The sequence below is a fragment of the Citrobacter sp. RHB35-C21 genome (assembly GCF_013816515.1).
In the GTDB taxonomy this organism is placed as follows: Bacteria; Pseudomonadota; Gammaproteobacteria; order Enterobacterales; family Enterobacteriaceae; genus Citrobacter; species Citrobacter braakii.
The window spans coordinates 1,726,173-1,783,843 of sequence record NZ_CP057147.1 but is presented as its reverse complement, the minus strand read 5'-3'; the positions used below and the strand labels follow the sequence as shown (position 1 = coordinate 1,783,843).

The following is a 57,671-nucleotide window of genomic DNA, read 5'->3' as shown; positions in this document are numbered from 1 at the left end:
TGACTTTGTCGCCACGGCGCAGATCGCGTGCTTTTGCATCCAGCGGATGGATAAACAGCACAGCTTCCGGGAAAGCACGGTGCAGCTCAGGTACGCGACGCGTCATGCTGCCGGTATGCCAGTGCTCCAGCACTCGTCCGGTAGACAGCCACAGGTCGTACTCTTTATCCGGCGCTTCTGCGGCAGGTTCAAATGGCAGCGCGAAGATGACCGCTTTGCCGTCCGGCTTACCGTAGAACTTGTAGCTTTCGCCCGCTTTGACGTAAGGGTCGTTGCCTTCGCTGTAGCGCCACTGGGTCTCTTTGCCCTCAACGACCGGCCAGCGTAAACCGCGCGCTTTGTGGTAATCGTCAAATGGCGCAAGGTCATGCCCGTGACCGCGACCAAACCAGGCGTACTCTTCGAACAGCCCTTTTTGCAGATAGAAACCCAGCTCGCGGGATTCATCGTTCAGCTGATCTTCAGCCAGTTCAGCCACCGGGAATTTCGTCACTGCAGGCGTGGCAAACAGTACGTCATACAGCGTTTTGCCGCGCAGTTCCGGTTTCTGTGCCAACAGCGCTTCCGGCCACACTTCTTCTGTTTTGAAGCGACGAGAGAACTGCACCAGTTGCCACAGATCCGATTTCGATTCACCCGGCGCTTTAATCTGCTGACGCCAGAACTGTGTACGGCGTTCCGCATTACCGTAAGCACCTTCTTTCTCTACCCACATCGCGGTCGGCAGGATCAGGTCGGCCGACAGAGCGCTGACCGTCGGGTACGGATCGGAGACGATGATGAAGTTGCGCGGATCGCGCCAGCCCGGCATACGCTCTTCGTTGATGTTCGGACCGGCCTGCATGTTGTTGGTACACATCGCCCAGTAGACATTGAGCTTGCCATCTTTCAGCGCACGGTCTTGCGCCACGGCATGCAGACCGATTTTTGCCGGAATGGTCCCCGCCGGAATATTCCAGTGCTTCTCGCAGATATCGCGGTGTTTTTCGTTCGTAACCACCATGTCCGCAGGCAGACGGTGGGAGAACGTACCGACTTCACGCGCGGTACCGCAGGCGGAAGGCTGACCGGTCAAAGAGAACGGACCGCAGCCTGGCTGGGAGATTTTACCGGTCAACAGGTGCAGGTTATAGACCAGGTTGTTGGCCCACACGCCGCGGGTATGCTGGTTGAAGCCCATCGTCCAGTAGGAGATGACTTTTTTCTTCGGATCGGCATACAGCTGCGCCAGCTGTTCCAGCTGATCTTTCGGTACGCCGGTCATTTCGGCGGTTTTATCCAGCGTGTACTCGGCAACAAAGGCTTTGTAATCCTCAAAGCTCATCGGCTCAGAGGCATCGGATCCCGGGTTTTTCGCCGCTTTTTCCAGCGGATGGGTTGGACGCAGGCCGTAGCCAATGTCCGTCACGCCTTTACGCAGATTAACGTGCTTGCTAAAGAAATCCTGGTTGATCGCGTTGTTTTGAATGATGTAGTTAGCGATGTAGTTGAGGATCACCAGATCGGTTTGCGGCGTGAAGACCATGCCGTTATCCGCCAGCTCAAAGCTGCGGTGCTGGAAGGTGGAGAGCACTGCGACATTAACATTGGGATCGGACAGACGACGGTTGGTGATGCGCGACCACAGGATCGGATGCATCTCCGCCATATTCGCGCCCCACAGGACGAAAGCATCTGCATGCTCGATATCGTCATAGCAGCCCATCGGTTCATCCATACCGAAGGTACGCATAAAGCCGACTACCGCTGACGCCATGCAGTGACGCGCGTTCGGGTCGATGTTATTCGAACGGAAACCCGCTTTAAACAATTTGGCAGCGGCATAACCTTCCCAAATCGTCCACTGACCCGAGCCGAACATACCGATAGACTCCGGGCCTTTCTCTTTCAGGGACGTTTTGAATTTCTCTTCCATCACGTCAAAGGCCTGGTCCCAGCTAATCGGGGTGAACTCGCCTTCTTTGTGATACTTACCGTCCTTCATGCGCAGCATCGGCTGCGTTAAACGGTCTTTTCCGTACATGATTTTCGGCAGGAAGTAACCTTTGATGCAGTTAAGCCCACGGTTAACCGGCGCATCCGGATCGCCCTGGCATGCCACAACACGCCCTTGCTGCGTCCCGACCAATACGCCACAGCCCGTCCCGCAAAAACGGCACGGGGCTTTGTCCCATTTGATGGCTTCTTGCTGACCGACTACCGCACGGGCTACGCCCGGCACGCTTAACCCGGCAGCCGCCGCAGCGGCCGCAACGGCGTTAGCTTTCATAAAGCTACGACGACTGAGTTTCATGGTGTTTCCTCACCTTGCTCATCCTGCTGGTGATAAACCAGCGACACCGCCAGCACGCCCGCAACGTTGCGCACTGACTCAATAGTTTTCATTAACGTTTCGCTGTGCTCAGCTTCCACCACCACGATCAGTTGACCGCTTTCCACATCGCTGAGTGCAACTTCGCAACCTGGGAATGAACGCAACTGCGTGGCGATATCATTGATATGCTGACTTTTGGCCTGAACGACCAGGCTGCAGACCTGCCAGTTATTGTCCATGGTTGTACTCCGCGTTAATGGCTGATACCGGGCAGATAGCGACACATGCGCCACATCCGTTACAGTCCTGATTGTCGAGCTGCGGCTGATAAATGCCGGACAGCGTGGGACGAAAGGTTATGGCCATGGGTTCACAGCTATCCTGACAGCGATGACATTCAACGGACTGATGTGCGAGACAGTTTTCCCCAATCGTAAAATTCAGATCCCATGCCCTGGTGTGGCGCGGAAGAAAAAGGGATTCAGAACAGGCCTCTGCGCAGGCATAGCAAAAGCTACACTCGCCGTGTTTGAAATTTACGCTCGGGTAACCGCCCTGGCCTCGCTGCAGGATGTCGGTTTTACACGCCTGGATGCAGGCGTCACAACGAAGGCAATGGGCCAGAAAGTGAGAGTCTTCCTTGCTCCAGGGCGGACGGATCCCTGAGTTGGCGTTTCGCCAACTGCCTGTCAACATGCCTCGACGGGATAAATCAACCATGACATTGTCCTTCCATAATGACGCCCTTCCCTGGCGGGTTGAACGACATAAAAAACTGCACTATTTATGAGTAGTTATTTTTAGTCGTAAGATATTTCAGGATGTGTTAGAGGTGCATACCCCAATCGGGGTAAATGCTGTTGCCGGATCAAAGGAGTGTTGAGTTGGCGGGAAAAAATGCGCTTTTGCTCACATTTCAATTAGTTATATAACACTGTATATAACGAATATCTCAAAAAGAGAATGATTTTATAATTAAGATTATTCTTAGAATATATCGCTAGTCTGAAAGCAGACCCCTACCAAATACACTTAAAATATAAGTAAATCCAGATTAATCGATTATGTAAATATGTTAACCTGCCCCAGACTCGTTCATAAGACAGAAGAAAGGAAACACTGTGAACAATAAGATGAAAACAATTGTCCCTGCCGTACTTTTCGCCGCCTTTGCCAGCGCCTCTGCATGGGCTGCCAGTAACGATGCCGGCGCTCAGCCGCTGGAAAAAGTCGCCCCTTATCCTAAGGCGGAAAAGGGTATGAAGCGCCAGGTTATTCAGCTTACCCCTGAGAAAGATGAATCTACTCTGAAAGTAGAACTGCTGATCGGACAAACGCTGGAAGTTGACTGCAACCAACACCGCCTGGGCGGAGAACTGGACAGCAAAACGCTGGAAGGTTGGGGATATGACTACTATGTCTTCGACAAAGTGACGTCTCCGGTTTCAACCATGATGGCCTGCCCGGACGGTAAGAAAGAGAAGAAATTTATTACCGCGTATCTGGGTGATGACGGCATGCTGCGCTACAACAGCAAGTTACCGATTGTGGTCTATACGCCGGAGAACGTGGAAGTGAAATACCGTATCTGGAAAGCGGAAGAGAAGATTCAGGACGCAGTCGCGCGATAAGTAAGAATGTGCCGGAGGGCGGCGTACCGCCTTATCCGGCATTTTATTTACAGTGCGATATCCGCTACAGCTTTCTGCTCAGGCTGCGGTTGCGCCTGAGGTTTCAGCTGAGGTTTCGGCGCTTCATCAGCAGCCTGCGGCTTGTCATATTTCAGCCCCAGAACATCACTGGTGTATTGCAGCTCTTGTTCCGTAGCCTCAACGTTACCGTTCAGCTTGGTACCATAAGACGGAATAATGGTTTTCAGTTTCGCCTGCCACTCAGGGCTGGCCACTTTATCTTTAAACACTTTTTCCATCAGATGCAGCATAATCGGCGCCGCGGTTGATGCCCCCGGAGAAGCGCCCAGCAGCGCGGCAATGGTGCCCTCTTTATCGCTGACGACTTCGGTACCCAGACGCAGTACACCGCCTTTCTCCGCATCACTTTTAATGATCTGCACACGCTGGCCCGCCTGCCATAAACGCCAGTCTTCTTTTTTCGCCTGCGGATAGTACTCTTGCAGCGCGGCAAAACGGTCGTCATCGCTGAGCATCACCTGGCTTACCAGATATTTCACCAGATCGAAGTTATCCAGACCCACGTTGACCATCGGCATAAAGTTCGAGGTGGTGGTCGAGCTGAGCAGATCCCACAATGAACCGTTTTTCAGGAACTTGGTGGAGAATGTCGCGAATGGCCCAAACAGCACGACGCGTTTGCCATCAAGGATACGGGTATCGATGTGCGGCACGGACATCGGCGGCGCGCCAACGGAGGCCTGACCGTACACTTTCGCCAGGTGGCGATTCACCACGTCCGGATTATCCGCAACCAGGAACTGCCCGCCAACCGGGAATCCGGCATAACCTTTCGCTTCAGGAATGTCGGTTTCCTGCAACAGCTTCAGCGCAGCGCCACCGGCACCGATAAAGACAAACTTCGCCTTGATATCGTGTTCCGCTTCGTTATTTTTCAGATCGGCGACCGTGACGGTCCAGCTATTGTCGGCATTGCGTTTAAAGCCACGCACTTCGGTACTCAGCTGCAGCGCAAAGTTGGGCTTTTTCTGCAACGAGGCAATCAGCTGGCGCGTGATTTCGCCGTAGTTTACGTCAGTACCAATCTCGGTACGCGTTGCCGCGACTTTCTGCTTCGGATCGCGGCCTTCCATGACCAGCGGCGCCCACTCTTTAATCTGCGCGTGATCTTCGGAATAACGCATGCCACGGAATAACGTGCTCTGCTGCAGTGCGGTGTAACGGGCACGCAGGAAGTTCACGTTCTCGTCACCCCAGACAAAACTCATGTGCGGAACGGTGGTGATAAATGAGCGTGGTTCATGCATTACGCCATTATTAACCTGATAGGCCCAAAACTGGCGGGAGATCTGGAAGGCTTCGTTGATTTCGACTGCCTTTTCAATGCTGATGCTACCGTCGGCCTTTTTAGGCGTGTAGTTCAGCTCCATCAGTGCGGAGTGGCCTGTTCCGGCGTTATTCCAGCCGTTAGAGCTTTCCTGCGCTACACCATCCAGTCGCTCAACCATGGTCATTGACCATTGCGGTTCCAGCTCCTGTAAATAGGTTCCCAGCGTGGCGCTCATGATGCCGCCGCCAATCAACAGTACATCCGTTTCCTGCTCTTCCGCCGCTTTCGCTTTTGCCGCCATCGAGACAACATTCAGCCCAACGGCCATGGTGAAGAGCATGGCAGTCACTTTTTTCATAATGTTAATGCCTTACTTTTAGTATCGCTTTTTGCTTTTAATGCAGGTGAAAATCGAGCGGTATCAACGGTAACACTTAAGTAAAAATATTTAAATATTGTTTATAAATTATATTTAATTTTTAAAAATGTTATTAATACGTTGATAGTTTATACGGTTATTGACAATCATTTCTGGAAACCGATCCGTCAGACAGGTACTATGCTGCGCTTTGCTATTCACCGCACGGATGCCTGTCGGTCTGCTGTACCGGGCCATTTTTGACCTAAGAGTAACGATGTTTGCAACTCAACCCTCCTCTGTCGCAGTAGCGGAACACGCGACCCGCACAGTGCTGCGCCAACCCCGTTTACTGGTTCGCGAAACGCTGGCCGGTGTGGTAACCGCCCTGGCGCTGATCCCGGAAGTGATCTCTTTTTCCGTTATCGCCGGCGTCGATCCTAAAGTCAGCCTGATAGCCTCAGTCGTACTGTGCCTGGCAATGTCATTTTTAGGTGGCCGTCCGGCAATGGTTACCGCAGCGGCAGGATCGGTCGCGCTGGTGATTGGCCCGATGGTGCATCAACACGGCGTCCAGTACATCCTGCCTGCGGTGGTGCTGGCCGGGATTATTCAGATCCTGTTTGGCATATTGGGGATGGCACGTCTGATGCGATTCATTCCTACAGCCGTCATGACCGGTTTTGTGAACGCGCTGGGTATTTTGATTTTCTTTGCCCAGGTCCCGCATTTCTGGGGTAAAAGCCCGCTAATCTGGGGGCTGTTTGTCCTGACCCTGTTGATTGTGCTGTGGGTTCCGCGGTTTATTAAAGCGATCCCCGCGCCGCTTATCGCCATCGTGCTGCTGACGGTGTTCACTGTCACCAGCGGACAACTATTACCGACCGTCGGTGACGAAGGTTCAATGCGCGGCGGCCTGCCGGGATTCACGCAGTTATTGGTACCGCTCAACCTGCAAACGCTGGCGATTATCTGGCCCTGCGCGCTGAGCATCGCTTTTGTCGGATTAATGGAGTCGCTGTTAACCGCCCGTCTGGTGGATGACCTGACGGTTACGCCGTCGAATAAGAATCGCGAGAGCGCCGGGCTGGGGATAGCCAATATTCTGGCCGGTTTTTATGGCGGCATCGCCGGGTGTGCGATGATTGGTCAAACCATCGTTAACGTCGAGATGGGCAAAGGACGCAGCCGCGTCTCGACGGTCGCCGCCGGGCTGGTGCTGTTGTTGCTGGTCACTGCGTTAAGCGAAGTAATGGCGAAAATCCCCATGTCGGTGCTGGCGGGAATTATGGTGATTGTGGCGGTGAAAACCTTCAGTTGGCACAGCATCCAGCCCGCTACGCTGCGGCAATTCCCCGTTACTGAAACGCTGGTGATGCTAATGACCGTCGCGGCAACGGTGTCAACCGGCAACCTGGCGCTTGGCGTGGTTGCCGGGGTGATGACGATGCTCATTCTGCCGCGTATCGTCAGAGGCAAACGTGCGGCTACATCAGAAACAGCGTTGCCAGACCGAGAAAAATAAAGAAACCACCGGTATCGGTGATTGCCGTAATCATGACGCTCGAGCCGACCGCCGGGTCGCGCCCGAGCTTCACCATCGTCATCGGAATAATAACGCCCATCAACGCCGCCATCAGCAAATTGAGCATCATCGCCAGGGTCATCACGCCGCCGAGCGCCATGTCATCGTACAGCCACCAGGTAATGCCGCCCATAATTCCGCCCCACACGAGGCCATTAATCAACGCCACGCCCATTTCGCGCAGGATTAAAAACGTCAGGTTTCCCGGCTGAATATTTTGTAGCGCCAGCGCGCGAACAATCATGGTGATGGTTTGATTCCCGGTGTTGCCGCCGATCCCCGCCACAATCGGCATCAGCGAGGCCAGCGCGACCAGTTGCGAAATTGTATGTTCAAAGCCGTCGATCACTCGCGAAGCAATAAAGGCGGTACAAAGGTTAACGGCCAACCACGCCCAGCGGGTTTTTACCGCTTTCGTGACGGGGGCAAACACATCCTCTCCGGCGCTTAAGCCGCCCATTCGACGCAGATCGGTATCGGTTTCTTCATAGACCACATCGACGATCTCATCGATGGTTAAACGGCCCATCAGTTTACCTGAAGAGTCAACGACCGCGGCACTGACCAGGTCGTCACGTTCAAAGGTTCGCGCGGCGTGTTCGGCGATATCTTCCGGAGAAAAGGTGAGCGGATCATCTTCCATCACCTCGCTGACTTTTCGCTGCACGTCATTGAGCAGAATACAGGTGAGCGTCAGTTCCCCGACCAGCACTTTATTGCGGTCGGTCACGAAGAGTTTATCGGTGTTCTCCGGCATTTTTCCCAGCCGCCGCAGGTAGCGTTGCACCACTTCCAGCGTCACGTCCGGACGCACGGTGATAACTTCGAACTCCATAATCGCACCGACGCGATTCTTCTCGTAGTGCAGCACCTGGCGGACGCGCGCCCGCTCCTCGGCCGGTAACGTCGCCAACAGTCGACCCGTGAGGTTACGAGGGAGATGCTGAACCAGATAAATCTGTTCGTCGATATCAAGGTATTGCAACGCATCCAGCAGCTCACGATCGCTCATCTCATCGATCAGGTCGTCCCAGACGTTTTCAGACGCCTCAAGCAGGACGTTACCGCGCTTTTCACTTTCGACCAGTCGCCAGAGGGCGTGACGCTCTTCAGAAGGTAATGCTTCGAGGGTATCCGCCAGATCGGGCGGCGGCAGGTGGGCGACCAGCGCCCCTACCTCAGCAATATCGTCGGCTAACGTGCCGACGTCATATTGCTCAGCCAGGGTAAGCTTGCCCAATAGCGTTGAAACAACGGCTTTATCAGTGGTCAGCAGCCAGATAAGACGCGCACGCTCTTCATCACGCAGTCTGGCGCTGTTTTTGTTTGTTACAGGCATTAATCATAAATCCATGATATGAAATATCATTAATCATGATGCCGATTTATGTAAATAACAATAAACAGTGCCGCCGGGTGGATAAAAAACCGGCGGCATGTGGGATCATGCGGTGCGAGCCACCGCGTCACGCGAGGCGGCATCACGCTCATCGCCCAGCAGTTCACTCAACTGTCCGTTACGCATTTCCAGCAGACGATCGGCGTGAATAAAATAGTGATCGTCATGGCTAATGGCGAAGATAGTTTTACCCATTTCTTGCATCAGCGGTAACAGGACCTGATAGAACTCACGACGGAAATGGGGATCCTGATCGGCAGCCCATTCATCCAGCAGAATGATGTCGCGCTCCTCCGCCAGAGCCAGCAGCAGCGCCACGCGTTTCTTCTGCCCTTTCGACAGCTTCAGATTGAGGATGCGACCATCATTCATCTCCAGCTTGTGACCCATCTTCAGATGTTCCAGCCACTTCGCTACCAGCTGCGGATTGGCTTCTTTACCTTCCGGCCCCAGCAGTTTGTCGAACAGCCAGACGTCGGTAAACACGGCGGAAAACAGCTTGCGATAATCTTCCGGCTTTTCAACGGCCACGGCCTTACCATCAAGCAAAATTTCACCTGACTGCGGCTGGTATAGCCCGGTCAGTAACATCGCCAGCGTAGATTTCCCGCTGCCGTTGCCGCCAATCAAGAAGATCAGTTCACCGCGATGAATCGTCAGATTGACCGGCCCTACGGAAAAGGCATTATCCTGATAGTGGAAAACCACGTTACGCAGTTCCAGCGTTTGCCAGTTTGGAAAGGCGGTTGGGCGCGGGAATTCGGCCTTAAAAGGTGCCAGTGCGAATTTATTCAGCTTGTTGAAAGCCACCTGCGCAGTGAGCAGGGTCGGTAGCGCGCCAACGGCAGAGAGCAGCGGCGTACGCAGGAATAACAGCGTCAGTGAGTAAGTCGCCGCCACGGCGGTATCCGCCCAGCCCAGACTATTCGCCATCCAGAACACCAGGCCAATGGCGCCCAGCATCATAATGTTTGACCAGTTGACCGCGCTCAGGTGGAAGGTATCGGCGCGAATAATATGGTGACGGTACTCTTTGGCATCCGGGACGTACATCTGATTAAAGATATGCTCGGCGCGCTCGCGGTTGAGCGTCAGCTCTTTGCGCCCTTCCAGCACCGTCTGATAATCGTTGTACAACTTGTCTTCGGTTTCGCGCAGGGTAGCCATGTGCTTATACACCCGCGCCACCAGTACAAATCCCCCCCAGATGGTGATTGCCATCCAGATTGCCGTCACCAGCAGCATTTTGGTCGACAGCATCGCCAGATACGCCGCCGATCCGATGGTCAGGATAATCCCCTGCACCAGCTCAGGCAGACGAACAAAGGCGATGGTGATGTTGCGAATGTCGCTGGTTAAACCGGCCAGCAATGAGGCGCTGCCAAGCTGTTCAATACGCTCGACGTGGGTATCCAGAATACGTTTGATAAATTCGCTACGCAGACGGTAGACAAAGTGGTGGCCGAGCGTGGTCAACGCCAGCTGAGAGCCGAGAGTGACAACCATCAATAGCAGCAACAGGCCAAGAAACTCCGGCAGCACCATCAGCGTGGTGTCGACCGTTTCAATCAGACGCTGGTTGATAAACGCAATCAGCCCAATCCCCAACGCAGCGCTGGCGAGGCTGAGCGCCATGACGCTGATAAATGGCCAGCGATACTGCCGCCAGACAAGAAGTAAAAGTTCCATGCGAACAACCCGGACAAGTAATAACAGCCCGCAGTTTAAACATCTCTTCGCTGACAGCAATAATAATTCTTATTTTTATTCTTTTTTACCCGCCTGACGAAACGTCAGATTGTAGCGACAGTCTCCGGTCAACGGATGATACCCCGTCTTAAGCGGCTGGATCCCATGATAAAACAGCCGCGAAGTACCGCCCCACACCACCACATCGCCATGTTCCAGCAGCAAACGCTTTAAGGGGTCATTACGGCGCAAGCCGCCAAATTGAAAGATGGCAGGCAATCCTAGCGACACCGAGACAATCGGCGCCCGCAGGTCGGGCTCGTCTTTATCCTGATGTAAGGACAGTTTTGCCCCAGGCGTGTAGCGGTTAATCAGACAGGCATCGGGTTGAAAATCAGCATAGCCCGCCGCCGTCGCTGCCTGTTGGCACAGGTCAGCGAATGCATCCGGCAGCGGCGGCCAGTGCGCGCCGGTTAGCGGATCAAAAGGAGAATAAAGGTAACCATGTTGATCGGTCGTCCAGCCCAGACGACCACAGTTGGTCATTGCCACCGACATCGTGTAGCCGCCGGGCGTCACCATCTGGCGAAACGGCGACTGTCTGGCGATAGCCGCTATCGCCTGCAGCAGAGACGGTGCGCAGTCAAAAGCGAAGCGTCGCAGAATAACCGCGCCTGACGCCAGCGGCTCCTGCCAGGGTTTCGCATCCGCAAAGAGATCGAGCATTATGTTTCCTCGTCAGTCGTTTCACGTTGCAGTAACTGTGCTTTGCGCGCAATGCCCCACCGGTAGCCCGAAAGCGCGCCATCGCCGCGGATCACCCGGTGACACGGGATGACGATTGCCAGTTTATTCGCCCCACAGGCGCTGGCCACCGCACGCACCGCCTTCGGTTTGCCAATGGCGCTGGCCAGTTGCTGGTAGCTCATCGTTTCGCCGCACGGAATTGCGCGCAACGCCTGCCACACCTGCTGCTGAAATGCGGTTCCCCGGATATCCAGCGGCAGCGATAACGGCGCGTCACGCGCATTGATTGCGGCGATCACTTCGCGCACGCGCTGCTGAAAATCGGCATCTGCTGGCACATCCTGAGCGGCGGGGAACAGCTCATGCAGATCCGCAACCAACGTAGCGTCATCATCACCTAGTAAGATCGCGCAGATACCACGTTCGCTTTCCGCCACCAGACAGCGACCCAGAGTGCAATCTGCCAGGGTATAGCGTACAGAAACGTTGTCACCACCTTTACGAAATTGCTTTGCGGTCATGCCTAACGTCTGATCCGCTTTTCGGTAGTAGCTGCTGCTGTCGGGAAATCCGGCGTTGAGAATTGCCTGCGTTACCGGAACGCCTTTCGCCAGCGCATCGCGCAGACGGCGGGCGCGCCAGGACTGCTGCCACGCTTTGGGGGTCATGCCCGTTGTGGCTTTGAACAGGCGATGTAAGTGATACGGGCTCATCGCCACCTGCTGCGCCAGCTCGTCCAGCGTGAGGGGAGATTCCTGCTCCAGTAACTGGCAGGCGTGGGCTATTTTCTCCAGCCGATGCTGGTGGGCGCTGTCTTTATCCGGCTGACAACGTTTACAGGGACGAAAACCGGCGGCCAGCGCCTGCCGGGCATCGGCAAAGAAACTGACATTTTTGCGCAGCGCATGTTTCGCCCGACAGGACGGACGGCAGAAAATGCCGGTAGTCTGGACGGCGAAAACAAACTGACCGTCAGCGTCAGCGTCACGATCCACAACGGACTGCCAGCGGTCATCATCAGTTATGTGTAAACGATTTTTCATTATGGACTCCTTTGTTAAGCATAGCGCTTAGCCTCAGAGTGTCCCCATAGCCGGATACAAAAACCCGCAATCTTGCTTTTTAATTTTTTTCGCTGAGCAGGAAGCTTTTAAACTGCGGCGACATCCAGGTTTTAAACCCCTCGCCCTCTTTTATAATCATATAGACCGCGAGTCCTTCACGACGCACAACCTCTTTGGCCTTTTCCGGGCCGAGAACCATCAATCCGGTATCCCAGCCGTCAGCCTCCAGCGCCGTTGGTGCGATTACCGTTACAGACACCAGGTTGTGTTCAATCGGACGACCGGTTTGCGGATCAATAACATGGGAAAGGCGCTTACCATCCAGCTCATAATAGTTACGGTAGCTGCCGGAGGTGCTAATGCCATGCCCGTTAATGTCGACAATCGCCTGCACCGCGTTTTCGCGATCGGTCGGTTTCTGAATCGCGACTCGCCACGAAAGCCCGTCTGCATTCATACCGCGGCTGTTCAATGCTCCACCAACGGATACCAGATAACGGGCGATCCCTTCCTGCTCCATTAATCGTGCCAGATGATCGGCGGCATAACCTTCGCCAACGGTCGAGAGATCCACGTACAGCTCGGGCAAATCTTTTTGCAGGTAGTTCCGATGCGCCTCATTAACAACCTTCAGATGTGAAAGCCCGGTTTGCGCTTTTGCGGCGTCAATTTGCGCCTGCGTAGGAATATGCACCGGTTGCTGATCCGGGCCAAAGCCCCACAGATTGACCAACGGACCCACGGTAATATCCATGGCCCCACCGGTTTTTGCGCCAATGCGTAACGCCGAAGTCACGATATCGGCCATAGCATCATTAACCGGCCATGGCGACAGGCTTTTCGACAGGTTAAAGCGCATTAACGCAGAATCATTTTTATAGGTAGAGAGAAGCTGATCGTCGGCATCCAGCTGAGCCTGGATCTTCGCCTGCAGTTCCCCGGCGCGTTTGGCATCTACGCCCACCGCACTAACCCGCCAGAAAGTGCCCATGGTTTTACCTTCCAGAACGGTGGCAGGTTGTGTGGTCTGGGCAGGTTTCGGGGCTTCATCGCACCCGACAAAAAAGATCGTCACAGCCAGTAGTGCTGCGCGATAGAAATTCACTTCCATACGTAATTATCCTCATGCGAACGGGCGCAAGAGTACACCAAAAATCGTTGTTTGTACGACGAAAAAACGGCATTAAAAAAGGCCCCGCAGGGCCTTTTAACGACATGAGCGCAGATTAGAACTGGTAAACCAGACCCAGCGCTACGATATCATCGGTAGCAATACCTGCTGCCTGGGTAAACGCATTGTCATCCAGCAGGTTGATTTTGTAATCAACATAGGTAGACATGTTTTTGTTGAAGTAGTAAGTCGCGCCAACATCAACATATTTCACGATATCCTGGTCACCGTAGTTGGTGAAGCCATTGCTGATGTCTTTGCCTTTTGACTGCAGGTAAGCCACGGAAGGACGCAGACCGAAATCGAACTGGTACTGTGCCACAACTTCAAAGTTCTGTGCTTTATCTGCGAAGCCATATGCAGCAGTCCGGTTGCTACCGTTAGAGGTACCGAAACGGGTTGCGTTATAGGACTGGGAGTACTGTGCAGCCAGGTAAACGTTGTTAGCGTCGTATTTCAGACCACCGGTATAAACCGTTGCACGGTCACCGTTACCGTACACGCCAAGAGCATTCTGATCAGCGGTACGTTTAGAGGTAGTGATCGCACCACCGATACCAAAGCCAGAGCCGAGATCGTAAGTCAGAGAGCCGCCATAACCATCGCCATTCTGGGTCAGCAGGCTACGACCACCTTCGTTTTCACCGCTTACGCTGCCGTTTTTACCCTGGTACTGCAGGGCAAAGTTCAGACCATCAACCAGGCCAAAGAAATCTGTATTACGGTAGGTCGCATAACCGTTACCACGCTGCTGCATGAAGTTGTCCGCACCGTAGGTGTCACCGCCGAATTCTGGCAGGACGTCGGTCCAGGACGTTACATCATAAGTTACACCGTAGTTACGACCGTAGTCGAAAGAACCTGCATCAGCGAATTTCAGGCCTGCGAATGCCACACGCGTCCAGGCGTCGTTGCTGGATTCACTCTGGTTGCCTTGAATCTGGTATTCCCACTGGCCGTAACCGGTCAGTTGGTCGTTAACCTGGGTTTCGCCTTTGAAGCCAATACGCATGTAAGTCTTATCACCATCATCACCTTTGTTATCGGAGAAATAGTGCAGACCGTCTACTTTACCGTACAGGTCTAATTTGTTGCCGTCTTTGTTATAAATTTCAGCCGCATTTGCTGCGCCTGCTACCAGCAGTGCTGGTACCAGGAGGGACAGTACTTTAACTTTCATGTTATTAACCCTCTGTTATATGCCTTTATTGCTTTTTTATGCCACTGCATACTGATTAAGGTCATTAACCAGTCGGCAACTTCATTCTCCGCAAAAACACAGAATAATCCAACACGAATATGATACTAAAACTTTTAAGGTGTTTCATTTATCGGCATAGGTGTTTCAAAATATTAATACGAGGGAACTTTTTTAAAATCAAAAAACAGGAAAAATAAGCACAAATAATCAAGAACTATTTTAATTAAATTTAAAATCAATAGGTTACCTTGAAAATAGTTATAGCACTGAATGACAAAACAAAATCTTCACTCGCAACTAAAATAGACCCGCTATCATCATTAACTTTATTTATTACCGTCATTCATTCATGAATGTCTGTTTACCCCTATTTCAACCGAATGCTTCGCGTTCGGTTTTTTTTTACCCTTCTTTACACAAAACTTACCGTTCTGTGCTACCGATGCAAAACTATAACAACTATTAACTATCTCATTGCGTCGTATTCAGATATAAATCTGATTAATAATTTCTTGTTATTTAATGCTAAATGTATACATTCCGTACAAATATTTGTACCCACCTTTATCCACTGTACACCTTTGCATTGTGATGGCTGCAACAGAATGGAGCGTAAAAAATGCGGGCCATCCGGCGTGGTGTAAGTGTGGCAATTCATATATTACCCTTTATACTGCCCCATCATCTTTCGCGTCGTTTAACAGGTCATAAACACGAATGAGTCAGTCTGACACAACGGCTTCTACCCGATTCTCCCTGCTACCGGGAAGTATTACCCGTTTCTTCTTATTACTGATCGTTGTGCTGTTGGTGATGATGGGCGTTATGGTCCAGAGCGCCGTCAACACCTGGTTAAAGGATAAGAGCTATCAGATTGTCGATATCACCCATGCCATTCATAAAAGGGTCGATACCTGGCGATACGTGACCTGGCAAATCTATGACAATATTGCCGCTACGGCCAGTTCACCTGGTGCAGAAGGACTGCAGGAAACGCGTCTGAAACAAGACGTCTATTATCTTGAGAAACCGCGCAGAAAGACCGAGGCGCTGATTTTCGGTTCCCATGACAGTTCTACGCTGGAGATGACCCAACGCATCTCAACCTATCTTGATACGCTGTGGGGCGCGGAAAATGTTCCGTGGTCTATGTATTACCTGAATGGTCAGGACAATAGCCTGATCCTTATCTCAACGTTGCCGCTAAAAGATCTGACTTCCGGTTTTAAAGAGTCGACGATTGGTAATATTGTCGATTCACGGCGCGCGGAAATGTTACAACAGGCCAATGCGCTGGATGAACGTGAAAGCTTCTCTTCACTGCGCCGTCTGGCGTGGCAGAACGGGCATTACTTCACGCTACGCACGACCTTTAATCAGCCTGGACATCTGGCAACGGTTGTCGCCTTTGACCTGCCGATTAATGACTTGATCCCACCCGGCATGCCGCTGGACAGCTTCCATCTGGTTCCAGATGCCACGTCAACAACCGAGCATCTGAATGAAAAAGAGTCGCCTGACAGCGTCAGCATTAATTTCAACAACAGTAAAATTGAGATCTCTTCGGCGCTAAACTCAACGGATATGCGGCTGGTGTGGCAGGTTCCGTTTGGCTCATTGCTGCTCGACACCTTGCAAAGCATTCTGCTGCCGCTGTTACTCAACATTGCTTTGTTGGCCCTGGCGCTGTTTGGCTATACCACCTTTCGCCACCTCCCTGCCCGTTCCACCGAAGTGGTACCAAACCTTGCGGCAAATAATGAACTGCGTGTTCTGCGCGCCATCAATGAAGAGATTGTGTCCCTGCTGCCTCTGGGCTTGCTGGTGCACGATCAAGAAGCAAACCGCACGGTTATCAGCAATAAAATTGCCGACCACCTGTTACCGCATTTAAATTTGCAAAACATTACCAGTATGGCGGAGCAGCATCAGGGGGTGATTCAGGCCACCATCAATAATGAGCTGTATGAGATCCGGCTGTTCCGCAGCCAGATCTCATCGAGAACGCAGATCTTTATTATTCGTGACCAGGACCGCGAAGTGCTGGTTAATAAGAAGCTGAAGCAAGCGCAGCGACTGTATGAGAAAAACCAGCAGGCCCGGGCGGCCTTTATGCAGAATATCGGCAGCGCACTGAAAGACCCGGCGAAAACACTTGCCGCTAATGCTGCCGCACTGAATAGCCCGGACAGCCAGAAACTGGCCAATCAGGCAGACGTTCTGGTGCGTATGGTAGATGAAATCCAGTTGGCCAACCTGCTGGAAAGCGACGCCTGGAAAAGTGAATCGACGCTGTTTTCCGTGCAGTCGTTAATTGATGACGTGGTTCCGGAGGTTCTGCCAGCCATTAAACGTAAAGGGCTGCAGCTACTGATTAAAAATCACCTTAGCGCCCATGATGAACGCCGCGGCGACCGCGATGCCCTGCGCCGTATTTTGCTGTTGCTGATCCAATATGCGGTAACCACTACGCAAATTGGCAAAATCACGCTGGAAGTCGACCAGGATGAATCGGAGACTGAACGCCTGACCTTCCGCATTCTGGATACCGGGCAAGGTGTCACGTTGAATGAAGTTGATAACCTGCACTTCCCGTTCATCAATGACACCCAGGACGATCGCTATAGCAAGGCCAACCCGCTGACGTTCTGGTTATGCGATCAGCTCGCCCGCAAGCTAGGTGGACACCTGAACATTAAAGCGCGGGAAGAACTTGGAACACGTTATATAGTCCATGTTAAAATGCCGCTGCACGATCAACATGCTGAAAGTGAAGAGCGTTTGTTAGATGACGTCTGCATAATGGTTGATGTCACCTCTAATGACGTACGCAGCATCGTATTACGCCAACTGGAGAACTGGGGAGCAACCTGCATCACGCCTGATGAGCGGTTGAATAGTCAAGAATATGATCTCTTTTTAACAGATAATCCGTCTAATCTTACTGCCTCAGGCCTTCTTTTAAGCGATGATGAGTCTGGCGTGCGGAAAATTGGCCCTGGTCAGCTGCGCGTCAACTTTAATATGAGCAATGCTATGCAGGAAGCTGTCCTCGAGCTGATAGAAGAGCAGCTGGCACAAGAAGAGATCCAGGAACTCCCCCTCGGCGGAGATGAAAACGCCGAACTTCATGCCAGTGGTTACTATGCACTCTTTGTAGACACAGTACCGGATGATGTTAAGAGGTTGTATACTGAGGCAGCAACCAGCGATTTCGCTGCGTTAGCCCAAACGGCCCATCGCCTGAAAGGCGTGTTTGCCATGCTTAATCTGGTACCCGGCAAGCAGTTATGTGAAGCGCTGGAACATCTTATTCAAGAGAAAGATGCTCCAGGTATAGAAAAATACATCAGCGACATTGACGATTACGTCAAGAGCTTGCTGTAGCAAGGTAGCCCAATACATGAACACTATGAACGTAATTATTGCCGATGACCACCCGATTGTACTGTTCGGTATTCGTAAATCACTTGAGCAAATCGAGTGGGTAAACGTTGTCGGCGAATTTGAAGACTCCACTGCACTGATCAACAATTTGCCTAAGTTAGATGCTCATGTGTTGATTACCGACCTCTCCATGCCGGGAGATAAATACGGTGACGGGATCACGTTAATTAAGTATATCAAGCGCCATTTCCCGAGCCTGTCGATTATTGTTCTCACCATGAACAACAACCCGGCAATCCTGAGCGCGGTACTGGATCTCGATATTGAAGGAATTGTCCTGAAGCAAGGCGCGCCAACAGATCTGCCGAAAGCGCTTGCCGCGCTGCAGAAGGGTAAGAAATTCACCCCGGAAAGCGTTTCTCGTCTGCTGGAAAAAATCAGCGCCAGCGGTTACGGCGACAAACGTCTGTCACCGAAAGAGAGCGAAGTTCTGCGCCTGTTTGCCGAAGGTTTCTTGGTTACTGAAATCGCGAAAAAACTCAACCGCAGTATTAAAACCATCAGCAGCCAGAAAAAGTCGGCAATGATGAAACTCGGTGTGGAAAACGATATCGCCCTGTTGAATTACCTTTCTTCCGTCACGCTGAGTCCTTCAGACAAAGAGTAATTCTTTTAACATCGACGTGCCTGATGGCACGGCGTTTATCAGGCCTACGAATGACACGATGTTGTGCGTGTTACGTAGGCCGGATAAGGCAAACGCCCCATCCGGCCTCTTTTATTCCCGCGCCTTTCTCACTCTTTCCGCATAGACCGTCAGCGTTTGCTTCAATACATCTAACGTCACCGGCTTAGACAGACAGCTATCCATACCTGACTCCAGACAACGCTGCTTCTCTTCAGCCAGCGCGTTGGCCGTCACGCCGACAACCGGCAGGGTTAATCCTAACTGGCGAATACGCTGGGTCAGACGATAACCATCCATATTCGGCATGTTAACGTCGCTCAGCACGATGTCGATATGGTTTTTACTCAGTACATTGAGTGCGTCCACGCCGTCATTCGCGGTTTTACACTGATATCCCAACGATCCCAACTGATCGGCCAGTAAACGCCTGTTGATAGGATGATCGTCGACCACCAGAATCATCATGTCATCGTTAGTTGCAGCAACTTTATCCGGGGCTGGCAACGCCGTTGAAAGCTCTTCACTGCTCAGCTCAAGGCTGTAGATATGCGCCAACAGCGCGGGCAGTTCGTGAGGCGATGCCACGCTGTGCACCCACTCCCCGGGCACCCTTTCCAGCGGAATACCGATATGACGACGGCAGAAAATCACCGCGGCGCGTCCCTGCCACGCCTGCTCCAGCACATCGTCGGCAATCAGCAGGTCATCCGCATCCGGTTGCTGTCCCTCATAGCACTGCACCGTCATCCCGTTACGCGCCAGACTGGATTCAATAAACTGGTACAGCGACGCGTTACGCACCGCCAGCCAGCAACGTTTGCCGACAAGCCCTTCGATACCTTTTTTCAGCGGGTACTGCGCGCCATAAAGCGGAATACGCAGCATAAACTGGCTACCCATTCCCGGTTCAGAATCGACGGAAATATCCCCATCCATCATGCTGATCAGTTTTTCACAGATAGCCAAACCAAGCCCGGTTCCCTGGAAATTACGCTGTACGCCGGTTCCCACCTGGAAGAAAGGATCGAACAAGCGGACGACCTCTTTGGCAGGGATCCCAACCCCGGTATCACGCACGCGAATACTGAGATAGTCTTCGTTACACTGCACGTGCAGCACAATGCAGCCGGTATCGGTAAACTTGATAGCATTACTCAGCAGATTGGAAATCACCTGCTGCAAACGCATCGGATCACCATTGAGCGCCACCGGTACATTCGGCTCGATAAAGCAGTACAACCCCAGCTGTTTGCGAACCACCAGCGGCAGATAGTTAGCCGTAATATGATTCATTACTTCACGCGGTGAAAACTCGCGCGGTTCAATCTTCAGCTGTTCAGATTCAATTTTCGAGAAATCGAGAATATCGCTGATAATCTTCAACAGCAGGCTGGAAGAGTTGTTCATCGCCGTCACCAGGCGATCTACTCCGTTGGGTAACTCTTTGGTTTGCAACAAATCAAGGTTACCGATAATGCCATACAGCGGCGTACGCAGCTCGTGGCTTACCGTCGCAAGGAACATCGATTTGGACTGGCTCGCCTGCTCCGCCGCCTGCGCCATCTCCTGCAACGACTCTTCCATTTTAACGCGCGCGCTGATGTCAACCAGCACACAAATTGCCACGTTTTCATTACGATAGCGCGAGTGCACAAAGCTGATTTGCAGATTGGTATTGTTGCTGGTCAGCACATCAACAAAATTGACCTGCTGGCCGCAGATAATTTGCGTTAACCGTTGCCGGTCTTCATGCGTTAGCATGTTGAGATAGGTGTGCGCCAGCTCATTACTCAGGATGTTAATGCCATCTATCGTACGCAGAATACAAATCCCAACCGGCGCGGAAGCCACGATTTTACGGTTAAACTGCTCGTGCTCTTCCAGACGCTGGGCATCGCTTTCCGCAGGAATAAAAATGCGCCGCTCATACATGCGCGTAAGCATAAATAACGCCGCGCCAACCAGCACATTCAGCAGAATAGCGTTCAGGATCATCATGCGGATCCGCTCCAGCACCAGATCGACCGGTACTGAATAAACAATGCTTAGCGATGACGGGGGCAGGTTTTTCTTCAGCACCAGTTCGTGAAAACCCGACGTATAGCCAAACCAGGAGCGCTCCTGCATCCAGCGAGGTTCAGCCTTAATATTCCCCTCGGGGCCGGTGAGCGAAATCAGCGCATGACCATTTTCATCAAGGATGGTCACTCCCATCGGCAAACTGCCCGGCGTGAAAAAGTTCTCCATGCGGATAGGCTGTTCCACACCCAACAGCGCCTGCAGGCGATTAGCGAGATAAACCGGCGTCAGCGCATAGAAATAGCCTATCCCCGGCCGCGGCCCCTGGCTAATCCAGAACAGGTTATTACCGTTTTCGTCCTGCGGTGCATTGCGATACTTAATAATGCGCTCATGCAGCGCCTTCAACGCCCCGTCACGTTCGACAGGCATATCACGCAGACCGAAATTGGCCATGCAAAGGTTGTCGCTGCCGATCAGGAACACACGATTCAAATCATAGGCCGCGGAAAAGTTATCCCGCCAGTAGCGCATAAACCACGCCAGCGATTCCAGCGAACCTCGCCAGGCGTTGCCCATCACCGAGCAGTCGGAGTCGGCAAACAGCGGCTCGAAGTTTGGCACGGCGGTTTTATCATCCCGCGCCCGCAACGACATCACGCCGTTTTCCGCCGTTAAGCGATTCTCAGCGATATATTTCAGCTCCTTAATCACATCAGAAGTGCGCTGAATGTAACGTTGGGCCTGATCGGAACTGAGGTTAAGCTCCTGGTGAATCTCGGACTCTCTCTGGTGCAGCGCATTCACGATGTAGAAAACGGAGGCAAATGCGATTAGCCCCCAGATCAGGAGCGCCAACGCCCTGAACAGATAGCGTGAGACTTTTAGCGTTGAATGAACGGAAGCAAGGTATTTCAAAGGGGCGAAGCTCCGCCTCAGGGCATTAATAGAGTGTGGTTAAGGTAGCGGTAAATGTCCGGCGTCGCAATGCCCTCTCTTTACGGGAATATGATACACCGCTCTGAAACCATTGTCTTAACCCGTGATAATCGTCGTTTGCCTGAAAAACACTGCACGGATGTCAGAATGCGCGACCTGAGATGGCTGGCTCGTCGGTTATACCCACGACGATTACGCAACCAAATGATCATGATGGCCATCCTGATGGTCATCATTCCGACGATATCTATAGGTTATATCGTAGAAACTGAAGGCCGTTCAGCAGTCTTATCTGAAAAAGAGAAAAAACTGTCATCGGTGATAACCCTGCTAAACGATGCGCTGGGCGACCGCTTTAGTCACTACCCAAATTTGCCGCGTGAAGCACGCATTCGCGCGCTTAATCAAGAGTTGGCCCCCATCACCGAGCGCATTACGCAAGCGTTTCCCGGCATTGGCGCCGGGTATTATCACAAAGCGCTGGATGCCATTATCACCTACGCCCCCTCCGCGCTTTACCAAGGCAACGTAGGTATCACCATCACCGAGGATCATCCCGGACGCGAAGTGATGAGTAGCAACGCGCCTGTGGTCTATTCCGGGCGACAGGTTCGCGGCGACATACTCAACTCGATGATCCCAATAGCGCGCCAGGGAGAGGTTATTGGGTATATCTGGGCCAATGAGCTCACCGAAGATATCCGCCAGCAGGCCTGGAGAATGGACGTCAGGATTATTGCCGTACTGGTTGCCGGGCTCATCTGTAGCCTGCTGCTCATCGTGCACTTCTCACGCCGACTCAGTGCGAATATCGACATCATCACCGATGGGCTTTCCACGCTGGCACAAAAAACCCCTACCCGACTGCCTGAACTCCCCGGCGAGTTAGGACAAATCAGCCGTAGCGTCAATGCGCTGGCACAAACGCTACGGGAAACCAAAACCCTTAACGATCTGATCATTGAAAATGCCGCAGATGGCGTGATCGCCATCGACAGGCAAGGCGACGTTACCACCATGAACCCGGCGGCAGAACAGATAACGGGCTACACGCTGCATGAGCTGGTCGGACAGCCCTATGCGACGCTCTTTGCCAATACGCAGTTTTATAGCCCGGTACTGGACACCCTTGAGCACGGTACTGAACATGTGGCCCAGGAGATTAGCTTTCCAGGACGAGAACGCACCATTGAGATCAGTGTAACCACCAGTCGGATCCATAACGCACACGGCGAGCTGATTGGCGCGCTGGTTATTTTCTCCGATTTAACCGCCCGTAAAGAGACCCAGCGTCGACTGGCGCAAACCGAAAGGCTTGCCACCCTGGGTGAGCTGATGGCCGGCGTCGCGCATGAAGTGCGAAACCCGCTGACTGCAATTCGTGGCTACGTCCAGATCATCCGCCAGCAAACCTCGCTGCCGGAACATCAGGAATATTTATCTGTTGTGCTGAATGAAATTGATTCCATCAATAAAGTTATTCAACAACTGTTAGATTTCTCTCGCCCACGACAAAGCCAGTGGCAACAGATTCGGCTCAATGCGCTCATTGAAGAGACGCTAATCCTGGTGCAAACCGCTGGCCTGCAGGCACGGATCGCCTTTACAACGGAATTAGATCCCAACCTGCCGCCGATCGTCGCCGATCGCGAGCTTCTCAAACAGGTGATCCTCAATATTTTAATCAATGCGGTACAGGCGATCGCTGCGCGAGGCGAAATTCGCATCCGTACCTGGCAATACTCGGCCTCGCAACAGGCCGTGATGATTGAAGATAATGGCAACGGTATCGATCTCGCCATACAGAAGAAAATATTCGATCCCTTTTTTACGACAAAAGCATCAGGCACCGGTCTTGGACTGGCGCTGAGCCAGCGCATCATCAACGCGCATCAGGGGGATATCCACGTAACCAGCCAGCCTGGCTGCGGGGCGATATTCACTCTGATTTTACCTCTTAACCCGCAGGGAAATCCGTCAGAATGAAAACGACCTATCGTATTCTCATCGCTGATGATGAAGAAAATGTTCGCCGTATGCTTGCCACCGCATTTTCCCTGCAAGGGCATGAGACACATTGCGCCAGCGACGGGAAAGCCGCGCTGAGCCTGTTTAGCGAAACGCAGCCAGACGTGGTGCTGATGGACATTCGCATGCCGGAGATGGACGGTATCGACGCGCTGAAAGTTATGCGCACGCAGCAACCACGGATCCCCGTCATTCTGATGACCGCTTACGCTGAAGTAGAAACCGCAGTAGAAGCTTTACGTAGCGGCGCATTCGACTACGTGATTAAGCCCTTTGATCTCGACGAGCTAAGCATGGTGATTCAACGCGCATTGCAACTGCAGGAGATGAAACAGGAAATCCGCAATCTGCATAAAGCGTTGACCACCAGCTGGCAGTGGGGACATATTTTGACCACCAGCCCGCGTATGATGGATATCTGTAAAGACACGGCGAAAATCGCCCTCTCCCAGGCAAACGTGTTGATTAGCGGTGAAAGCGGCACAGGAAAAGAGCTGATCGCCCGCGCCATTCACTACAACAGCAAACGCGCCAATGGCCCCTTTATCAAAATTAACTGCGCGGCCCTGCCGGAGTCGTTGTTGGAAAGCGAGCTATTTGGTCACGAAAAAGGCGCGTTTACCGGGGCACAGACGTTGCGCCAGGGATTGTTCGAACGCGCTCATCAGGGAACTTTATTGCTTGATGAAATTGGCGAGATGCCGCTGGTGCTGCAGGCCAAGCTGCTGCGCATTTTGCAGGAGAGGGAGTTTGAACGCATCGGCGGGCACCAGACCATTCGCGTTGACATTCGAATCGTCGCCGCCACCAACCGCTGTCTGCAAACGATGGTGAAGGAAGGAACGTTTCGCGAAGACCTGTTTTACCGGCTCAACGTTATCCATCTGACTTTGCCGCCCTTACGCGAGCGTCGTGAAGATATTGCCTTATTAGCAAACCACTTTTTACAAAAATTCAGCTCTGAAAATCAGCGGGATATTATCGAGATCGACCCGACGGCGATGTCGATCCTCACCGCCTGGCCCTGGCCCGGTAACATTCGCGAACTGTCAAACGTCATCGAACGTGCAGTCGTTATGAATACCGGCGCGGTGATCTTTGCCGACGATCTCCCCGATCCGTTGCGCAACCCGGTGAGCTCCACAACAGAGGCAAAACCGACTTACTCCGGGGAACGCAATCTGAAAGAAGAGATTAAGCGTGAGGAAAAACGAATTATCCTCGAAGTCCTCGACAATCAGGACGGCAATCGCACCCGCACGGCGCTGATGCTGGGAATTAGCCGTCGCGCTCTGATGTATAAATTACAAGAGTACGGCATCGACCCATCGGGTTCCTGATACGCAAATTTGCTATGCAGAATTTTGCACACTGCGCAAAATTCTGCATAACCCCTCGTGGTCTCCTTTCACCAAGACCACAAAAATAAACCAATAAATTCAATCAACTAAACATTAATACGTTTCTTTAGTCATTCTGGCACCCTGCTTGCAATTCCCTGAGCGTACCCAAAATGGAGTATGCAAAAAGGGAAACATAATGAAAACAAAACTGATTACCTTACAAGACGCTGCGGGCTTCTTTCGTGACGGCATGACCATCATGGTCGGTGGTTTTATGGGCGTTGGCACACCACCTCGTCTGGTTGAAGCCCTGCTGGAGTCCGGCGTCAGAGATCTGACGCTGATTGCTAACGATACCGCCTTTGTCGATACCGGTATCGGCCCCCTGATCGTCAATGGGCGGGTGAGCAAAGTGATTGCCTCGCACATTGGTACAAACCCGGAAACCGGTCGTCGCATGATTGCCGGCGAGATGGATGTACAGCTGGTTCCGCAAGGTACCCTGATCGAGCAGATTCGTTGCGGCGGCGCGGGTCTTGGCGGCTTTCTGACCCCCACTGGCGTTGGCACCATCGTGGAAGAAGGCAAGCAAACCATGACGCTTGAGGGTAAAACCTGGCTGCTTGAACGCCCATTACGCGCCGATTTAGCGCTTATTCGCGCCCACCGCTCTGACATGCTTGGCAACCTCACCTACCAGCTCAGCGCCCGTAACTTTAACCCTCTGATTGCCCTCGCCGCTGATATCACGCTGGTCGAACCGGACGAAATGGTTGAAACAGGGGAGCTGCAGCCTGACCAGATTGTGACCCCCGCCGCCGTTATCGACCATATCGTCATTCCACAGGAGAGCTAATCATGGATGCTAAACAACGTATTGCGCGCCGGGTGGCGCAAGAACTTCGCGATGGCGATATCGTCAACTTAGGTATCGGCCTGCCAACGATGGTAGCTAACTATTTACCTGCTGATATTCACATTACGCTGCAATCTGAGAACGGTTTTCTGGGACTGGGCCCAGTCACCACCGCCCATCCTGACCTGGTGAACGCGGGCGGCCAACCGTGCGGTATTTTGCCGGGCGCGGCGATGTTTGATAGCGCCATGTCGTTCGCGTTGATTCGCGGCGGTCATGTTGATGCCTGTGTGCTTGGCGGGTTGCAGGTCGATGAGCAGGCAAACCTCGCCAACTGGGTGGTTCCCGGCAAGATGGTGCCCGGCATGGGTGGCGCAATGGATCTGGTGACCGGTGCGCGTAAAGTCATTATCGCCATGGAGCATTGCGCAAAAGACGGCTCCGCAAAAATCCTGCGTCAATGCACCATGCCGCTCACTGCACAGCATGCTGTGCATATGCTGGTCACCGAGCTGGCTGTATTCCGCTTTATAGATGGCAAGATGTGGCTGACTGAAATCGTCGAAGGATGCGACATCGCCACGCTATGTGAAAAAACCGAAGCACAGTTTGAAATTGCCGACGATCTGCGCATCCTGCGAGGTGACGCATGATTGGCCGCATCGCTCGCTTTATGACACGGGTAGTCAGCCGCTGGCTGCCCGACCCACTGATTTTCGCCATGTTATTAACGTTGCTGACCTTTGGCATCGCGCTGTGGTTAACGCCGCAGACCCCCATCAGCATGGTGAAATTCTGGGGTGACGGTTTCTGGAACCTGCTGGCGTTTGGTATGCAGATGGCGCTGATCATCGTAACCGGCCATGCGTTAGCCAGTTCCGGGCCGGTGAAAAGCCTGCTGCGTACGGCGGCATCCGCCGCCAAAACCCCCGCTCAGGGCGTCATGCTGGTGACTTTTTTTGGTTCAGTTGCCTGCGTTATTAACTGGGGATTTGGTCTGGTGGTCGGGGCTATGTTCGCCCGCGAAGTAGCTCGTCGGGTACCGGGTTCCGATTATCCGTTACTGATTGCCTGCGCCTACATCGGGTTCCTGACCTGGGGCGGCGGCTTCTCCGGCTCAATGCCTTTGCTGGCGGCAACGCCTGGCAACCCGGTCGAGCACGTAGCGGGCCTCATTCCTGTCGCGGATACCCTGTTCACCGGCTTCAATATTTTCATCACCCTCGGCCTGATTGTGGTGATGCCGTTTATCACCCGGATGATGACGCCAAAACCTTCAGATGTGGTGAGCATCGATCCGAAACTGTTACTGGAAGAAGCTGATTTTCAGAAGAAACTGCCACCAGATGCGCCGCCATCTGAAAAACTGGAAGAGAGCCGCATTCTGGCGCTGATCATCGGTGCATTAGGGATTGCCTATCTGGGCATCTACTTTGCCGAGAAAGGTTTCAACATCACCATCAATACCGTCAACCTGATGTTTATGATTGCCGGTCTGCTGCTGCACAAAACGCCGATGGCCTATATGCGTGCCGTCAGTGCTGCGGCACGCAGCACCGCCGGGATTCTGGTGCAATTCCCCTTCTATGCCGGTATTCAGTTGATGATGGAGCACTCCGGCCTCGGTGGGCTCATTACTGAATTTTTCATCAACGTTGCCAACAAAGATACCTTCCCACTGATGACTTTCTTCAGTTCAGCCCTGATTAACTTTGCCGTGCCATCCGGCGGTGGCCATTGGGTTATTCAGGGACCGTTCGTCATGCCTGCCGCTCAGGCGCTGGGTGCCGATCTTGGCAAATCAGTCATGGCCATCGCCTACGGTGAGCAGTGGATGAACATGGCACAACCGTTCTGGGCGCTACCCGCGCTGGCCATCGCCGGTCTCGGAGTACGCGACATTATGGGCTACTGCATCACCGCCCTGCTCTTCTCCGGCGTCATTTTTGTTATTGGATTGACCTTGTTCTGACGGCAACAACTTAATTAAAGGAACTGAAAAATGAAAAACTGTGTCATCGTCAGCGCGGCACGTACCGCAATCGGCAGTTTTAACGGCGCACTGGCAACTACGGGTGCCGTCGAGCTTGGCTCAACCGTCATTAGAGCCGCTCTTGAACGCGCGCACCTTGACCCACAGCGCGTGGACGAGGTGATTATGGGCAACGTGCTGCAGTCAGGACTCGGGCAAAACCCAGCGCGTCAGGCATTATTAAAAAGCGGCCTGTCCGACACCGTTTGCGGCTTTACCGTCAACAAAGTGTGCGGCTCTGGCCTGAAAGGCGTGGCGCTTGCCGCCCTCGCTATCAAGGCCGGACAAGCCCAGGCGATCGTCGCGGGTGGGATGGAAAACATGAGCCTGGCCCCCTACCTGTTAGACGCAAAAGCCCGCTGGGGCTATCGCCTCGGTGACGGGCAATTGTCCGACGTGATTCTGCGCGATGGCCTGATCTGCGCCGAGCATGGTTACCACATGGGGATCACTGCAGAAAATGTTGCCAAAGAGTATGGCATCAGCCGCGAAATGCAGGATGAACTGGCTCTGCAGTCACAGCGTAAAGCCGTTGCCGCAATCGAGTCTGGCGCATTTGAGGCTGAAATCGTGCCCGTCAGCGTGTCATCACGGAAGAAAACCATCATCTTTGAGCGTGACGAATTCCCCAAAGCTGACTCGACGGCCGAAGGCCTCGCCGCATTGCGTCCAGCCTTCGATAAAGCAGGAACCGTCACCGCAGGTAACGCCTCGGGGATCAACGACGGTGCAGCGGCATTAGTGGTAATGGAAGAGTCCGCAGCACTGGAAGCAGGGCTGAAGCCATTGGCGCGGATCAAAGCCTGGGCCAGTGGCGGCGTAGCACCGGCTATGATGGGGATGGGGCCGGTTCCCGCCACGCTGAAGGCACTGCAACTGAGCGGCTTACAGCTTTCTGATATCGATCTGATCGAAGCCAACGAGGCATTTGCTGCTCAGTTTCTTGCCGTCGGTAAAACGCTGGGATTTGATCCGCAAAAGGTTAACGTCAACGGTGGGGCAATTGCGTTGGGACACCCTATTGGCGCCAGCGGCGCGCGAATACTGGTGACGCTGCTGCATGCGCTACAGGCACGGGATCAAACGCTTGGACTGGCCACGCTGTGCATTGGCGGCGGTCAGGGCATTGCGATGATAGTGGAGCGAATGAATTAAAAAAAAGGGCCGGATATTTCCGGCCCTTTTTATCACGTCTTAATTACTCTTCAGCGTCGTCCGCTGCATCGTCATCGCTTTCCGCTTCAGGCGCGATATCCTCGTCCCCTTCAGCAGCGCTACCGTCGATGGAGTCGAGCTCTTCATCATCAACCGGTTCAGCAACGCGTTGCAGACCCACAACGTTTTCATCTTCCGCAGTACGGATGAGGATAACGCCCTGGGTGTTACGCCCTACCACGCTGATTTCCGACACGCGAGTACGTACCAGCGTACCTGCATCGGTGATCATCATGATCTGGTCGGTATCTTCAACCTGCACTGCGCCGACAACGGAACCGTTGCGCTCGGTGACTTTGATGGAGATAACGCCCTGGGTCGCACGAGACTTGGTCGGATACTCTTCCGCCGCCGTACGCTTACCGTAGCCGTTCTGGGTAACGGTCAGGATAGCACCTTCACCACGCGGAACGATCAGCGATACCACGCTGTCGCTTTCCGCCAGTTTGATACCGCGTACGCCGGTCGCGGTACGTCCCATCGGACGAACAGCCCCTTCTTTGAAGCGCACCACTTTACCGGCAGCAGAGAACAGCATAACTTCGTCACTACCAGACGTCAGGTCAACGCCAATCAGCTCATCGCCTTCGTTCAGGTTAACCGCAATGATACCGGCTGAACGCGGACGGCTGAACTCGGTCAGCGCTGTTTTCTTCACGGTACCGCTGGCGGTTGCCATGAAGACGTTGACGCCTTCTTCGTACTCACGTACTGGCAGAATTGCGGTGATACGTTCGTTAGCTTCCAGTGGCAGCAGGTTGACGATAGGACGTCCACGCGCACCACGGCTTGCTTCCGGCAACTGATAAACCTTCATCCAGTACAAACGACCGCGGCTGGAGAAGCAGAGGATCGTGTCATGGGTGTTAGCCACCAGCAGGCGGTCGATAAAGTCTTCTTCTTTAATTCGTGCTGCAGATTTGCCTTTACCGCCACGACGCTGCGCTTCGTAATCGGTTAACGGCTGATATTTCACGTAGCCTTGATGAGACAAGGTCACGACAACATCTTCCTGGCTAATCAGATCTTCGATGTTGATGTCAGCGCTGTTCGCGGTGATTTCGGTCCGACGTGCGTCGCCGAACTGTTCACGAATCAGCTCCATCTCTTCACGGATGACTTCCATCAGACGATCGGCGCTGCCCAGAATGTGCAGCAGTTCAGCGATCTGCTCCAGCAGCTCTTTGTATTCGTCGAGCAGTTTTTCGTGCTCAAGGCCGGTCAGTTTCTGCAAACGCAGATCCAGAATGGCCTGGGCCTGCTGTTCAGTCAGGTAGTACTGACCGTCACGCACGCCAAATTCCGGTTCCAGCCATTCAGGACGCGCGGCATCATCGCCGGCACGTTCCAGCATGGCAGAAACGTTACCCAGCTCCCACGAACGCGCGACCAGCGCTGCTTTCGCTTCTGCCGGGGTTGGCGCACGGCGGATCAGTTCGATGATCGGATCGATGTTCGCCAGCGCAATCGCCAGCGCTTCAAGGATGTGCGCACGGTCGCGGGCTTTACGCAGTTCAAAGATAGTACGGCGGGTTACGACTTCACGGCGGTGACGTACAAACGCAGCAATAATATCTTTCAGGTTCATGATTTTCGGCTGTCCATGGTGCAACGCAACCATGTTGATACCGAAAGAAACCTGCAGTTGGGTCTGGGAGTAGAGGTTGTTCAGAACCACTTCCCCGACTGCGTCGCGTTTCACTTCAATCACGATGCGCATACCGTCTTTGTCAGACTCGTCACGCAGCGCGCTGATACCTTCAACGCGTTTGTCTTTTACCAGCTCGGCGATTTTCTCGATCAGGCGCGCTTTGTTCACCTGATACGGAATTTCATGGACGATGATGGTTTCACGGCCAGTTTTGGCATCCGCTTCGACTTCCGCGCGTGCGCGGATGTACACTTTGCCACGGCCGGTACGGTAGGCTTCTTCAATACCACGACGACCGTTGATGATCGCGGCGGTCGGGAAGTCCGGACCCGGAATATGTTCCATCAGCCCTTCAATGCTGATGTCTTCATCGTCAATGTATGCCAGGCAGCCGTTGATCACTTCCGTCAGGTTGTGCGGCGGAATGTTGGTCGCCATACCTACCGCGATACCGGACGAGCCGTTCACCAGCAGGTTAGGAATTTTGGTTGGCATGACGTCAGGAATTTGTTCGGTGCCGTCGTAGTTATCGACGAAATCCACCGTTTCTTTTTCCAGGTCAGCCATCAGCTCATGGGCGATTTTCGACATACGGATTTCCGTATAACGCATCGCCGCTGCGGAGTCGCCATCGACAGAACCAAAGTTACCCTGACCATCTACCAGCATGTAACGCAAGGAGAATGGCTGCGCCATACGAACAATGGTGTCGTAAACGGCGGTATCACCATGAGGGTGGTATTTACCGATTACGTCACCAACGACACGGGCAGATTTTTTATAGGCTTTATTCCAGTCGTTGCCCAATACGTTCATGGCGTAAAGTACGCGACGGTGAACCGGCTTCAGGCCATCTCGGACGTCCGGCAGCGCACGGCCAACAATGACCGACATCGCATAATCCAGATAGGAGCTCTTCAGCTCTTCCTCAATGTTGACCGGTGTAATTTCTCTCGCAAGGTCGCTCATCTAACCGCTATCCCTCTACTGTATCCCGGATTCAAAGGTCGCAAATTATAACACATCCGTGCAGATTCAGGTAAATGGATTCCCCCTGACAGAGGCTTTATTCATCCCGTCAGGCTGATATACTCATTTGCATCGCAAATTTAGGAGTAGAAGCCCCAATGAATGCCGAAAAACCTCCGGTAACTCACAACGTTGATCAGGAAGAAATTGCCAAGTTTGAAGCAGTCGCGTCACGCTGGTGGGATCTTGAGGGTGAATTTAAGCCACTGCACCGTATTAACCCGCTGCGCCTGGGCTATATCACGGAGCGCTCAGGCGGCCTGTTTGGTAAAAAGGTACTCGACGTCGGCTGCGGCGGCGGCATTCTGGCGGAAAGCATGGCGCGCGAGGGCGCAACCGTCACCGGGCTGGACATGGGCTTTGAACCGTTACAGGTAGCAAAACTGCATGCGCTGGAGAGTGGCATCCAGGTGGAATACGTTCAAGAAACGGTTGAAGAACATGCGGAAAAACATGCGCATCAGTATGACGTTGTGACCTGCATGGAAATGCTGGAGCACGTACCGGACCCGCAGTCGGTGGTCAGGGCCTGCGCCAGACTGGTCAAACCGGGCGGCGAAGTGTTTTTCTCCACGCTTAATCGCAACGGCAAATCCTGGCTAATGGCGGTGGTCGGCGCGGAATATATTTTGCGTATGGTGCCGAAAGGCACGCATGATGTGAAAAAATTCATTAAGCCGGCTGAACTGTTAGAGTGGGTTGACCAGACCGTGCTGAAAGAGCGTCATATGACCGGCCTGCACTACAACCCGATCACCAACAGTTTTAAACTCGGCCCCGGCGTTGATGTGAACTATATGGTACACACTACCGCGCAAGCAGATTAACCTCCTCCACCCGGCCGGATAAGGCGTGCAACGCCGCAATCCGGCACAGTGCCTGATAGTGCGCAGCTTTCGGGCCTGCGCATCGCCTACCAATCTTGAGTAGGATCGTCAGGGCAATTTTTGCGCCAGGTCATAAGAACTTACCTTGCCTTAGATGAAGAAATCAGCACTCGATCAAATTTTCTATTTTTTTTCTCAATTATTGACATCCTCGCCAGGCCTTATAAGACGCGCACTTAGCGATTATTACCCTTTTGCAACCTCAATTTAACCTCAAAATCAACTCTTGTACTGAAAAGAATCCCTACTAGAATACTCACCATATAGCGTCTACTTTATCAAACAACCCCTACATATAGTATTTATCCACAGACTTAGTCACAACATGACTTTGTGGATAATATGGGGGATATTTTTTCTTTCACGGACAGGTAAAAAACCACATGAATCAGAGTCTGCTGGTGACAAAGCGTGATGGTAGTACAGAGCGCATCAATCTCGACAAAATCCACCGAGTTCTGGATTGGGCGGCAGAAGGACTGAATAACGTATCGATTTCTCAGGTCGAGTTGCGCTCCCACATTCAGTTTTATGACGGTATCAAGACATCCGATATCCATGAAACAATCATCAAAGCTGCCGCCGACCTGATCTCCCGCGAGGCACCGGATTATCAATACCTGGCTGCTCGCCTGGCAATTTTCCATCTGCGCAAAAAAGCCTACGGCGAGTTTGAACCGCCGAAACTGTTCGACCATGTCGTGAAAATGGTTGAAATGGGCAAATACGACAATCATCTGCTGGAAGACTACACGGAAGAAGAGTTCAAGCAGATGGACTCGTTCATCGTACACGACCGTGATATGACCTTCTCCTACGCTGCGGTGAAGCAGTTAGAAGGTAAATACCTGGTACAAAACCGTGTTACCGGTGAGATTTATGAAAGCGCGCAGTTCCTCTACATTCTGGTAGCGGCCTGCCTGTTCTCTAACTATCCGCGTGAAACGCGTCTGCAATACGTAAAACGTTTCTACGACGCCGTTTCTACGTTTAAAATTTCACTGCCGACGCCGATTATGTCCGGCGTGCGTACCCCTACCCGTCAGTTCAGCTCCTGCGTACTGATCGAGTGCGGCGACAGCCTGGACTCCATCAACGCCACCTCCAGCGCGATTGTGAAATACGTTTCCCAGCGCGCCGGCATCGGTATCAACGCCGGTCGCATCCGTGCGCTGGGTAGCCCGATCCGCGGCGGTGAAGCGTTCCACACCGGTTGTATTCCGTTCTACAAGCACTTCCAGACCGCGGTAAAATCCTGCTCCCAGGGCGGCGTACGCGGCGGTGCTGCAACGCTGTTCTACCCAATGTGGCACCTGGAAGTTGAAAGCCTGCTGGTCCTGAAAAACAACCGTGGCGTCGAAGGCAACCGCGTGCGTCACATGGACTACGGCGTACAGATCAACAAACTGATGTACACCCGTCTGCTGAAGGGCGGCGACATCACGCTGTTCAGCCCGTCCGACGTCCCGGGCCTGTATGATGCATTCTTCGCCGACCAGGACGAATTCGAACGTCTGTACACCAAATATGAAAACGACGACAGTATCCGCAAGCAACGCGTCAAAGCCGTTGAGCTGTTCTCATTGATGATGCAGGAACGTGCCTCTACCGGGCGTATCTATATTCAGAACGTTGACCACTGCAACACTCATAGCCCGTTTGATCCAATTGTCGCTCCGGTGCGCCAGTCTAACCTGTGCCTGGAAATCGCCCTGCCGACCAAACCGCTGACCGACGTTAACGACGAAAACGGCGAAATTGCGCTGTGTACGCTGTCCGCATTTAACCTCGGTGCTATCAACAGCCTGGACGAGCTGGAAGAGCTGGCCGAATTGGCGGTGCGCGCGCTGGATGCGCTGCTCGATTATCAGGATTATCCGATTCCTGCCGCCAAACGCGGCGCAATGGGTCGCCGTACGCTGGGTATTGGCGTGATCAACTACGCCTACTGGCTGGCGAAAAACGGTAAGCGTTATTCTGACGGCAGCGCGAACAACCTGACTCACAAAACCTTTGAAGCCATTCAGTATTACCTGATGAAAGCCTCTAACGAGCTGGCGAAAGAGCAAGGCGCGTGCCCGTGGTTTAACGAAACGACCTACTCCAAAGGTATTCTGCCGATCGATACCTATAAAAAAGATCTCGATGCTATTGTCAACGAGCCGCTGCATCTGGATTGGGAACAACTGCGTGAATCCATCAAAACGCACGGTCTGCGTAACTCCACGCTGTCAGCCCTGATGCCATCGGAGACCTCTTCGCAGATCTCTAACGCCACCAACGGTATTGAACCACCGCGCGGCTATGTGAGCATCAAAGCGTCGAAAGACGGTATTCTGCGCCAGGTCGTGCCGGACTACGAACACCTGCACGACGCGTACGAACTGCTGTGGGAAATGCCGAACAACGATGGCTATTTGCAGCTGGTAGGTATCATGCAGAAATTTATCGATCAGTCGATTTCCGCCAACACCAACTATGATCCGTCGCGCTTCCCATCCGGAAAAGTACCGATGCAGCAGTTACTGAAAGACCTGCTCACCGCCTACAAATTTGGTGTCAAAACGCTGTATTATCAAAACACCCGTGACGGTGCGGAAGATTCTCAGGACGATCTGGTGCCGTCCATTCAGGACGATGGCTGCGAAAGCGGCGCATGTAAGATCTGATGAACGATGCCGGGTGGCACCAGGCTCACCCGGCCTACAGTAGCTTGGTTTGTAGGCCGGAAAGGGTGCTTGTAACGCCATCCGGCACTCATCCCACAAAGGATTCACATCAATGGCATACACCACTTTTTCACAGACGAAAAATAACCAACTTCTGGAACCGATGTTCTTCGGCCAGCCGGTGAACGTCGCCCGCTACGATCAGCAAAAATATGACATCTTCGAAAAACTGATCGAAAAGCAGCTCTCTTTCTTCTGGCGTCCGGAAGAAGTTGATGTTTCTCGCGATCGCATCGACTTCCAGGCGCTGCCGGAACATGAAAAGCATATCTTCATCAGCAACCTGAAGTATCAAACGCTGCTGGACTCCATTCAGGGACGTAGCCCGAACGTGGCGCTGCTGCCGTTAATCTCGATCCCTGAGCTGGAAACCTGGGTGGAAACATGGGCGTTTTCAGAAACGATCCACTCCCGTTCCTACACCCACATCATTCGTAACATCGTGAACGATCCGGCGGTGGTGTTTGATGACATCGTCACCAACGAGCAGATCCAGAAACGCGCGGAAGGCATTTCCAGCTATTACGACGAATTGATTGAGATGACCAGCTACTGGCATTTGCTGGGTGAAGGCACGCATACCGTTAACGGTAAAACGGTTGTCGTAAGCCTGCGTGAACTGAAGAAGAAGCTGTATCTGTGCCTGATGAGCGTGAACGCGCTGGAAGCGATCCGCTTCTACGTCAGCTTCGCCTGCTCCTTCGCCTTCGCCGAACGCGAACTGATGGAAGGCAACGCGAAAATTATTCGCCTGATCGCCCGCGATGAAGCCCTGCATTTGACCGGGACCCAGCATATGCTGAATCTGCTGCGCAGCGGCGTGGACGATCCGGAAATGGCGGAAATCGCCGAAGAGTGTAAACAAGAATGCTACGACCTGTTCGTACAGGCCGCGCTGCAGGAAAAAGAGTGGGCGGATTATCTGTTCCGTGACGGCTCAATGATTGGCCTGAACAAAGACATTCTGTGCCAGTACGTTGAGTACATCACCAACATCCGTATGCAGGCTGTCGGACTCGACTTGCCGTTCCAGACCCGCTCTAACCCAATCCCATGGATCAACACCTGGCTGGTGTCTGATAACGTGCAGGTTGCGCCGCAGGAAGTGGAAGTCAGCTCTTACCTGGTCGGCCAGATCGATTCGGAAGTCGATACCGACGACCTGAGTAACTTCCAGCTCTGATGGGCCGCGTTACTCTGCGCATCTCTGGCACACAACTGCTGTGCCAGGATGAACACCCTTCCCTGCTTGCCGCGCTCGAATCGCACAATGTTGAAGTTGAATACCAGTGCCGCGCAGGTTATTGCGGCTCCTGCCGTACCCGTCTGGTAGCGGGACAGGTCGACTGGATTGCCGAACCTCTGGCCTTCATTCAGCCAGGTGAAATCTTGCCCTGCTGCTGTCGGGCAAAAGGCGATATTGAAATAGAGCTGTAACACGTGGCGGGATAAAAATTACGACTAAAAAGAGCCGCCGATGGACGGCAGCTCTTTATTTCTCCTGGAGGCAGGTATGGTCACGTTGACGGCAGACGGCCTTATCTAGCCGTTAATAACGTTTGATCCAACCAAGCCTGTGACCGGAGGTGCATCACAGACCTTGTGCCATTACTCTTTATTCAGGAATGTCACTGCTTTGTCGGGGAAGTCGGTGAACAGCCCGTCAACGCCCGCCTTGTTATACAGAATGTCATACAGCTGGTTTACATCAGTGGTGTAATCCGGCAGTTGATCGGCACGAACGGTATAAGGATGCACCACCATCTTATTCTGATGCGCGTCCTGTACCATACCCGTTAACGAGATATTGCCTTTCTTCGACTTCTCATCAATCAGCATGTGATAGTCCGGCCCAATGCCGTCCGCATACTGCGCAACCTGCTTCATGGCACCCGGTTTAAACATCCAGTCGTAGTTGTAATTAACCCAACTACCGTCCGGCTTTTTCTCCTGAGTTTCATTCCAGTCAGTGTACGCAATCAACTGTACCAGATTGAGATCCATCCCCATCTTCGGTTCCAGTTCATTCTTAATGCGCTTTAACTCTGCGACATCAAAACACTGTAGATAAACCTTGTCGTTCTTGTCGGTGTACCCGTACTTTTTCAGCACTTCCAGCGTTTTAGCCGCAATGTCCTTCCCTTCCTGATGATGGAACCACGGCGCTTTCATTTCCGGGTAAATGCCAATGTTTTTGCCGGTTGAATGATTTAATCCCTGAACAAACTCAATCTCTTCTTCGAAAGTGTGCACACGGAAATCAGATTTACCCATCGGGAAACGCCCCGGGTAGGTCTGGACCTTTTTGCCATTTTCGATATCAAAGCCTTCGGTAAATTTCAGCGATTTAATCTCATCCAGCGTAAAGTCGATAGCGTAGTAGCGCCCATCTTTACGTGCACGATCCGGGAAACGCTCGGCAACATCGGTGACGCGGTCAAGGTAGTGGTCATGCAGGACAACCAGATGGTCGTCCTTGGTCATCACCAAATCCTGTTCCAGGTAATCAGCCCCCTGAGCATAAGCCATCGCTTTTGCTGGCAGCGTATGCTCCGGTAGATAACCGCTGGCGCCACGGTGCGCAATCACGATTTTTTCTGCGGCAACCGCCGCGCTGCTCACCACAATACCTGTCAGCATTAGCGCCACGCTGAGACTTTTCAATGTGGTTTTCATCTATTAGCCCCCGTTACGCTTCAGTGCGATCTCTTCGTGATGGCGTTTTTCGCCAATCATGACGACCACCAGCAAAATAACCGCCAGCACGCTACCGCCAATCATCACCATAAAGCCGCCGTCCCAACCGAAGAAGTCAACGGTATAGCCAACAATGGCGCTCGCCGCTACGGAACCGCCGAGATAACCGAACAGACCGGTAAAGCCAGCCGCCGTACCCGCCGCTTTTTTCGGTGCCAGTTCCAGCGCATGCAGACCAATCAACATTACCGGACCGTAGATCAGGAAGCCGATGATGATCATACAAGCCATATCCACGTTCGGGTTGCCTGCCGGGTTCATCCAGTAGACGATAGTCGCGATAGTCACCAGCGTCATAAAGAACACGCCGGTCGCACCACGGTTGCCACGGAAGACTTTATCCGACATCCAGCCGCACAGCAGCGTGCCCGGAATACCCGCATATTCATACAGGAAGTAGGCCCAGGATGATTTATCCAGCGCGAAATGTTTCACTTCTTTCAGATAGGTCGGGGACCAGTCCAGGATGCCGTAGCGCAGCAGATAAACAAACACGTTGGCGATAGCGATGTACCACAACAGTTTGTTCGGCAGTACGTATTGCATGAAGATCTGCTTCGCAGTCAGCTCTTCTTCCGCTTTCTCGTTGTAATCGTCCGGGTAGTCGTTCTTGTACTCTTCGATAGGCGGCAGGCCACAAGACTGCGGCGTATCACGCATCAGAGCAAAAGCAAACAGCGCGACGACGATCGCACCGAAAGCAGGCATGTACAGCGCCGCTTTCCAGTCATTGAACCAGGCCATACCCAGCAGGAACAACAGAGGAGGCAGACCACCGCCCACGTTGTGCGCACAGTTCCAGACGGAAACAATGCCCCCACGCTCTTTCTGCGACCACCAGTGCACCATGGTACGACCACACGGCGGCCAACCCATTCCCTGGAACCATCCGCAGAGGAACAGCAGCACAAACATAACCGCAATGCTCGAAGTCGCCCACGGCACAAAGCCCATGAACAACATGACAGCGGCGGCCAGAATCAGACCCGCTGGCAGGAAAACGCGCGGATTCGAGCGATCCGAAACGGACCCCATGATGAATTTCGAAAATCCGTAAGCAATGGAGATACCGGATAACGCAAAACCCAGATCGCCACGCGAGAAACCTTGCTCAACCAGATACGGCATCGCAAGGGCAAAGTTCTTACGTACCAGATAGTACGCGGCATAGCCAAAGAAAATCCCCAGAAAGATCTGCCAACGTAATCGACGATATGTCGGGTCGATCTCCGCTGCAGGCAAACGCGCCGTGTGTGACGCTGGTTTAAAAATGCTCAACATAGTGTAGCCTCCGTGGCCGTCTTTCATTCGAAGTAAACACTGCAGTTCGTCATTACTACCCTACCGCTCCCAGTGTGGCCGCGATGTTAAGGAAAGATACATAACAAAAATGTGAAACGCTGCACATATTGTTACAGATTTATGACAAATGTTCATAAAGGCGCACGAAATCACGTTTCATTTTCGAATAATGAGCGATTATGCGCGAAATCAAACAATCCATGTTTTTTATGTGGCTAAATGATAAAAAACGAACTGTGAGGAAAAACAATGAAAATTCGCGACTCGCAAACAAGTGACGTGATTATCATTGGTGGAGGAGCAACAGGTGCAGGGATCGCACGCGATTGTGCGCTGCGCGGGTTGCGCGTCATCTTAGTGGAACGCCACGATATCGCCACAGGGGCGACCGGACGTAACCACGGTCTGCTGCACAGCGGTGCACGCTACGCCGTCACCGACGCTGAATCTGCCCGGGAGTGCATCAGCGAAAACCAAATTCTCAAACGTATCGCCCGTCATTGCGTTGAGCCGACGGACGGTCTGTTTATTACCCTGCCGGAAGATGAACTCTCCTTCCAGGCAACCTTTATTCGCGCCTGTGAAGAGGCTGGTATTCGCGCAGAAGCAATTGACCCTAAGCAGGCGCGCATTATCGAACCTTCCGTCAACCCACAGCTGATTGGCGCGGTAAAAGTGCCGGACGGCACGGTTGATCCTTTCCGCTTAACCGCCGCCAACATGCTGGATGCGCGTGAGCATGGCGCAGTAATCTTAACGGCGCATGAAGTGACGGGACTGATTCGTGAAGGGGCAACGGTTTGCGGCGTGAACGTACGCAATCATCTGACGGGTGAGATGCAGTCTCTGCATGCACCGGTAGTCGTCAACGCCGCCGGGATCTGGGGCCAGCGCATTGCGGAATATGCCGATCTGAGCATCCGTATGTTCCCGGCCAAAGGTTCGCTGCTGATTATGGATCACCGCATTAACCAGCATGTCATCAACCGCTGTCGTAAGCCGTCTGACGCCGATATCCTGGTGCCCGGTGATACCATTTCGCTGATTGGCACCACCTCACAGCACATTGATTACGATGATATCGACAGCAACCGCGTCACCGCAGAAGAGGTCGATATATTGCTGCGTGAAGGCGAAAAACTGGCGCCGATTATGGCGAAAACGCGCATTTTACGCGCCTACTCCGGCGTGCGTCCTCTGGTAGCCAGCGACGACGATCCAAGTGGCCGTAACGTCAGTCGTGGGATTGTACTGTTCGATCACGCCCAGCGTGACGGACTGGACGGGTTTATCACCATTACTGGCGGCAAATTGATGACCTACCGCCTGATGGCAGAGTGGGCCACCGATGCCGTTTGCCGTAAGCTGGGCAATACCCAACCTTGCACAACGGCAGACACGGCGCTGCCTGGCTCACAAGAATCGACCGAACATACGCTCAAACGCGTGATCTCGTTGCCCGCGCCACTGCGCGGCTCAGCGGTCTACCGTCACGGCGATCGCACCCCTGCGTGGCTTAGCGAAGGTCGTCAGCACCGCAGCCTGGTCTGTGAATGCGAAGCGGTCACTGCAGGTGAAGTGCAGTACGCCGTCGAGAATTTGACCGTCAACAGCCTGCTGGATTTGCGTCGCCGTACCCGTGTTGGAATGGGGACCTGCCAGGGCGAATTGTGTGCCTGCCGCGCCGCAGGTTTGCTGCAACGTTTTAATGTCACCACCGCCGCGCAATCTATCACCCAGCTTTCCGATTTTCTCAATGAACGCTGGAAAGGCGTGCAGCCTATCGCCTGGGGAGATGCGCTGCGCGAAAGCGAATTCACACGCTGGGTCTATCAGGGATTGTGCGGTCTGGAAAAGGAGCACCAGGATGAAATTTGATACCGTCATTATCGGCGGCGGCCTGGCCGGACTACTGTGCGGCCTGCAACTGCAAAAAAGCGGTTTACGCTGCACGATTGTCACTCGCGGCCAAAGCGCCCTGCATTTCTCCTCCGGCTCACTGGATTTGCTCAGCAACTTACCCGATGGCCAACCGGTGACGGATATAGAAGCAGGCCTGAATGCGCTGCGCACTCAGGCACCCGCGCACCCGTACAGCACCATCGGAACGCACAACGTCCTGGAGCTGGCCCAGCAGGCGCAAAATCTGCTGGAAGAATGCGGAACGCATTTGCAAGGCAAGGTACATCAGTCACATCAACGCATCACCCCGCTGGGAACGCTGCGCTCAACCTGGTTAAGTTCCCCGGAAGTTCCGGTCTGGCCGCTGTCCGCGCAGCGTATCTGCGTTGTAGGTATTAGCGGTTTACTGGATTTTCAGGCACATCTCGCCGCGGCGTCGCTGCGTCAACGCAATCTCAGCGTCGAGACGGCAGAAATCGATCTGCCTGAGCTGGATGTCCTGCGTGATAACCCGACCGAGTTTCGCGCCGTCAATATTGCGCGCCTGCTGGATAACGAAGACAAATGGTCGCTGCTCTATGACGCTTTACTGCCAGTAGCAAAAACCTGCGACATGATAATTATGCCGGCCTGCTTCGGTCTGGCGGATGAACAGCTCTGGCAATGGCTTAACGAGCGTCTCCCCTGCTCGCTGACGCTGTTACCGACCCTCCCGCCTTCGGTACTGGGTATGCGTTTGCATAACAAATTGCAGCGCCAGTTTGTGCGCCAGGGCGGCGTCTGGATGCCGGGTGATGAAGTGAAGAAAATCACCTGTCAGGACGGCGTAGTCAGCGAAATCTGGACCCGTAATCATGCCGATATTCCTTTGCGGCCACGTTTCGCCGTGCTCGCCAGCGGCAGCTTCTTCAGCAGCGGGCTGGTCGCCACGCGTGAGGCCATCTACGAACCTATCCTGGGGCTGGATGTACAGCAAACCGCCACGCGCGCCGAGTGGTATGAGCGTGACGTCTTCGACCCACAACCGTGGCAGCAGTTTGGCGTTACGACCGATGCCGGGCTGCGCCCGTCGCTGGCGGGACAAACGATAGAGAACATGTATGCCATCGGTTCCGTTCTCGGCGGATTCGACCCTATCGCCCAGGGTTGCGGAGGCGGCGTGTGCGCTGTTAGCGCCTTACACGCCGCACATCATATTGCGAAACGTGCAGGAGGCCAGCAATGAGCGACACACGTTTTGAAAGTTGTATCAAATGCACGGTGTGCACCACGGCCTGCCCGGTAAGTCGCGTCAATCCGAACTACCCTGGTCCTAAACAGGCCGGACCGGACGGTGAGCGTCTGCGCCTGAAAGATGGCGCGTTATATGACGATGCGCTGAAATACTGCATCAACTGTAAGCGTTGCGAAGTAGCCTGTCCGTCAGATGTGAAGATTGGCGATATCATCCAACGCGCGCGCGCCAAATACGACACAACGCGTCCGTCGCTGCGTAACTTTGTCTTAAGCCATACCGATTTGATGGGTAGCGTGTCCACACCGTTCGCCCCGATAGTGAATACCGCCACCTCACTCAAACCGGTGCGTCAGCTGCTGGATTACGCGCTAAAAATCGACCATCGCCGTACGCTGCCGAAATACTCTTTCGGCACCTTCCGCCGCTGGTATCGCAGCGTTGCCGCTCAGCAAGCGCAATATCAGGATCAGGTTGCCTTTTTCCACGGCTGTTTTGTGAATTACAACCATCCGCAGCTCGGCAAAGACCTGATCAAAGTGTTGAATGCGATGGGAACCGGGGTGCAACTGCTGAGCAAAGAGAAATGCTGCGGCGTACCGCTGATTGCCAACGGCTTTACCGATAAAGCGCGTAAGCAGGCGGTGAGCAACGTGGCCTCCCTCAGAGAAGCAATTGACGGCAAAGGCATTCCGGTGATCGCCACCTCATCAACCTGCACCTTTGCGCTGCGTGATGAATATCCGGAAGTGCTGGACGTCGACAACTCAGGTCTACGCGAACACATTGAACTGGCAACCCGCTGGCTGTGGCGCAAGCTGGATGAAGGCAAAACGCTGCCGCTGAAAACGCTGCCGCTGAAAGTGGTCTACCACACGCCATGCCACATGGAGAAAATGGGCTGGACGCTCTACACGCTGGAACTGCTACGACAAATTCCAGGGCTGGAGCTAACGGTGCTGGACTCGCAATGCTGCGGGATTGCCGGGACATACGGCTTTAAAAAGGAAAACTACCCGACATCGCAGTCCATTGGCGCACCGCTGTTCCGCCAGATTGAAGACAGCGGCGCTGATATCGTCGTCACCGACTGCGAAACCTGTAAATGGCAGATTGAGATGTCTACCAGTAAGCGCTGCGAACACCCCATCACCCTGCTTGCCAAAGCGTTAGGTTAATTCTGTTGCCCGGTGGCGTTGGCTACCGGGCATTTTTGCGAATGCCGTTGTACATAACTGAATACGTTGCAACCGGACGTATTTATCTCTGACTCCTCCACGCAAAGAATCAATTCCACGAATGCAGCCCGCGTCATTCGTAGGTATCGTCACACCATCTTCTCCCTCTGGTGACGGACTACCATGGCTAAATCAGCAACATCAACACCGTACGATGCGGTTTTTAAAAGATGGTTTCTTATCCTGAGAATAATTATGTGAAGCACACAAAACCAATACTGACAGGCTGTAACCAGATTGCTGCGGCAATCGTCAAATAAATTAGCCTTCAGGTTAATTTTGAATGGTTATGAATTAGCCTATGAGCTAACATTTATTTGGAGTGGGCAGCCATATGTTTAGCGTTGTTTATCACCCTGAGGCCAGGGCAGAAGCAACTGCATTACCCGTAAAAATTCGGGTTAAGTTTGACCGGCTCATTGGTAAGCTGGAACATAACGCCCAGTTGTTGCGGGAGCCGGATACGAAACCTCTTGGCGATGGACTTTTTGAGATCCGCACGATGGGTACTGATATAGCCAGAGGTATCTGGCTATACCATAAAGGCAACACTATCATCATGCTCCGCGTTTTCATCAAGAAATCACAGAAAACGTCAGCAAAAGAAATCGAACTCGCCAAAAATCGGTTAGCGGAGGTGCTTAATGAAACTGGTAAGCCATAAAGAACTGCATAACGAATGGATGCAGAATGATGAGTTTCGTGCTGCATGGCGGGAAGAAGAACGCAAAGAGATGCTTAGAGAACTGCTTGCAGAATGGCGGAGGCATAACAACCTGACAAAAGCTCAGGTTGCCGAACGTATGGGGGTGACGCCTCCGGTTATTTCCCGCCTTGAAAATAACATTACCAAAGCCAGTATTGAGACATTGACTCGCTACGCCTACGCCTGCGGCATCAAAAAACCAGTCATCGCCCTGTATTGATTAACCCGTTACTCCGGAGCCGGTCTGTTGGAGAAAATCATCTCCGTGCATATTTCGTGGTAAGAATATTATGTGAGTTAATCAAAATCAGACGGCGCACGGGAACTCAAGCTTCATCTGTCAACTTCATATCAGTTTCCGCTGGTGGATATCACGATGGTATCTGACGACGTGACAGAGCATCACCATTAGGAGCTATTTCAGGCCCGATGGCGCTACACCACCGGGCCCGATATTAATAACTGCTTTTCAACGTTTGCGTACTCTGGCCTGGCTTAAACATTGCCAGCCTGCGATCCAGCGCTTCGGTATAAAGCATGGTATCCACGCCTACCGCGACAAAATTTGCTCCCCATTGCAGACATTTCTGCGCCATTGCTGGGTCAACAGCGAGGAAACCGGCTGCTTTTCCGGCTGCGCGGATACGGCGAATGCTTTGCTCAATGATCCGCTGCACCTCCGGGTGTCCGGCATTATCCGGGTAGCCTAACGACGCAGAAAGATCCGCCGGACCAATAAAGACACCGTCAATACCGTCAACGTCCAGAATGGCATCCAGATTATCCAGTGCCGCTTTGCTTTCGACCTGTACCAGCAGGCAGAGTGATTCATTAGCCTGGGCCATATAATTGTCGATACGTCCCCAGCGCGCCGCCCGTGCCACGCTGGCGCCGACACCACGCTCGCCGAGCGGTGGATAACGAGTCGCGGAAACCACCTGAAGCGCCTGCTCTGCGCTGTCGACCATCGGGACAAGCAGCGTCTGCGCGCCAATATCCAGCACCTGCTTGATCAACGCTTTACTGCCTTCCACCGGGCGAACCACAGGCTGGCTGGCATAAGGCGCAATCGCCTGCAACTGATGGTAAAGATCCTGCACCGTGTTCGGCGCGTGTTCTCCATCAATCAGCAGCCAGTCATAGCCCGACGTCGCGGCAATCTCCGCCATGTAGGAGGTGGTCGAACTGAGCCACAGGCCGACCTGGACTTCCCCTTTGCGTAATCCTTCTTTGAAGGGATTTGATAACAATGCGTTCATAACGATCCTTACAACGTAGATAAGATTAATGATGCGCAGCGCCTGCTTGTGAAACTGAACGGTTCACACTCAGCGTAAAGATGATTAGCGAGCCAATAATCGCGACGCCCGCGAGGACCAGCAGGCCCGCCGCATCGCTGGCAAACACCGTTTCGGCTTTGACGCGCAGAATGGGAGCAATAAAGCCGCCGACGGCACCAAACAGGTTGACGAAGCCGATCCCCGCCGCCAGAGCTGTCCCGGAAAGAAGTTGCGTTGGCATCGTCCAGAACACCGGCTGTACCGCAATGAAACCGACCGCCGCGACGCAAAGCGCCACAATCGCCAGTACCGGTGAAACCAGCCCGGAAAGGCCAATGCCGATTCCTGCCGCCAGCAGCGTCAGCGCGGCAACATTACGCCGGTCGCCGGTGCGATCGGAGTAGCGGGGAATAAGCCAGGTACCAAACAGCGCCGCCACCCACGGTATTGCCGCCACGACCGAAGCCGTAAAGCCCACTTTTGTCCCTAACAACGCAGCAACCTGGGTTGGCAGGAAGAAGATCAGGCCATACACCGCCACCTGGATCGTCAGATAGATAATTGCCAGTTGCCAGACACGGCCATTACGCAGCGCATCCGACAGGCGCGAAGTGACCTTTTTCTCCTCTTCACTTGTCAGCTGGCTAATGAGTACTGCCTTTTCCTCCGCACTCAGGAAACGCGCCTGCTGCGGGGTATCATCCAGCCAGAAGAAGGTGAAAACACCCGCGCCTACCGCCAGTAAACCTTCGATAACGAACATCCAGAACCACCCTGGATGCCCCATAAAGCCGTGCATCTCCAGCAGCGCGCCAGAAAGCGGCGATCCCAGGGTTAATGCCAGCGGCGCCCCCATGTAGAACAGCCCCATGATGCTGGCGCGGTTACGCTGGGGGAACCACTGGGACGTCAGGTAGATCATACCGGGGAAGAAGCCCGCCTCTGCCGCCCCCAGCAGAGTACGGATAATCAGGAACTTCGATTCAGTATCCGCCCATGCCATCGCCGCAGAGAGGAATCCCCACAGCAACGTGGTGGTACCAATCCAGGTTCTGGCACCAAATTTACGCATCAACAGGTTGGCAGGAACCCCCAGAAAGGCGTAAACCACAAAGAAAATCCCCGCGCCCAACGCATAAGCTTCGTTGCTCAGACCGGTATCAATCTGATAGGTCTCTTTGGCAAAACCGATGTTCGAGCGGTCAAGAAACGCCAGCACATACAGCGCCAGCATAAAGGGAATCAAACGGGTGCGGTTTTTCTTCACCACACCATCAAGTAACGTGGTACTCATAGCAAGATCCTCAAAGAAATGAGGGCGTTGCCGTGGTATTGGCAACGCACTGGTCATTAGTGGCTATAAGGGCGCTTCAGATTGCAGTCGCGGTTAAGCTCGACGCCAAATCCTGGTTTGTCGAGCACCGACTTATGAATGCGGCCATTGACGGGTACCGGTTCGTCCAGAAGGATCGGATCAAACTGTGGACGCATCGTTGAACAATCCGGGCTGGTCATCAAAAACTCGCTGAACGGGGTATTGGTGAACGTGATCACCGCGTGGTGCGAATAAACCGAGGAACCATGCGGCACCACCAGCTGTCCGCGCGATTTAGCAATAGCGGCAATTTCCACCAGCGTGGTTAACCCACCGCACCAGCCCACATCAGGCTGCATGATATCGATGCCGGTTTCTGAGAGTGTGCGGAAGGACTGCAGCGTCCCGTGGTGTTCACCGCTGGTAACCATCATCCCCGCCGGGGCGTTACGTTTCAGCTCGCGATAACCTTCATACTGCTGCGGCGGCAGACACTCTTCGATCCACTTCAGGTTGGACGGTGCGCAGGCATGGGCCAGTTTGGTGGCATAGTTCACGTCCTGACTCATCCAGCAATCGAGCATCAACCAGAAATCCGGACCGCATTTCTCACGCATGTCGGCTACCATTGCCGCATCTTTGCGGATCCCTGCATCCCCGTCGTGCGGCCCCCAGTGGGTCGGCATTTTGCCGCCAATAAAGCCCATTTCTTTCGCCAGATCAGGGCGCGCACCGGTCGCGTAGAATTGAATTTCGTCGCGTACCGCGCCACCCAATAGTTTGTAGACCGGTAAACCCACCACCTTGCCAAACAGATCCCACAGCGCCAGATCCACGCACGAGATGGTGTTCATCACCAGACCGCCGGAGCCGGAGTAGTACATCGTTGCGCCCAGTATCTGGTCGTGAATGAGTTTGATATCGCTGACGCATTTCCCTTCAATAAAACGATTGAGATGCTTTTCCACAATAAAGCACCCCATCTCCCCTGCCGTGGAAACAGCAAAACCGGTCTGTCCGTTTTCAGCTTCCACTTCAACAATCAGTGTTCCTAATACGTTGATGCCAAAGGACTGGCGCGATTGCTCATATTCACGATATTTGCTCATTGGCGTGGCGATATGATCGTCAATCCAGTGGTTAGCGCCCTGATCGTGATAGTCGCCGCCGCCAGCGCCTTTATCCGCCGTTGCACCACCGGTAAACCAGGCACGAACGTGTTTAATTTTAGGTAGGGTCATGGTGTTCTCCTTTTTATGAAGCGAGTGAGTCGAAGGGACTTTTCCATCCCAACAGGCGTGAAATATCCCTGGCGCAGGCAATCGCTTTACCGGCCAGATAATCACGGTTCTCTTCGTTAATTTGCAGACGAGTGCCGACCACTGAAATCGCGGCGGTCAGTTCATTGTTAGCGTTAAAAACAGGCGCTGCGACGCAGCGAACATCGGGATAATCTTCGCCATTATCAAAGCTCCATCCACGCTGTCGAATACGCTCCAGCTCGTCATTCAACTGCTGTGGCCTGGTGATAGTGGTCGGCGTTGCCTGTTCCCATATCAGCTGTTCAATAATGGCTTTTCGTGCGGCTGCCGGTTGCCAGGCCAGCAGGCATTTGCCGATACCCGAGCGGTAGAGCGAAAGACTTTTCCCTTCGTGGGAGCGCACGCTGATAGTGGATGACGATTCCACTTTCAGAATGTAATACGCGCTTTCGTGGTCGATGATCCCGAGATGGCAAAGTAACCCTGTCTCATCCATCAGCTGTGTCAGCCGGGGACGCGCCAGTTCACGTAAATCCATCTTGCTCAGCGCATGCCCGGACAACTCAACCAGCTTGGTCCACAGGCAGTAATTTTCCTGATGATCAATGCTAATAAAGCGCTGACGCTTCAGTTCATTAAGTAACAGGTACGCGGTGCTTTTTGGAATACCCAGCGCCTCTATGATGGTGGCGGCGCTACATGGGCCGATACGCGCAATGAGATTGAGTATTTCGATCGCCCTGGTGAGCGCGGGAACTTTGCTTGATTCCAACATACTGGACTCCAGTCTGAGATACTGGAATCAGTGTGGTAGGTTAAGGGGGTTAAAATTGTGAAGCGCATCAAATCCTCTCGTTCTTCCAGCTGGCTGGAGAAAAAACGAGCATAATTGTGAACTAACGCACGGATTTTTTTACAGAGAGTACAACAGGTTGGACTGATAACGGGAAGGCCAGAATGCCTTCCCATAACAAGCGCGTGAGAGAGTGCAAGTCAGGAAGGCAGAGTCAGGGATTCAACCACTTCTATCCAACCGTGTTCGCTGGCAATATCCTGCCCGTTGAGCCAACGGCGCAGCATATTGAGCGCCATCATTGCGCACACTTCCTGACGCACCGACAAACTATAACGATTAGCGTTCAGCCGTACGCGTAAGGCATGCGTTCCATCAGGTGTTGCCAGCGCAAAGTTAATATGTTCGTTTTCGAAAGCCGATACCGCCAGCGCCAGCCCGGCATAATGGTTGCCGCGTCGTTCGGTTATCCAGTGTGCCGTTTGCGCCAGCGTTTCTTCCTGGGGCGGAACCACTTCGCTCGCCAACAGCGGAGCATTCACGCGCGAAAGCTGCAGCGCCACCAGACCGCCGGTGAATTGTTCGCTTAGCGTCAGGCTGTATTGCCGTTCCTGCAACGTGCGGGCGATTTGCGCGGGTAAACCTTCCGTACCTTCGAAAATCATATTCTGCCCGGCAACCCGCTTAACTTCTGGCCACAGCGCCAGCATCGCTTCCCGTTGGGAATCCGGCCCGGTCAGCTTTAGTTCGATAATCGGCATTGACGAGCGGTAGCCCATTGTCACTCCCGGAGGCAATTGCAGCGGATCCAGGCTCTGCGCCAGCTCGCTTTCAGAACGACCAAAGGTGGTTAATCGCAGGCATAGCGGGGGTTGAGACAGCGAAAAACGCTCACGCAAACGCGGCAGGATCTCATGCTCAACCATAACTTTAAATTCTGATGGCACTCCTGGGGTAAAGAACATCAGGCAGCGGTTAAGCTTCAGGGCAAACCCACACGCGGTTCCTACCGGATTATTGATGAATTCCGCGCTGGCAGGTAGCTCAGCCTGTTTGCGGTTACTCGGTGCCATCACGCGTCCACGATCGCGGAAATAACGCGTCATCTCGTCGAGCCATGCTTCATGCAGCACCAGCCCTTCACCTTTTGCCGTGGCCGCCGCCAGCGCGCTCAAGTCATCGCTGGTTGGTCCCAGACCGCCGTTAACGATCAGTACATCGGCATGTTCGCTACGCTCACGCAAAACAGCGACCAAATCGTCAAGATTGTCACCTACCGTGTTGCGACGGGTTAGCGGTAACCCCTGATTAAAGAAAAAATCGGCCAGCCAGGCGGCATTCGTGTCGACGATTTGTCCGTGCAACACTTCATCCCCGGTGGATAGCATCTCCACGTTTAACATCGTGTTCTCCTGCTTTTATGATGAAAACACTATAACGCATGGAGGGGGGAAGGCGCGACTGAACGCCGCGCCGGAAAAATCAGAAACTCGCGTTAACCCCAACGTACGGGCCGTCAGCAATCGCGTTATCGCGGTTACCGTCTTTGCCTGCCAGGTTCAGGTAGCGATAACCGGCTTCAATGCTCAGCGGACGCATAATGGTCAGACGCGCACCTGCATTCGCTTCTTCATAGCTGTCGATACCGCTGGAAAGAGAATCGGGAGAGTAATAATACTCGCCAAACAGGCGGAGGCTGTCGCCAATCGGCCACTGCAAACCGCCACCGACCGCCGCCGCGTAACCCTCGTCACCATCATTCGGGTTAGTATAAATGCCTTTCCCACCGACCGTTGCCAGCAGCGGACCGAGAGGAATATTCAGACCCAGTCCCAGACCGGCCGCATCGCCGTCGTCATCGTTATGCATCCAGTTACCGCTGACGGCCAGACCGGTGGTCTCAGTACCCATACCGAAACTCAGGTTGGTGTAGTCTTCGCCAGCCTGGCCGCTGATGCTAATCGCGCTCGCCGACGCGGAAACAAACAGCATTCCGGCAAAACCCAACATTAAACTTTTTTTCATTTTCTATCCTTTCCAGCAAGAATCAAAACATAGCCCCAAAACCGGTGAATTGTACTGTCAGATCACGAGGAATCAATGCACTAAAAAAGCGATGCAATAACATATTGTAAGCAAATACTACTCACAAGATTTAGATAAGGTTAAATTCTTGTAGCAATTACGCCACTGATGGCAGCAGAACGCCATTTTCTACAAACATCCTGTTTTCCCTGCCAAAGCGGCGTTATTCGTCGATGAAGCGTTTTTTCTACCGCCAGCAAAAGGTAAGATGCGTGCACGATGGAATTTTCTATACCTCCCCCTACAAGGATTCGACTTATGCGCCAAAGAACAATTGTTTGCCCATTAATTCAAAACGATGGCTGTTATTTACTGTGCAAAATGGCTGACGACCGCGGTGTGTTCCCCGGTCAGTGGGCGCTTTCTGGCGGCGGCGTTGAACCGGGTGAACGTATTGAAGAAGCTTTGCGCCGTGAAGTAAGAGAAGAGCTGGGCGAACAACTGGTGTTATCAGACATTACGCCATGGACCTTCAGTGACGATGTTCGCACCAAAACGTACGCCGATGGTAGTCAGGAAGAGATTTATATGATTTATCTCATCTTCGATTGTGTGGCGGCTAATCGTGAAGTGAAGATTAACGAAGAATTCCAGGCATTCGCCTGGATTAAAGCGGAAGATCTCGGCTCCTACGATTTAAATATCGCCACGCGTAAAACGTTAACCTTGAAAGGGTTGCTGTAAATTATCATTTTAATAACGGCATATAATTAGCATTCTTAATAGCGGCATTGCGCTCATCAGTCTGCAGATAACAGCATGTCGCCCAAACTACTCAAGAACCTACATGATCTTTTTTTCATTAAGATAAATAAAAAATACGCTATTCCTCTATCTGCCCCAAACCTTAAACTCTTAAGGATAAATTAACCTTCCGTCATTACCCTTTGAAGCCTGATGAAATAATTAACGACGCCCCTGTTTATCACTAAAAATAAAACGTCGGTGGCGTTAAATGGCTTGAAGGAATAATGATGTCTGACTTTTTGCCTTTCTCTCGCCCGGCAATGGGGGCTGAAGAACTTGCTGCTGTGAAGACGGTTCTGGACTCTGGATGGATAACCACCGGCCCGAAAAATCAACAGCTGGAAGAAGCCTTCTGCCAGCTCACTGGAAATCAACACTCCGTCGCCGTCTGCTCCGCAACGGCAGGAATGCACATCACGCTGATGGCGCTGGACATCGGTGCAGGCGATGAGATCATTACACCGTCAATGACGTGGGTTTCTACCCTCAACATGATTGTCCTGCTGGGTGCGACGCCAGTCATGATCGATGTCGACCGCGATACGCTCATGGTCACACCGGAGCAAATTGAGGCCGCCATCACCCCGCGAACCAAAGCCATTATTCCGGTACATTACGCAGGCGCCCCCGCCGACCTGGACGCGATTTATGCCATTGGCGAACGCTATGGCATTCCGATTATAGAAGATGCGGCCCACGCCGTAGGGACGTTGTATAAAGGTCGTCATGTCGGTGCGCGCGGCACGGCAATATTCTCGTTTCACGCCATCAAAAATATTACCTGCGCCGAAGGCGGGTTGATCGTTACCGACGACAGCCAGCTTGCCCAACGGCTTCGCAGCCTGAAGTTTCACGGTTTGGGCGTTGATGCCTTTGATCGACAAACCTATGGCCGGGCGCCGCAGGCCGAAGTGCTTGCGCCAGGGTACAAGTACAACCTCACGGATATCAATGCCGCCATTGCGTTGGTACAGCTAAATAAACTGGAACACCTGAACTCACGCCGGGCGCAAATTGCCCGCGAGTATCAACAGGCGCTGGCCGATACGCCATTTCAACCACTGAGTCTGCCCCAGTGGGCGCACGTTCACGCCTGGCACCTGTTCATCATCCGCGTTGACGAAGCCCGCTGCGGTCTGAGCAGAGATGCCTTAATGGAGGCGTTAAAGGCCAAAAATATCGGCACCGGTCTGCATTTTCGTGCGGCCCATACGCAAAAATATTACCGCGAACGCTTCACTACCCTTTCGCTCCCCAATACAGAATGGAATAGCGCGCGCATTTGCTCACTGCCGTTATTCCCCGATATGACCGCCGATGACACCCAGCGGGTAATTACGGCACTTCGCGAGATTGCAGGACAATAACCATGTTTGAAGCAGCACCGATCAAAAAAGTCTCGGTGGTCATTCCCGTTTTTAATGAGCAGGAAAGCTTACCGGAGTTAATCAGACGTACCAGCGCTGCCTGCGAAAAATTGGGCAAAGACTATGAAATTTTGCTAATTGATGACGGCAGCAGCGACCATTCCGCACAGCTGATGATGGACGCTTCCCAGGCACCGAACAGCCACATTGTTTCTATTTTATTGAATCGCAATTACGGGCAACACTCGGCGATTATGGCCGGTTTCAGTCATGTCACCGGCGACGTGATCATCACACTGGATGCCGATTTGCAAAACCCGCCGGAGGAGATCCCACGGCTGGTCGCCACCGCAGATGAAGGCTTCGATGTGGTCGGCACGGTACGTCAGAACCGTCAGGACAGCGTATTTCGTAAGACCGCATCGCGAATGATTAACCATCTGATTCAGCGCACCACCGGTAAAGCGATGGGCGACTACGGTTGCATGTTACGCGCTTATCGCCGCCATATCGTCGATGCCATGCTGCATTGCCAGGAGCGCAGTACCTTTATCCCGATTCTGGCCAACATTTTTGCCCGGCGCGCTACGGAAATCCCGGTACACCATGCAGAGCGAGAATTTGGTGACTCCAAATACAGCTTTATGCGTCTGATCAACCTGATGTATGACCTGGTGACCTGTCTGACCACAACGCCACTTCGTATGTTGAGCCTGTTGGGCAGCGTAATCGCCGCCACTGGCTTTATCTTGTCTATCCTGCTTGTGGTTCTACGTCTGACGCTCGGTCCACAGTGGGCCGCGGAAGGGGTATTCATGCTGTTTGCCGTCCTGTTTACCTTTATCGGTGCACAGTTTATTGGCATGGGTTTACTCGGCGAATATATCGGTCGCATCTATAACGATGTCCGCGCCCGCCCCCGCTATTTTGTTCAACACGTTATCCGCCCACAAACCACGCAGCCAACCGAGGAAAACCGCGCATGAAAGCCATCGTATTTGCCTATCACGATATGGGATGTCAGGGTGTCCAGGCTTTGTTGGATGCCGGTTATGAAATCGCTGCCATTTTTACGCACACTGATAATCCGGGCGAAAAAGCATTTTTTGGATCGGTTTCCCGCCTTGCCGCCAGCGCCGGAATTCCGGTTTACGCCCCGGACGAGGTCAATCATCCCTTGTGGATTGAACGCATTAGCCAACTGGCGCCGGATGTTATCTTCTCGTTCTACTATCGTCATTTACTGAGCGATGAGATCCTCAGTCTTGCGCCTGCGGGGGCTTTTAATCTGCATGGTTCGTTGCTGCCGAAATACCGTGGTCGCGCGCCGCTGAACTGGGTATTGGTCAATGGCGAAACCGAAACCGGCGTCACGCTTCACCGCATGGTCAAACGCGCGGATGCTGGCGCCATTATTGCCCAGCAGCGCGTCGCTATTTCGCCAGATGACGTGGCGTTAACGCTGCACCATAAATTGTGCCAGGCTGCGCGTCACCTGCTGGAACAGGCACTGCCAGCGATTAAAACCGGGGATTATGCAGAACGCCCCCAACAGGAAGCAGATGCTACCTGTTTCGGTCGCCGTACACCGGAAGATAGCTTCCTCGACTGGAACACACCTGCCGTAGAGTTGCATAACCAGGTCCGCGCCGTCAGCGATCCGTGGCCGGGCGCATATAGCTATGTCGGCACACAAAAGTTCACCGTCTGGTCATCGCGCGTTTGCGTAAATAACTCAGCGACCCAACCGGGTACCGTCATCTCCGTTTCTCCTTTGCTGATCGCCTGTGGCGATGGCGCCCTGGAAATTATTACCGGACAAGCTGGCGATGGTATTGCAATGCAAGGGTCGCAACTGGCGCAGGTTCTGGGCCTGGTTCCAGGCTCCCGCCTGAACAGTCAATCAGTTACCACCACTAAACGTCGTACACGCGTGCTGATCCTCGGCGTTAATGGCTTCATTGGTAACCATCTGACCGAACGCCTGCTGCAAGAAGATCATTACGAAGTGTATGGTCTCGATATTGGCAGTGACGCCATTGGGCGTTTTCTGCAGCATCCGCGATTCCACTTCGTCGAAGGCGACATCAGCATTCACTCCGAATGGATTGAATACCATGTTAAAAAATGCGACGTCGTGCTGCCGCTGGTGGCGATCGCAACGCCAATCGAATATACCCGCAACCCGTTGCGCGTATTTGAGCTCGATTTTGAAGAGAACCTGAAAATCATTCGCTACTGCGTGAAATACCGTAAGCGCATCATTTTCCCGTCAACGTCCGAAGTCTACGGCATGTGTACCGACAAAGTCTTCGATGAGGACAGCTCGAATCTGATCGTCGGTCCGGTGAATAAACCACGCTGGATCTACTCCGTTTCCAAGCAGTTGTTGGACCGCGTAATCTGGGCGTACGGCGAAAAAGAGGGATTGCGCTTCACCCTGTTCCGCCCGTTTAACTGGATGGTGCCGCGTCTGGACAGCCTAAACGCCGCGCGTATCGGCAGCTCACGCGCCATTACCCAACTGATCCTCAATCTGGTGGAGGGTTCACCGATTAAGCTGATTGAAGGCGGCAAGCAAAAACGCTGCTTTACCGACATTCGGGATGGTATCGAAGCCCTGTATCGCATTATTGAAAACGAAGGCGGACGCTGCGACGGTGAGATTATCAACATCGGTAATCCGCAGAACGAAGCGAGTATTCAGGAACTGGCAGAAATGCTGCTTACCTGCTTTGAAAAACATCCATTGCGTAACCACTTCCCGCCGTTTGCCGGTTTCCGTGACGTCGAAAGCAGCAGCTACTATGGTAAAGGTTATCAAGACGTTGAACATCGTAAGCCCAACATCCGCAATGCGAAACGCTGCCTGAACTGGGAGCCCACCATTGAGATGCAGGAAACGGTAGAAGAGACGCTGGACTTCTTCTTACGCAGTGTGAATATCACGGAACACACATCATGACCCAAGTCGGCTTGCGCATAGATGTCGATACTTTCAGGGGGACGCGCGAAGGCGTACCCCGCCTGCTGGAGACATTGAATCGACATAACGTGCGGGCAAGTTTTTTCTTTAGCGTTGGACCGGACAACATGGGACGCCATCTCTGGCGTCTTGTGAAACCACAATTTCTGTGGAAGATGCTGCGCTCAAACGCCGCATCACTTTACGGATGGGATATATTGCTGGCGGGAACCGCCTGGCCGGGAAAAGAGATCGGCCAGGCCAACGCGGCGATCATTGCGCAAACAGCCCTGCTTCATGAAACCGGTCTGCATGCCTGGGATCACCATGCCTGGCAGGCGCGAAGCGGAAACTGGAATGATAAACAGCTGATTGATGATATTTCACGAGGCATCACGGCCCTTGAAACTCTTATCGGACAACCCGTCACTTGTTCTGCCGTTGCCGGATGGCGTGCCGACGATCGCGTCGTCCACGCCAAAGAAACGTTCCATCTGCGTTATAACAGCGACTGTCGGGGAACGTCGTTATTCCGTCCGGTGCTGACATCCGGGAAAACAGGTACGCCGCAAATTCCCGTCACGCTACCCACCTGGGATGAAGTGGTTGGTCAGGAAGTCCAGGCGGTGGACTTCAACGCTTACATTCTTTCCCACATCCAGATGAGCAGAGGAACACCGGTGTATACCATTCATGCGGAAGTTGAAGGCATCGCCTTTCAGCAGAATTTTGACGAGCTGCTTACTCGCGCCGCAGACATGGGGATAACATTTTGCCCGCTCGGTGACCTGTTACCGGACGATGTCAGTTCGCTGCCAACAGGGCAGATCGTGCGTGGCAAAATACCCGGCAGAGAGGGATGGGTCGGCCGCCAACAACCAGTGAGTGTGACAAGATGAAACATACTGTCCGCTACACCCTGGCATTTATCGCTTTTATTGCGCTGTATTTTATTCTCCCCATCAACAGTCGCCTGCTGTGGCAGCCTGATGAAACGCGCTATGCCGAAATCAGTCGGGAAATGCTGACCTCTGGCGACGGGATCGTTCCGCACTTTTTAGGGCTGCGATATTTTGAAAAACCGATTGCCGGATACTGGTTAAACAGCATCGGGCAATGGCTGTTTGGCACCAATAATTTCGGCGTCAGAGCAGGAGCCATCTTTGCCACTTTGCTGACGGCGCTAATGGTAGCCTGGCTTGCCATGCGGTTGTGGCGGGATAAGCGCACCGCCGTACTCTCTTCGGTTATCTTTTTAACGTTTTTTTCGGTTTACAGCATCGGCACCTATGCGGTACTTGATCCCATTATTGCGCTCTGGCTAATGGCGGGCATGTGCTGCTTTTGGGAGGGGATGCAAGCCACCAGCAGAACGCGCAAAATTACCGCCTTTCTGCTGTTAGGG

Annotated in this window: 44 protein-coding genes and 1 pseudogene (2 of these 45 cut by a window edge); 25 read left to right on the top strand and 20 right to left on the bottom strand. The window is 53.2% G+C overall.

The genetic code is table 11. From position 1 onward, the window contains the following. The 3 genes in view from napA to napF are tightly spaced (each overlapping or abutting the next) and all read right to left on the bottom strand, a layout consistent with a single transcriptional unit that may run on beyond the window. Positions 1-2,293 carry the 5' portion of a nitrate reductase catalytic subunit NapA gene (napA, locus tag HVZ39_RS08540; RefSeq protein WP_016153775.1) on the bottom strand. 194 nt of this gene lie to the left of the window's left edge, so the window shows 2,293 of its 2,487 coding nt (coding positions 1-2,293); the start codon lies at positions 2,291-2,293; the stop codon falls past the left edge of the window. Then, entirely contained in the window at positions 2,290-2,553 is a 264-nt protein-coding gene (napD, locus tag HVZ39_RS08535; RefSeq protein WP_016153776.1) for a chaperone NapD, read from the bottom strand. Before napD ends, napA begins: the two co-directional genes overlap by 4 nt. Beyond that, positions 2,543-3,034, bottom strand: coding sequence for a ferredoxin-type protein NapF (gene napF, locus HVZ39_RS08530; protein WP_181633468.1), 492 nt, complete (start codon positions 3,032-3,034; stop codon positions 2,543-2,545). The genes napD and napF overlap by 11 nt, the downstream gene beginning before the upstream one ends. A 413-nt stretch (positions 3,035-3,447) precedes the next feature. On the opposite strand from napF, the gene eco reads away from it, so the two are divergent. After that, a complete protein-coding gene (eco, locus tag HVZ39_RS08525) occupies positions 3,448-3,945 on the top strand; it encodes a serine protease inhibitor ecotin (protein WP_029139607.1) in 498 nt (165 codons plus the stop codon). Between the two features lie 47 nt (positions 3,946-3,992). On the opposite strand, the gene mqo is transcribed toward eco, so the two are convergent. Beyond that, a complete protein-coding gene (gene mqo / locus HVZ39_RS08520; protein WP_016153779.1) occupies positions 3,993-5,654 on the bottom strand; it encodes a malate dehydrogenase (quinone) in 1,662 nt (553 codons plus the stop codon). A gap of 277 nt (positions 5,655-5,931) precedes the next feature. Between mqo and HVZ39_RS08515 the strand changes: the two genes are divergently transcribed. Then, the gene (locus HVZ39_RS08515) at positions 5,932-7,179 is read left to right on the top strand and encodes a SulP family inorganic anion transporter (protein ID WP_181633467.1); all 1,248 of its coding nucleotides are present in this window, start codon (positions 5,932-5,934) and stop codon (positions 7,177-7,179) included. Here the strand turns inward: HVZ39_RS08515 and mgtE are convergent. From mgtE to HVZ39_RS08485, 6 genes and pseudogenes are all read right to left on the bottom strand, one after another. Continuing rightward, on the bottom strand, positions 7,142-8,578 hold the full coding sequence (gene mgtE / locus HVZ39_RS08510) for a magnesium transporter (protein WP_016153782.1): 1,437 nt from the start codon (positions 8,576-8,578) through the stop codon (positions 7,142-7,144). The genes HVZ39_RS08515 and mgtE overlap by 38 nt on opposite strands. Before the next feature lie 105 nt (positions 8,579-8,683). Then, on the bottom strand, positions 8,684-10,327 hold the full coding sequence (locus HVZ39_RS08505; protein WP_016157011.1) for a multidrug ABC transporter permease/ATP-binding protein: 1,644 nt from the start codon (positions 10,325-10,327) through the stop codon (positions 8,684-8,686). Positions 10,328-10,362: 35 nt separating this feature from the next. After that, positions 10,363-11,053 (bottom strand): annotated as a pseudogene (gene alkB / locus HVZ39_RS08500) (DNA oxidative demethylase AlkB). Next, positions 11,053-12,117 (bottom strand): bifunctional DNA-binding transcriptional regulator/O6-methylguanine-DNA methyltransferase Ada, encoded by a 1,065-nt coding sequence (gene ada / locus HVZ39_RS08495; protein ID WP_181633466.1) that lies wholly within the window; start codon positions 12,115-12,117, stop codon positions 11,053-11,055. The pseudogene alkB and the gene ada overlap by 1 nt, the downstream one beginning before the upstream one ends. A 79-nt stretch (positions 12,118-12,196) precedes the next feature. After that, positions 12,197-13,249 carry an FAD:protein FMN transferase ApbE gene (gene apbE / locus HVZ39_RS08490; RefSeq protein ID WP_016153786.1) on the bottom strand — a complete coding sequence of 351 codons (1,053 nt, stop codon included), beginning with the start codon at positions 13,247-13,249 and terminating at the stop codon, positions 12,197-12,199. Positions 13,250-13,364: 115 nt separating this feature from the next. Next, positions 13,365-14,489, bottom strand: coding sequence for a porin OmpC (locus tag HVZ39_RS08485; protein WP_016157015.1), 1,125 nt, complete (start codon positions 14,487-14,489; stop codon positions 13,365-13,367). Between the two features lie 738 nt (positions 14,490-15,227). On the opposite strand from HVZ39_RS08485, the gene rcsD reads away from it, so the two are divergent. Then, positions 15,228-17,897, top strand: a complete 2,670-nt coding sequence (gene rcsD / locus HVZ39_RS08480; RefSeq protein WP_181633465.1) for a phosphotransferase RcsD — start codon at positions 15,228-15,230, stop codon at positions 17,895-17,897. Positions 17,898-17,913: 16 nt separating this feature from the next. Beyond that, positions 17,914-18,564, top strand: a complete 651-nt coding sequence (gene rcsB / locus HVZ39_RS08475) for a response regulator transcription factor RcsB (protein ID WP_003027592.1) — start codon at positions 17,914-17,916, stop codon at positions 18,562-18,564. A gap of 111 nt (positions 18,565-18,675) precedes the next feature. Here the strand turns inward: rcsB and rcsC are convergent, their stop codons facing one another. Then, a complete protein-coding gene (rcsC, locus tag HVZ39_RS08470) occupies positions 18,676-21,522 on the bottom strand; it encodes a two-component system sensor histidine kinase RcsC (RefSeq protein ID WP_181633464.1) in 2,847 nt (948 codons plus the stop codon). 168 nt (positions 21,523-21,690) lie between these two features. On the opposite strand from rcsC, the gene atoS reads away from it, so the two are divergent. The 6 genes from atoS (at position 21,691) to HVZ39_RS08440 (ending at position 28,957) form a co-directional block, all read left to right on the top strand. Further along, positions 21,691-23,529 (top strand): two-component system sensor histidine kinase AtoS, encoded by a 1,839-nt coding sequence (gene atoS, locus HVZ39_RS08465; RefSeq protein ID WP_142417550.1) that lies wholly within the window; start codon positions 21,691-21,693, stop codon positions 23,527-23,529. Then, positions 23,526-24,911, top strand: a complete 1,386-nt coding sequence (atoC, locus tag HVZ39_RS08460) for an acetoacetate metabolism transcriptional regulator AtoC (protein WP_181633463.1) — start codon at positions 23,526-23,528, stop codon at positions 24,909-24,911. Before atoS ends, atoC begins: the two co-directional genes overlap by 4 nt. 199 nt (positions 24,912-25,110) lie before the next feature. Next, positions 25,111-25,770, top strand: coding sequence for an acetate CoA-transferase subunit alpha (gene atoD / locus HVZ39_RS08455; protein ID WP_016153792.1), 660 nt, complete (start codon positions 25,111-25,113; stop codon positions 25,768-25,770). A 2-nt stretch (positions 25,771-25,772) separates the two neighbouring features. After that, positions 25,773-26,423 (top strand): 3-oxoacid CoA-transferase subunit B, encoded by a 651-nt coding sequence (locus HVZ39_RS08450; RefSeq protein WP_016157021.1) that lies wholly within the window; start codon positions 25,773-25,775, stop codon positions 26,421-26,423. Further along, positions 26,420-27,742, top strand: a complete 1,323-nt coding sequence (locus HVZ39_RS08445; protein ID WP_016153794.1) for a TIGR00366 family protein — start codon at positions 26,420-26,422, stop codon at positions 27,740-27,742. The genes HVZ39_RS08450 and HVZ39_RS08445 overlap by 4 nt, the downstream gene beginning before the upstream one ends. Positions 27,743-27,772: 30 nt before the next feature. Further along, the gene (locus HVZ39_RS08440) at positions 27,773-28,957 is read left to right on the top strand and encodes an acetyl-CoA C-acetyltransferase (RefSeq protein WP_181633462.1); all 1,185 of its coding nucleotides are present in this window, start codon (positions 27,773-27,775) and stop codon (positions 28,955-28,957) included. Positions 28,958-29,000: 43 nt separating this feature from the next. Here HVZ39_RS08440 and gyrA read toward each other — a convergent pair whose 3' ends face one another. Continuing rightward, the gene (gene gyrA, locus HVZ39_RS08435) at positions 29,001-31,637 is read right to left on the bottom strand and encodes a DNA topoisomerase (ATP-hydrolyzing) subunit A (RefSeq protein ID WP_016153796.1); all 2,637 of its coding nucleotides are present in this window, start codon (positions 31,635-31,637) and stop codon (positions 29,001-29,003) included. 158 nt (positions 31,638-31,795) lie between these two features. On the opposite strand from gyrA, the gene ubiG reads away from it, so the two are divergent. The 4 genes from ubiG (at position 31,796) to yfaE (ending at position 36,750) form a co-directional block, all read left to right on the top strand. Beyond that, positions 31,796-32,524 carry a bifunctional 2-polyprenyl-6-hydroxyphenol methylase/3-demethylubiquinol 3-O-methyltransferase UbiG gene (gene ubiG, locus HVZ39_RS08430; protein ID WP_075847744.1) on the top strand — a complete coding sequence of 243 codons (729 nt, stop codon included), beginning with the start codon at positions 31,796-31,798 and terminating at the stop codon, positions 32,522-32,524. Between the two features lie 443 nt (positions 32,525-32,967). Continuing rightward, entirely contained in the window at positions 32,968-35,253 is a 2,286-nt protein-coding gene (gene nrdA / locus HVZ39_RS08425; RefSeq protein WP_016153798.1) for a class 1a ribonucleoside-diphosphate reductase subunit alpha, read from the top strand. Positions 35,254-35,365: 112 nt separating this feature from the next. After that, complete coding sequence (gene nrdB / locus HVZ39_RS08420; protein WP_016153799.1) at positions 35,366-36,496, top strand: class Ia ribonucleoside-diphosphate reductase subunit beta; 1,131 nt, start codon at positions 35,366-35,368, stop codon at positions 36,494-36,496. Next, positions 36,496-36,750, top strand: coding sequence for a ferredoxin-like diferric-tyrosyl radical cofactor maintenance protein YfaE (yfaE, locus tag HVZ39_RS08415; protein WP_016153800.1), 255 nt, complete (start codon positions 36,496-36,498; stop codon positions 36,748-36,750). The genes nrdB and yfaE overlap by 1 nt, the downstream gene beginning before the upstream one ends. 171 nt (positions 36,751-36,921) lie before the next feature. Here the strand turns inward: yfaE and glpQ are convergent, their stop codons facing one another. Both glpQ and glpT read right to left on the bottom strand, forming a co-directional pair. Continuing rightward, a complete protein-coding gene (gene glpQ / locus HVZ39_RS08410) occupies positions 36,922-37,989 on the bottom strand; it encodes a glycerophosphodiester phosphodiesterase (RefSeq protein WP_016157024.1) in 1,068 nt (355 codons plus the stop codon). A gap of 3 nt (positions 37,990-37,992) precedes the next feature. Further along, complete coding sequence (gene glpT / locus HVZ39_RS08405; RefSeq protein WP_016153802.1) at positions 37,993-39,351, bottom strand: glycerol-3-phosphate transporter; 1,359 nt, start codon at positions 39,349-39,351, stop codon at positions 37,993-37,995. 270 nt (positions 39,352-39,621) lie between these two features. Between glpT and glpA the strand changes: the two genes are divergently transcribed. The 5 genes from glpA (at position 39,622) to HVZ39_RS08380 (ending at position 44,672) form a co-directional block, all read left to right on the top strand. Next, entirely contained in the window at positions 39,622-41,250 is a 1,629-nt protein-coding gene (gene glpA, locus HVZ39_RS08400; protein WP_016157025.1) for an anaerobic glycerol-3-phosphate dehydrogenase subunit A, read from the top strand. Further along, entirely contained in the window at positions 41,240-42,499 is a 1,260-nt protein-coding gene (glpB, locus tag HVZ39_RS08395; RefSeq protein ID WP_046275944.1) for a glycerol-3-phosphate dehydrogenase subunit GlpB, read from the top strand. The genes glpA and glpB overlap by 11 nt, the downstream gene beginning before the upstream one ends. Continuing rightward, positions 42,496-43,686 (top strand): anaerobic glycerol-3-phosphate dehydrogenase subunit GlpC, encoded by a 1,191-nt coding sequence (glpC, locus tag HVZ39_RS08390; protein ID WP_016153805.1) that lies wholly within the window; start codon positions 42,496-42,498, stop codon positions 43,684-43,686. The genes glpB and glpC overlap by 4 nt, the downstream gene beginning before the upstream one ends. A gap of 394 nt (positions 43,687-44,080) precedes the next feature. After that, positions 44,081-44,410: a type II toxin-antitoxin system RelE/ParE family toxin gene (locus HVZ39_RS08385; protein WP_019077271.1), complete on the top strand. Its 330-nt coding sequence runs from the start codon at positions 44,081-44,083 to the stop codon at positions 44,408-44,410. After that, positions 44,391-44,672, top strand: a complete 282-nt coding sequence (locus HVZ39_RS08380; protein WP_019077272.1) for a helix-turn-helix transcriptional regulator — start codon at positions 44,391-44,393, stop codon at positions 44,670-44,672. Before HVZ39_RS08385 ends, HVZ39_RS08380 begins: the two co-directional genes overlap by 20 nt. A gap of 235 nt (positions 44,673-44,907) precedes the next feature. On the opposite strand, the gene yfaU is transcribed toward HVZ39_RS08380, so the two are convergent. From yfaU to HVZ39_RS08350, 6 genes are all read right to left on the bottom strand, one after another. After that, on the bottom strand, positions 44,908-45,711 hold the full coding sequence (yfaU, locus tag HVZ39_RS08375; RefSeq protein ID WP_016153807.1) for a 2-keto-3-deoxy-L-rhamnonate aldolase: 804 nt from the start codon (positions 45,709-45,711) through the stop codon (positions 44,908-44,910). 25 nt (positions 45,712-45,736) lie between these two features. Continuing rightward, entirely contained in the window at positions 45,737-47,026 is a 1,290-nt protein-coding gene (locus tag HVZ39_RS08370) for an MFS transporter (protein ID WP_181633461.1), read from the bottom strand. 56 nt (positions 47,027-47,082) lie between these two features. Beyond that, the gene (gene rhmD, locus HVZ39_RS08365; protein ID WP_181633460.1) at positions 47,083-48,288 is read right to left on the bottom strand and encodes an L-rhamnonate dehydratase; all 1,206 of its coding nucleotides are present in this window, start codon (positions 48,286-48,288) and stop codon (positions 47,083-47,085) included. A gap of 13 nt (positions 48,289-48,301) precedes the next feature. After that, the gene (locus HVZ39_RS08360; protein WP_016153810.1) at positions 48,302-49,084 is read right to left on the bottom strand and encodes an IclR family transcriptional regulator; all 783 of its coding nucleotides are present in this window, start codon (positions 49,082-49,084) and stop codon (positions 48,302-48,304) included. 218 nt (positions 49,085-49,302) lie between these two features. Continuing rightward, complete coding sequence (locus HVZ39_RS08355; protein WP_181547252.1) at positions 49,303-50,505, bottom strand: nicotinamide mononucleotide deamidase-related protein YfaY; 1,203 nt, start codon at positions 50,503-50,505, stop codon at positions 49,303-49,305. 79 nt (positions 50,506-50,584) lie between these two features. Next, positions 50,585-51,127 carry a YfaZ family outer membrane protein gene (locus tag HVZ39_RS08350; RefSeq protein ID WP_016157029.1) on the bottom strand — a complete coding sequence of 181 codons (543 nt, stop codon included), beginning with the start codon at positions 51,125-51,127 and terminating at the stop codon, positions 50,585-50,587. A gap of 318 nt (positions 51,128-51,445) precedes the next feature. On the opposite strand from HVZ39_RS08350, the gene nudI reads away from it, so the two are divergent. The 6 genes from nudI to arnT all read left to right on the top strand — a co-directional run. Further along, on the top strand, positions 51,446-51,871 hold the full coding sequence (gene nudI, locus HVZ39_RS08345; RefSeq protein WP_181633459.1) for a nucleoside triphosphatase NudI: 426 nt from the start codon (positions 51,446-51,448) through the stop codon (positions 51,869-51,871). 290 nt (positions 51,872-52,161) lie between these two features. After that, the gene (arnB, locus tag HVZ39_RS08340; RefSeq protein ID WP_181633458.1) at positions 52,162-53,301 is read left to right on the top strand and encodes a UDP-4-amino-4-deoxy-L-arabinose aminotransferase; all 1,140 of its coding nucleotides are present in this window, start codon (positions 52,162-52,164) and stop codon (positions 53,299-53,301) included. A 2-nt stretch (positions 53,302-53,303) separates the two neighbouring features. Beyond that, a complete protein-coding gene (arnC, locus tag HVZ39_RS08335) occupies positions 53,304-54,287 on the top strand; it encodes an undecaprenyl-phosphate 4-deoxy-4-formamido-L-arabinose transferase (protein ID WP_049268972.1) in 984 nt (327 codons plus the stop codon). Then, positions 54,284-56,266 carry a bifunctional UDP-4-amino-4-deoxy-L-arabinose formyltransferase/UDP-glucuronic acid oxidase ArnA gene (gene arnA / locus HVZ39_RS08330; protein WP_181633457.1) on the top strand — a complete coding sequence of 661 codons (1,983 nt, stop codon included), beginning with the start codon at positions 54,284-54,286 and terminating at the stop codon, positions 56,264-56,266. Before arnC ends, arnA begins: the two co-directional genes overlap by 4 nt. Continuing rightward, positions 56,263-57,165, top strand: a complete 903-nt coding sequence (gene arnD / locus HVZ39_RS08325; protein ID WP_019077280.1) for a 4-deoxy-4-formamido-L-arabinose-phosphoundecaprenol deformylase — start codon at positions 56,263-56,265, stop codon at positions 57,163-57,165. Before arnA ends, arnD begins: the two co-directional genes overlap by 4 nt. After that, positions 57,162-57,671, top strand: partial view of a lipid IV(A) 4-amino-4-deoxy-L-arabinosyltransferase gene (gene arnT / locus HVZ39_RS08320; RefSeq protein ID WP_181633456.1) — the start only. The gene runs 1,149 nt beyond the window's last position; the window shows 510 of its 1,659 coding nt (coding positions 1-510); it begins with the start codon at positions 57,162-57,164; its stop codon lies beyond the right edge, outside the window. The genes arnD and arnT overlap by 4 nt, the downstream gene beginning before the upstream one ends.

What these genes read in the sequence shown, in the direction of transcription:
- napD (WP_016153776.1), bottom strand. Translation starts at nt 2,553, where the DNA reads ATGGACAATAACTGGCAGGTCTGCAGCCTGGTCGTTCAGGCCAAAAGT.
- glpC (WP_016153805.1), top strand. Translation starts at nt 42,496, where the DNA reads ATGAGCGACACACGTTTTGAAAGTTGTATCAAATGCACGGTGTGCACC.
- atoC (WP_181633463.1), top strand. Translation starts at nt 23,526, where the DNA reads ATGAAAACGACCTATCGTATTCTCATCGCTGATGATGAAGAAAATGTT.
- arnC (WP_049268972.1), top strand. Translation starts at nt 53,304, where the DNA reads ATGTTTGAAGCAGCACCGATCAAAAAAGTCTCGGTGGTCATTCCCGTT.
- ubiG (WP_075847744.1), top strand. Translation starts at nt 31,796, where the DNA reads ATGAATGCCGAAAAACCTCCGGTAACTCACAACGTTGATCAGGAAGAA.
- arnB (WP_181633458.1), top strand. Translation starts at nt 52,162, where the DNA reads ATGTCTGACTTTTTGCCTTTCTCTCGCCCGGCAATGGGGGCTGAAGAA.
- HVZ39_RS08360 (WP_016153810.1), bottom strand. Translation starts at nt 49,084, where the DNA reads ATGTTGGAATCAAGCAAAGTTCCCGCGCTCACCAGGGCGATCGAAATA.
- HVZ39_RS08370 (WP_181633461.1), bottom strand. Translation starts at nt 47,026, where the DNA reads ATGAGTACCACGTTACTTGATGGTGTGGTGAAGAAAAACCGCACCCGT.
- rcsB (WP_003027592.1), top strand. Translation starts at nt 17,914, where the DNA reads ATGAACACTATGAACGTAATTATTGCCGATGACCACCCGATTGTACTG.
- rcsD (WP_181633465.1), top strand. Translation starts at nt 15,228, where the DNA reads ATGAGTCAGTCTGACACAACGGCTTCTACCCGATTCTCCCTGCTACCG.
- glpQ (WP_016157024.1), bottom strand. Translation starts at nt 37,989, where the DNA reads ATGAAAACCACATTGAAAAGTCTCAGCGTGGCGCTAATGCTGACAGGT.
- rhmD (WP_181633460.1), bottom strand. Translation starts at nt 48,288, where the DNA reads ATGACCCTACCTAAAATTAAACACGTTCGTGCCTGGTTTACCGGTGGT.
- napF (WP_181633468.1), bottom strand. Translation starts at nt 3,034, where the DNA reads ATGGTTGATTTATCCCGTCGAGGCATGTTGACAGGCAGTTGGCGAAAC.
- HVZ39_RS08450 (WP_016157021.1), top strand. Translation starts at nt 25,773, where the DNA reads ATGGATGCTAAACAACGTATTGCGCGCCGGGTGGCGCAAGAACTTCGC.
- nudI (WP_181633459.1), top strand. Translation starts at nt 51,446, where the DNA reads ATGCGCCAAAGAACAATTGTTTGCCCATTAATTCAAAACGATGGCTGT.
- eco (WP_029139607.1), top strand. Translation starts at nt 3,448, where the DNA reads ATGAAAACAATTGTCCCTGCCGTACTTTTCGCCGCCTTTGCCAGCGCC.
- HVZ39_RS08380 (WP_019077272.1), top strand. Translation starts at nt 44,391, where the DNA reads ATGAAACTGGTAAGCCATAAAGAACTGCATAACGAATGGATGCAGAAT.
- HVZ39_RS08445 (WP_016153794.1), top strand. Translation starts at nt 26,420, where the DNA reads ATGATTGGCCGCATCGCTCGCTTTATGACACGGGTAGTCAGCCGCTGG.
- glpT (WP_016153802.1), bottom strand. Translation starts at nt 39,351, where the DNA reads ATGTTGAGCATTTTTAAACCAGCGTCACACACGGCGCGTTTGCCTGCA.
- glpB (WP_046275944.1), top strand. Translation starts at nt 41,240, where the DNA reads ATGAAATTTGATACCGTCATTATCGGCGGCGGCCTGGCCGGACTACTG.
- HVZ39_RS08440 (WP_181633462.1), top strand. Translation starts at nt 27,773, where the DNA reads ATGAAAAACTGTGTCATCGTCAGCGCGGCACGTACCGCAATCGGCAGT.
- ada (WP_181633466.1), bottom strand. Translation starts at nt 12,117, where the DNA reads ATGAAAAATCGTTTACACATAACTGATGATGACCGCTGGCAGTCCGTT.
- gyrA (WP_016153796.1), bottom strand. Translation starts at nt 31,637, where the DNA reads ATGAGCGACCTTGCGAGAGAAATTACACCGGTCAACATTGAGGAAGAG.
- arnA (WP_181633457.1), top strand. Translation starts at nt 54,284, where the DNA reads ATGAAAGCCATCGTATTTGCCTATCACGATATGGGATGTCAGGGTGTC.
- mgtE (WP_016153782.1), bottom strand. Translation starts at nt 8,578, where the DNA reads ATGCCTGTAACAAACAAAAACAGCGCCAGACTGCGTGATGAAGAGCGT.
- HVZ39_RS08355 (WP_181547252.1), bottom strand. Translation starts at nt 50,505, where the DNA reads ATGTTAAACGTGGAGATGCTATCCACCGGGGATGAAGTGTTGCACGGA.
- atoS (WP_142417550.1), top strand. Translation starts at nt 21,691, where the DNA reads ATGCGCGACCTGAGATGGCTGGCTCGTCGGTTATACCCACGACGATTA.
- nrdB (WP_016153799.1), top strand. Translation starts at nt 35,366, where the DNA reads ATGGCATACACCACTTTTTCACAGACGAAAAATAACCAACTTCTGGAA.
- HVZ39_RS08515 (WP_181633467.1), top strand. Translation starts at nt 5,932, where the DNA reads ATGTTTGCAACTCAACCCTCCTCTGTCGCAGTAGCGGAACACGCGACC.
- HVZ39_RS08385 (WP_019077271.1), top strand. Translation starts at nt 44,081, where the DNA reads ATGTTTAGCGTTGTTTATCACCCTGAGGCCAGGGCAGAAGCAACTGCA.
- yfaU (WP_016153807.1), bottom strand. Translation starts at nt 45,711, where the DNA reads ATGAACGCATTGTTATCAAATCCCTTCAAAGAAGGATTACGCAAAGGG.
- mqo (WP_016153779.1), bottom strand. Translation starts at nt 5,654, where the DNA reads ATGAAAAAAGTGACTGCCATGCTCTTCACCATGGCCGTTGGGCTGAAT.
- nrdA (WP_016153798.1), top strand. Translation starts at nt 32,968, where the DNA reads ATGAATCAGAGTCTGCTGGTGACAAAGCGTGATGGTAGTACAGAGCGC.
- HVZ39_RS08350 (WP_016157029.1), bottom strand. Translation starts at nt 51,127, where the DNA reads ATGAAAAAAAGTTTAATGTTGGGTTTTGCCGGAATGCTGTTTGTTTCC.
- HVZ39_RS08485 (WP_016157015.1), bottom strand. Translation starts at nt 14,489, where the DNA reads ATGAAAGTTAAAGTACTGTCCCTCCTGGTACCAGCACTGCTGGTAGCA.
- atoD (WP_016153792.1), top strand. Translation starts at nt 25,111, where the DNA reads ATGAAAACAAAACTGATTACCTTACAAGACGCTGCGGGCTTCTTTCGT.
- arnD (WP_019077280.1), top strand. Translation starts at nt 56,263, where the DNA reads ATGACCCAAGTCGGCTTGCGCATAGATGTCGATACTTTCAGGGGGACG.
- glpA (WP_016157025.1), top strand. Translation starts at nt 39,622, where the DNA reads ATGAAAATTCGCGACTCGCAAACAAGTGACGTGATTATCATTGGTGGA.
- HVZ39_RS08505 (WP_016157011.1), bottom strand. Translation starts at nt 10,327, where the DNA reads ATGGAACTTTTACTTCTTGTCTGGCGGCAGTATCGCTGGCCATTTATC.
- apbE (WP_016153786.1), bottom strand. Translation starts at nt 13,249, where the DNA reads ATGGAAGTGAATTTCTATCGCGCAGCACTACTGGCTGTGACGATCTTT.
- yfaE (WP_016153800.1), top strand. Translation starts at nt 36,496, where the DNA reads ATGGGCCGCGTTACTCTGCGCATCTCTGGCACACAACTGCTGTGCCAG.